This window comes from Nonomuraea sp. 3-1Str, assembly GCF_031570565.1.
GTDB lineage: Bacteria > Actinomycetota > Actinomycetes > Streptosporangiales > Streptosporangiaceae > Nonomuraea.
Genome location: NZ_JALHBK010000008.1, coordinates 223259 through 279857, shown reverse-complemented (window position 1 = coordinate 279857; position 56599 = coordinate 223259). Strand labels below are relative to the sequence as shown.

The 56599-nt window shown below is 73.3% G+C and carries 51 protein-coding genes (2 of these 51 cut by a window edge); 27 read left to right on the top strand and 24 right to left on the bottom strand.

What is annotated here, in order from left to right; translation table 11 throughout:
- The 8 genes in view from MTP10_RS16285 to MTP10_RS16250 are tightly spaced (each overlapping or abutting the next) and all read left to right on the top strand, a layout consistent with a single transcriptional unit that may run on beyond the window.
- Positions 1–1379, top strand: the 3' portion of a protein-coding gene (locus MTP10_RS16285; protein ID WP_310710188.1) for an ABC transporter substrate-binding protein. 112 nt of this gene lie to the left of the window's left edge; the window shows 1379 of its 1491 coding nt (coding positions 113–1491); the start codon falls outside the window, past its left edge; it ends in the stop codon at positions 1377–1379.
- Positions 1376–2323, top strand: coding sequence for an ABC transporter permease (locus MTP10_RS16280; protein ID WP_310710187.1), 948 nt, complete (start codon positions 1376–1378; stop codon positions 2321–2323). Before MTP10_RS16285 ends, MTP10_RS16280 begins: the two co-directional genes overlap by 4 nt.
- Entirely contained in the window at positions 2320–3159 is an 840-nt protein-coding gene (locus MTP10_RS16275; RefSeq protein ID WP_310710185.1) for an ABC transporter permease, read from the top strand. The genes MTP10_RS16280 and MTP10_RS16275 overlap by 4 nt, the downstream gene beginning before the upstream one ends.
- On the top strand, positions 3146–4060 hold the full coding sequence (locus tag MTP10_RS16270) for an ABC transporter ATP-binding protein (protein WP_310710183.1): 915 nt from the start codon (positions 3146–3148) through the stop codon (positions 4058–4060). Before MTP10_RS16275 ends, MTP10_RS16270 begins: the two co-directional genes overlap by 14 nt.
- Entirely contained in the window at positions 4029–4931 is a 903-nt protein-coding gene (locus MTP10_RS16265; RefSeq protein WP_310710181.1) for an ATP-binding cassette domain-containing protein, read from the top strand. Before MTP10_RS16270 ends, MTP10_RS16265 begins: the two co-directional genes overlap by 32 nt.
- A complete protein-coding gene (locus MTP10_RS16260; RefSeq protein WP_310710179.1) occupies positions 4928–6130 on the top strand; it encodes a M20 family metallopeptidase in 1203 nt (400 codons plus the stop codon). Before MTP10_RS16265 ends, MTP10_RS16260 begins: the two co-directional genes overlap by 4 nt.
- Positions 6127–7131, top strand: coding sequence for a P1 family peptidase (locus MTP10_RS16255; protein ID WP_310710178.1), 1005 nt, complete (start codon positions 6127–6129; stop codon positions 7129–7131). Before MTP10_RS16260 ends, MTP10_RS16255 begins: the two co-directional genes overlap by 4 nt.
- Positions 7131–8558: an aldehyde dehydrogenase family protein gene (locus MTP10_RS16250; protein ID WP_310710176.1), complete on the top strand. Its 1428-nt coding sequence runs from the start codon at positions 7131–7133 to the stop codon at positions 8556–8558. Before MTP10_RS16255 ends, MTP10_RS16250 begins: the two co-directional genes overlap by 1 nt.
- A gap of 21 nt (positions 8559–8579) precedes the next feature.
- Here the strand turns inward: MTP10_RS16250 and MTP10_RS16245 are convergent, their stop codons facing one another.
- Positions 8580–9350, bottom strand: coding sequence for an SDR family oxidoreductase (locus tag MTP10_RS16245; protein ID WP_310710174.1), 771 nt, complete (start codon positions 9348–9350; stop codon positions 8580–8582).
- A gap of 79 nt (positions 9351–9429) precedes the next feature.
- Between MTP10_RS16245 and MTP10_RS16240 the strand changes: the two genes are divergently transcribed.
- Positions 9430–10065: a TetR/AcrR family transcriptional regulator gene (locus MTP10_RS16240; protein WP_310710172.1), complete on the top strand. Its 636-nt coding sequence runs from the start codon at positions 9430–9432 to the stop codon at positions 10063–10065.
- A gap of 51 nt (positions 10066–10116) precedes the next feature.
- Here MTP10_RS16240 and MTP10_RS16235 read toward each other — a convergent pair whose 3' ends face one another.
- From MTP10_RS16235 to MTP10_RS16210, 6 genes are all read right to left on the bottom strand, one after another.
- The gene (locus tag MTP10_RS16235; protein WP_310710209.1) at positions 10117–11097 is read right to left on the bottom strand and encodes an aldo/keto reductase; all 981 of its coding nucleotides are present in this window, start codon (positions 11095–11097) and stop codon (positions 10117–10119) included.
- A 112-nt stretch (positions 11098–11209) separates the two neighbouring features.
- Positions 11210–11974, bottom strand: coding sequence for an SDR family NAD(P)-dependent oxidoreductase (locus MTP10_RS16230; protein WP_310710170.1), 765 nt, complete (start codon positions 11972–11974; stop codon positions 11210–11212).
- A gap of 52 nt (positions 11975–12026) precedes the next feature.
- Entirely contained in the window at positions 12027–13328 is a 1302-nt protein-coding gene (locus MTP10_RS16225) for a DUF6596 domain-containing protein (RefSeq protein ID WP_310710168.1), read from the bottom strand.
- Positions 13329–13336: 8 nt separating this feature from the next.
- Positions 13337–13684 (bottom strand): YciI family protein, encoded by a 348-nt coding sequence (locus MTP10_RS16220; protein ID WP_310710167.1) that lies wholly within the window; start codon positions 13682–13684, stop codon positions 13337–13339.
- Positions 13685–13780: 96 nt separating this feature from the next.
- Positions 13781–14323, bottom strand: a complete 543-nt coding sequence (locus MTP10_RS16215) for a GNAT family N-acetyltransferase (protein WP_310710165.1) — start codon at positions 14321–14323, stop codon at positions 13781–13783.
- A 72-nt stretch (positions 14324–14395) separates the two neighbouring features.
- Positions 14396–15157, bottom strand: a complete 762-nt coding sequence (locus MTP10_RS16210) for an alpha/beta hydrolase (RefSeq protein ID WP_310710163.1) — start codon at positions 15155–15157, stop codon at positions 14396–14398.
- Positions 15158–15219: 62 nt separating this feature from the next.
- Between MTP10_RS16210 and MTP10_RS16205 the strand changes: the two genes are divergently transcribed.
- The 3 genes from MTP10_RS16205 (at position 15220) to MTP10_RS16195 (ending at position 20614) form a co-directional block, all read left to right on the top strand.
- Positions 15220–15789 (top strand): PadR family transcriptional regulator, encoded by a 570-nt coding sequence (locus MTP10_RS16205; protein WP_310710161.1) that lies wholly within the window; start codon positions 15220–15222, stop codon positions 15787–15789.
- Positions 15790–15896: 107 nt separating this feature from the next.
- Complete coding sequence (locus MTP10_RS16200; protein WP_310710160.1) at positions 15897–16133, top strand: DUF6289 family protein; 237 nt, start codon at positions 15897–15899, stop codon at positions 16131–16133.
- Positions 16134–16486: 353 nt separating this feature from the next.
- Positions 16487–20614, top strand: a complete 4128-nt coding sequence (locus MTP10_RS16195; protein ID WP_310710158.1) for a hypothetical protein — start codon at positions 16487–16489, stop codon at positions 20612–20614.
- Positions 20615–20672: 58 nt separating this feature from the next.
- Here the strand turns inward: MTP10_RS16195 and MTP10_RS16190 are convergent, their stop codons facing one another.
- The gene (locus MTP10_RS16190; protein ID WP_310710157.1) at positions 20673–21113 is read right to left on the bottom strand and encodes a MarR family transcriptional regulator; all 441 of its coding nucleotides are present in this window, start codon (positions 21111–21113) and stop codon (positions 20673–20675) included.
- Between the two features lie 79 nt (positions 21114–21192).
- On the opposite strand from MTP10_RS16190, the gene MTP10_RS16185 reads away from it, so the two are divergent.
- Positions 21193–21606: an organic hydroperoxide resistance protein gene (locus MTP10_RS16185; RefSeq protein WP_310710155.1), complete on the top strand. Its 414-nt coding sequence runs from the start codon at positions 21193–21195 to the stop codon at positions 21604–21606.
- Positions 21607–21695: 89 nt separating this feature from the next.
- Here the strand turns inward: MTP10_RS16185 and MTP10_RS16180 are convergent, their stop codons facing one another.
- A complete protein-coding gene (locus MTP10_RS16180) occupies positions 21696–21974 on the bottom strand; it encodes a hypothetical protein (RefSeq protein ID WP_310710153.1) in 279 nt (92 codons plus the stop codon).
- 114 nt (positions 21975–22088) lie between these two features.
- Between MTP10_RS16180 and MTP10_RS16175 the strand changes: the two genes are divergently transcribed.
- Positions 22089–23072, top strand: coding sequence for an acetylxylan esterase (locus tag MTP10_RS16175; protein WP_310710151.1), 984 nt, complete (start codon positions 22089–22091; stop codon positions 23070–23072).
- A gap of 99 nt (positions 23073–23171) precedes the next feature.
- Here the strand turns inward: MTP10_RS16175 and MTP10_RS16170 are convergent, their stop codons facing one another.
- Positions 23172–23459 carry a Fe-S cluster assembly protein HesB gene (locus MTP10_RS16170; RefSeq protein ID WP_310710149.1) on the bottom strand — a complete coding sequence of 96 codons (288 nt, stop codon included), beginning with the start codon at positions 23457–23459 and terminating at the stop codon, positions 23172–23174.
- A 116-nt stretch (positions 23460–23575) separates the two neighbouring features.
- On the bottom strand, positions 23576–24235 hold the full coding sequence (locus MTP10_RS16165) for a TrkA family potassium uptake protein (protein WP_310710147.1): 660 nt from the start codon (positions 24233–24235) through the stop codon (positions 23576–23578).
- Positions 24236–24345: 110 nt separating this feature from the next.
- Between MTP10_RS16165 and MTP10_RS16160 the strand changes: the two genes are divergently transcribed.
- Both MTP10_RS16160 and tnpB read left to right on the top strand, forming a co-directional pair.
- Positions 24346–24927 carry an IS607 family transposase gene (locus MTP10_RS16160; protein WP_310710145.1) on the top strand — a complete coding sequence of 194 codons (582 nt, stop codon included), beginning with the start codon at positions 24346–24348 and terminating at the stop codon, positions 24925–24927.
- Positions 24927–26369: an IS607 family element RNA-guided endonuclease TnpB gene (tnpB, locus tag MTP10_RS16155; protein WP_310710143.1), complete on the top strand. Its 1443-nt coding sequence runs from the start codon at positions 24927–24929 to the stop codon at positions 26367–26369. Before MTP10_RS16160 ends, tnpB begins: the two co-directional genes overlap by 1 nt.
- Before the next feature lie 67 nt (positions 26370–26436).
- Here the strand turns inward: tnpB and MTP10_RS16150 are convergent, their stop codons facing one another.
- From MTP10_RS16150 to MTP10_RS16115, 8 genes are all read right to left on the bottom strand, one after another.
- Positions 26437–27720: an ArsB/NhaD family transporter gene (locus MTP10_RS16150; RefSeq protein ID WP_397334466.1), complete on the bottom strand. Its 1284-nt coding sequence runs from the start codon at positions 27718–27720 to the stop codon at positions 26437–26439.
- 2 nt (positions 27721–27722) lie between these two features.
- On the bottom strand, positions 27723–28166 hold the full coding sequence (locus tag MTP10_RS16145) for a CBS domain-containing protein (protein WP_310710139.1): 444 nt from the start codon (positions 28164–28166) through the stop codon (positions 27723–27725).
- A gap of 200 nt (positions 28167–28366) precedes the next feature.
- A complete protein-coding gene (locus tag MTP10_RS16140) occupies positions 28367–28669 on the bottom strand; it encodes a hypothetical protein (protein ID WP_310710137.1) in 303 nt (100 codons plus the stop codon).
- 85 nt (positions 28670–28754) lie between these two features.
- Positions 28755–30182, bottom strand: coding sequence for an NAD(P)/FAD-dependent oxidoreductase (locus MTP10_RS16135; RefSeq protein WP_310710135.1), 1428 nt, complete (start codon positions 30180–30182; stop codon positions 28755–28757).
- A gap of 420 nt (positions 30183–30602) precedes the next feature.
- A complete protein-coding gene (locus MTP10_RS16130; RefSeq protein WP_310710134.1) occupies positions 30603–31778 on the bottom strand; it encodes a cation:proton antiporter in 1176 nt (391 codons plus the stop codon).
- An 8-nt stretch (positions 31779–31786) separates the two neighbouring features.
- Complete coding sequence (locus MTP10_RS16125) at positions 31787–32269, bottom strand: cation:proton antiporter regulatory subunit (RefSeq protein ID WP_310710133.1); 483 nt, start codon at positions 32267–32269, stop codon at positions 31787–31789.
- Positions 32270–32357: 88 nt separating this feature from the next.
- Positions 32358–33533, bottom strand: a complete 1176-nt coding sequence (locus tag MTP10_RS16120) for an acetate kinase (protein WP_310710131.1) — start codon at positions 33531–33533, stop codon at positions 32358–32360.
- Positions 33509–35812, bottom strand: a complete 2304-nt coding sequence (locus MTP10_RS16115) for a phosphoketolase family protein (protein ID WP_310710130.1) — start codon at positions 35810–35812, stop codon at positions 33509–33511. Before MTP10_RS16115 ends, MTP10_RS16120 begins: the two co-directional genes overlap by 25 nt.
- Positions 35813–35942: 130 nt before the next feature.
- On the opposite strand from MTP10_RS16115, the gene MTP10_RS16110 reads away from it, so the two are divergent.
- From MTP10_RS16110 to MTP10_RS16085, 6 genes are all read left to right on the top strand, one after another.
- A complete protein-coding gene (locus tag MTP10_RS16110) occupies positions 35943–36332 on the top strand; it encodes an ATP-binding protein (RefSeq protein ID WP_310710128.1) in 390 nt (129 codons plus the stop codon).
- 99 nt (positions 36333–36431) lie between these two features.
- Complete coding sequence (locus MTP10_RS16105; RefSeq protein WP_310710126.1) at positions 36432–36848, top strand: ATP-binding protein; 417 nt, start codon at positions 36432–36434, stop codon at positions 36846–36848.
- Positions 36849–36896: 48 nt separating this feature from the next.
- On the top strand, positions 36897–38603 hold the full coding sequence (locus MTP10_RS16100) for an IlvD/Edd family dehydratase (RefSeq protein WP_310710125.1): 1707 nt from the start codon (positions 36897–36899) through the stop codon (positions 38601–38603).
- 163 nt (positions 38604–38766) lie between these two features.
- Entirely contained in the window at positions 38767–40398 is a 1632-nt protein-coding gene (gene pgi, locus MTP10_RS16095; protein WP_310710123.1) for a glucose-6-phosphate isomerase, read from the top strand.
- Between the two features lie 41 nt (positions 40399–40439).
- The gene (locus MTP10_RS16090; RefSeq protein WP_310710121.1) at positions 40440–42554 is read left to right on the top strand and encodes an alpha-galactosidase; all 2115 of its coding nucleotides are present in this window, start codon (positions 40440–40442) and stop codon (positions 42552–42554) included.
- 4 nt (positions 42555–42558) lie between these two features.
- Positions 42559–42912, top strand: a complete 354-nt coding sequence (locus MTP10_RS16085) for a spore germination protein GerW family protein (protein ID WP_310710119.1) — start codon at positions 42559–42561, stop codon at positions 42910–42912.
- A gap of 56 nt (positions 42913–42968) precedes the next feature.
- Here MTP10_RS16085 and MTP10_RS16080 read toward each other — a convergent pair whose 3' ends face one another.
- Positions 42969–43958 (bottom strand): LLM class flavin-dependent oxidoreductase, encoded by a 990-nt coding sequence (locus MTP10_RS16080; protein ID WP_310710117.1) that lies wholly within the window; start codon positions 43956–43958, stop codon positions 42969–42971.
- 249 nt (positions 43959–44207) lie between these two features.
- Here MTP10_RS16080 and MTP10_RS16075 point away from each other — a divergent pair, with 249 nt between their 5' ends.
- Positions 44208–44684, top strand: coding sequence for a hypothetical protein (locus tag MTP10_RS16075; protein WP_310710115.1), 477 nt, complete (start codon positions 44208–44210; stop codon positions 44682–44684).
- 15 nt (positions 44685–44699) lie between these two features.
- Here the strand turns inward: MTP10_RS16075 and MTP10_RS16070 are convergent, their stop codons facing one another.
- The 3 genes from MTP10_RS16070 to MTP10_RS16060 form a co-directional block, all read right to left on the bottom strand.
- Positions 44700–45422, bottom strand: a complete 723-nt coding sequence (locus MTP10_RS16070; protein ID WP_310710113.1) for a VIT1/CCC1 transporter family protein — start codon at positions 45420–45422, stop codon at positions 44700–44702.
- 252 nt (positions 45423–45674) lie between these two features.
- Positions 45675–46388, bottom strand: a complete 714-nt coding sequence (locus tag MTP10_RS16065; protein WP_310710111.1) for a hypothetical protein — start codon at positions 46386–46388, stop codon at positions 45675–45677.
- 394 nt (positions 46389–46782) lie between these two features.
- Complete coding sequence (locus MTP10_RS16060) at positions 46783–48978, bottom strand: hypothetical protein (protein WP_310710110.1); 2196 nt, start codon at positions 48976–48978, stop codon at positions 46783–46785.
- 529 nt (positions 48979–49507) lie between these two features.
- Here MTP10_RS16060 and MTP10_RS16055 point away from each other — a divergent pair.
- Positions 49508–51703 (top strand): hypothetical protein, encoded by a 2196-nt coding sequence (locus MTP10_RS16055; protein WP_310710108.1) that lies wholly within the window; start codon positions 49508–49510, stop codon positions 51701–51703.
- Between the two features lie 84 nt (positions 51704–51787).
- Positions 51788–55192, top strand: a complete 3405-nt coding sequence (locus MTP10_RS16050) for a phosphodiester glycosidase family protein (RefSeq protein WP_310710107.1) — start codon at positions 51788–51790, stop codon at positions 55190–55192.
- Between the two features lie 64 nt (positions 55193–55256).
- Here MTP10_RS16050 and MTP10_RS16045 read toward each other — a convergent pair whose 3' ends face one another.
- Positions 55257–55409, bottom strand: a complete 153-nt coding sequence (locus tag MTP10_RS16045; protein ID WP_310710105.1) for a hypothetical protein — start codon at positions 55407–55409, stop codon at positions 55257–55259.
- Positions 55410–55622: 213 nt separating this feature from the next.
- Here MTP10_RS16045 and MTP10_RS16040 point away from each other — a divergent pair, with 213 nt between their 5' ends.
- Both MTP10_RS16040 and MTP10_RS16035 read left to right on the top strand, forming a co-directional pair.
- Positions 55623–56027: a hypothetical protein gene (locus MTP10_RS16040; RefSeq protein WP_310710103.1), complete on the top strand. Its 405-nt coding sequence runs from the start codon at positions 55623–55625 to the stop codon at positions 56025–56027.
- A 95-nt stretch (positions 56028–56122) separates the two neighbouring features.
- A protein-coding gene (locus tag MTP10_RS16035) for an amidohydrolase family protein (protein WP_310710102.1) crosses the window boundary here: on the top strand, positions 56123–56599 show its 5' portion. Its footprint extends 732 nt past the window's final position; 477 of the gene's 1209 nt are visible here — the first part of the coding sequence; the start codon lies at positions 56123–56125; its stop codon lies beyond the right edge, outside the window.

Sequence of the window (56599 nt, the reverse complement as noted above, 5' to 3'; positions counted from 1 at the left end):
CGGTCGGGTTCACGGCCGAGCCGGCCAACCTCGACTTCACCTCCACCGAGGGCGCCGCCATCCCGCAGGCCCTGCTCGTCAACGTCTACGAGGGCCTGGTCAAGCTCGACCAGGACGGCCGGATCCAGCCGCTGCTCGCCGAGAAGATGGAAGTCTCGCCGGACCGGAAGACCTACACCTTCACGCTGCGCAAGAACGTCACCTTCACCAACGGCGCCCCGTTCACGGCCGACGACGTGGTCTTCTCCCTCGGCCGCGTGCGGACGGACTGGAAGCTGAAGATCAAGTCGCAGCTCGACGTCATCGACAAGGTCGACAAGAAGGACGACACGACGGCTGTCGTCACGCTCAAGCGCCCCAGCAACGGCTTCCTCTACGCGCTGGCGACCCGGCTCGGCGCCATGTTCAGCCGCACCGGCGTCGCCGACCTGGCCAACAAGCCCGTCGGCACCGGCCCCTACCAGCTCGGCTCATGGAAGCGCGGCGACTCCATCCGGCTCGACGCCAACCCGAAGTACTGGGGCACCAAGCCGGCGATGAGCGGCGTCACCCTCAAGTACTTCAAGGACGCGACGGCCATGAACAACGCGCTGCTGACGGGCGGGATCGACGTCATCTCCAGCGTCCAGGCCCCCGAGTCGCTCCAGCAGTTCGCCGACCCCAACCGGTTCGTCACGGTCGAGGGCACCACCAACGGCGAGGTGGTGCTGTCGATGAACAACGGCCGCCCGCCGTTCGACGACAAGAAGGTGCGCCAGGCCGTCCGGTACGCCATCGACCACAAGGCGCTGCTCGACACGGCCTGGGCCGGGCGCGGCAAGCTCATCGGCTCCATGGTCCCGCCCACCGACCCCTGGTACGAGGACCGCGCCGGCGACTACCCGTACGACGCGGCCAAGGCCAAGGAGCTGCTCGGCGGCAAGACGTACACGGTCAAGATGCGCATCCCCAACCTGCCCTACGCCGTGGCCTCCGCCCAGGTGGTCAAGTCGCAGCTCGCCCAGGTGGGCATCACGGCCGACATCGAGCCGCTGGAGTTCCCGGCCCGGTGGCTGGACGTGGTGTTCAAGCAAGGCGACTACGACCTGTCCATCATCAACCACGTCGAACCCCGTGACATGGGCATATTCGCCGACAAGTCGTACTACTTCCGGTACGACAATCCGGAGTTCGGCAAGCTGCTCGCCTCCGCCGACGAGGGCAGCGAGCAGCAGCAGACCGACGACCTCAAGCAGGCCGCCAAGCTCCTGTCCGACGACGCCGCCGCCGACTGGCTCTTCCTCTTCCCCAACCTGATCGTGGCCAAGAAGGGCGTCACCGGCCTGCCCCAGAACGCCATCGCCGAGTCGTTCGACTTCACCGGGCTCGCCAAGCAGTGATCGTCTACCTGTCGAAGCGGCTGGCGGTGCTCCTCGCGAGCGTCGCCGCCGCCGGCGTGGCGGTCTTCGCGTTCATGGCCGTGCTGCCCGGCGACCCGGCCGAGGTCGCGCTCGGCGTCAACGCGACACCCCAGGCGGTCGCCGAGCTGCGGGCCCGGTTCGGCACCGACCGGCCGCCGGTCACCCAGTTCCTCGACTGGTTCGGCGGGCTGGCCCAGGGCGACTTCGGCACCTCGTACGTGACCAGCTCCCCGATCGGGCCGCAGATCGCCGACCGGCTCGGCGTGACCGCGGTGCTGGTCATCGGCGGCATGGTCATCGCGCTGCTCGTCGCCGTACCGGCCGGCACGTTCGCCGCCGTCCACCACCGCGACCCGCTCGGCGCGGCCGTCAGCGCGGTGAGCCAGATCGGCATCGCCGTCCCCGCGTTCCTGGCGGGCATCCTGCTCGTGTTCGTCTTCGCGGTGAAGGCGCAGGCGCTGCCGTCCGGCGGCTACGTGCCGATCGCCGACGACCCGGCCGGGTGGCTGCGCAGCCTGTTGCTGCCGTGGCTGTCGCTCGGCCTCGTCCAGGGCGCCGTCCTGACCAGGTACGTGCGCAGCGCCGTGCTCGACGTGATGCGCGAGGACTACCTGCGCACGGCCCGGGCCAAGGGCAGGGGCCGGATGGGCGCCCTGTGGCGGCACGGGCTGCGCAACGCCTCCATCCCCGTGGTCACCGTGCTCGGCCTCCAGCTCGCGACCCTGCTCGTCGGCGCCGTCGTGGTCGAGCGGGTGTTCGTCGTGCCGGGGCTCGGCGACCTGCTGCTGAACGGCGTGGCCGGGCGCGATCTGCTGCTCGTCCAGGGCGTGGTGATGGTGCTGGTCGCCGCCGTCCTGCTGATCAACTTCGTGGTGGACGTCTGCTACGCCGCCCTCGACCCCCGCCTGCGGGGCGCCCGATGAGGAGACGGCTCAACCTGGGGCTGGTGACGGGCGGCACGCTGGTCGGGATCGTCGTGGCGGCCGCGCTCGTCTCGTTCGTGTGGACGCCGCACGACCCGACCCTCGTCGACGCGGCCGCCAAGCTGCGCGAGCCCGGCGGCGGTCACCTGCTCGGCGCCGACAAGTTCGGCCGCGACACGCTCAGCCAGCTCATGGTCGGCGCCCGCACCACCCTGTACGTGGGAGTGGTGGCCGTCGGCATCGCCGCCGTCCTGGGCACGCCGCTGGGCGTGGCCGCCGGCATGGCGCCCCGCTCCCGGGGCTGGCTGTCGGAGCTCATCATGCGGGTGAACGACCTGGTGTTCGCCTTCCCCGCGCTGTTGCTGGCCGTCATGCTGGGCGCGGTGTACGGGGCGGGCACGCTGACCGCGATGATCGCGATCGGGGTGGCCACCGTGCCCGCGTTCGCCCGCGTGGCCAGGGCGGCGACGATGCAGGTCATGGTGACCGACTACATCCTGGCCGCGCGCGCCGCCGGCCGCCGCGGCCCCGCCATCGCCGCGCGGCACGTGCTGCCGAACATCGGCTCGGTGCTCATCGTGCAGGCGTCCGTGTCGTTCGCCATCGCGATCCTGGCCGAGGCGGCGCTGTCGTTCCTCGGCTTCGGCACCCGGCCGCCCACGCCGTCGTGGGGGCGCATGCTCCAGGAGTCGCAGGAGCTGCTGTTCTCCACCCCGCGCCTGGCCCTGTGGCCCGGCCTGGCCATCGCGCTGGCCGTGCTCGGCTTCAACCTGCTCGGCGACGGCCTGCGCGACCACCTCGACCCGAAGCTGAGGAGCATCCGTGCTGACGGTTGAGGGATTGAGTGTGCGGGCCGAGGACATCGAGCTGGTGCGGGAGGTGTCGTTCGGCATCGGGCCGGGCGAGCGCGTCGGCCTCATCGGCGAGTCCGGCTCCGGCAAGTCGCTGACCGCGCTGGCGCTCATGGGGCTGCTGCCCGACGGCGTGACCGCGTCCGGCACCGCCCGGGTGCGCGGGCGCGACCTGGTGGGCGTGCCCGAGCGGCGGCTGAAGGACCTGCGCGGCCGTACGGTGTCCATGGTCTTCCAGGAGCCCATGACGGCGCTCAACCCGCTCATGCGGGTCGGCGCGCAGGTCGCCGAGGTCATGACCCTGCACGGCGCCGCGGCGCGGCGCGCCCGCGAGCGCGCCGTCGAGCTGCTCGGCCGGGTCCGCCTGCCCGACCCCGAGCGGATCGCCCGCTCCTACCCGCACCAGCTCTCCGGCGGCCAGCGCCAGCGCGTCATGCTCGCCATCGCCCTGGCCAACGAGCCCGAGCTGCTCATCTGCGACGAGCCGACCACCGCGCTCGACGTGACCGTGCAGCGGCAGATGCTGGAGCTCATCGCCGAGGTCGCGCCCGCGCTGCTGTTCATCACCCACGACCTCGCCGTCGTCGCCTCGGTCTGCGAGCGGGTGCTCGTCATGTACGGCGGGCGGGTCGTCGAGAGCGGCCCCCTGCGCGAGGTGTTCGCCCGGCCCCGCCACCGCTACACCGAGGGCCTGCTGGCCGCCTCCCGGCTCCCGCCGCGCGGCACCCGCCTGGCCACCATCCCGGGCACCGTGCCGGCGGCCGGGACCTTCCCGGAGGGGTGCGTCTTCCGCGACCGGTGCGCCCACGCCTCCGACGTCTGCGCGACCGTTCCGGAGCTGACAGGAGACGGCCATGCCTTCGCATGCCGGCACCCCCGGGACTGACCCGGTGACCGCCACGACCGCCACGACCGCCACGACCGACGCGACGGCCGCGGCAGGCGGCCACGACCGCGCGGGCGGCTCCCGGGGCGAGCCGCTGATCGAGGTGCGCGACCTCACCCGCGTCTACCGCCGCCCCCGCAGCTCGCTCACCCGCCCCGGCGAGGCCGTGCACGCGCTGAAGGGCGTGTCGCTGACCGTCCACCGCGGCGAGCGGTTCGGGATCGTCGGCGAGTCCGGCTCCGGCAAGTCCACGCTGCTGCGCCTCCTCTGCGCGCTCGACCGGCCCACGAGCGGCTCCGTCACCTTCGGCGGCCGGGAGGTGACCGGCCGTCCCGAGCGGTCGCTGCGGTTCCTGCGGCGCAGCCTCCAGATCGTCTTCCAGGACCCGATGAGCTCCCTCGACCCGCGCATGCGGGTGCGCGACCTCGTCGCCGAGCCGCTGGTCGCGCTCGGGGAGCCCGTCGGGAACCGCGTCGCCGAGCTGCTCGACGCGGTGGGCCTGCCCGCCTCGGCGGCCGGCCGCTACCCGCACCAGTTCTCCGGCGGCCAGCGGCAGCGCATCGCGATCGCCCGCGCCCTCGCGCCCCGGCCGGAGGTGCTCGTCGCCGACGAGCCGGTCAGCGCCCTCGACGTGTCGGTACGCGGCCAGATTCTCAACCTGCTGGCCGACCTGGCCGACGAGCTGGGCCTCACCCTCGTCTTCGTCTCGCACGACCTGGCCGTAGTCCGGCACCTGTGCGAGACCGTCGCGGTCGTCCACGACGGGCTGATCGTGGAGAGCGGCCCGGTGGACGACGTGTGGGCCGCGCCGGAGCACCCGTACACGCGCGCGCTGCTGGCGGCCGTACCGACCCTGGAGGGACTGCTGTGATCGACGTAGACGCCCGCGGAGTCGTGGAGTTCACCCAGGCGCTGGTACGGATCCCCAGCACCAACGATCCGGCCCGCGGGCGCTGCGAACGGCCGGCCGCCGAGCTGGTCGAGGCGCGGATGCGGGAGTGGGGCTGGGAGCCGCGCGTCTACGAGGTCGAGCCCGGCCGGCCCAACGTGGTGGCCGTCGTCGAGGGCGGCGGCGGTGACGGGCCGACCCTCATGTTCGAGGGGCACACCGACGTGGTGACCGAGGGCGACCTGTCGAGCTGGACGGTGGACCCGTTCGGCGGCGAGATCCGCGACGGGAAGCTGTGGGGGCGGGGCAGCGCCGACATGAAGTCGGGCCTGGCCGCCGCCCTCTACGCCACGCGGGCGCTCCAGCTCGCCGGGCCGTTCCCGGGCCGGATCAAGGTGTGCGCGCTGGCCGACGAGGAGGGCCTGATGATCGGCGCGCACCACTTCGTCGCCGAGGGCCTGGCCGCCGACGTCGACGGCGCGATCGTGGCCGAGCCGGAGGCGGGCGAGATCTGCGCGGTCGCCAAGGGCGCGCTGCGGCTGCGCGTGGACCTCACCGGCAAGATGGCGCACGGCGCGATGCCCCAGCACGGCCGCAACCCCATCCAGGCCGTGGGCGCGCTGCTTGTGGGGCTGCGTTCCCTGGAGAAGGAGCTCCAGGCGGCGCATCCCGCCCACGAGCATCTGGGCGAGGTGTACGTGACGCCGACCGTGGTGCGGGCGGGCACCGAGGAGCAGGTCAACGTCATCCCGGCGGTCGCGTCGGTCTTCGTGGACGTGCGGACCGTCCCCGGGCTCGCGCACGCGGACGTCGCCGCCCGGGTGCGGGAGCTGGCCTCCCACGACGGGATCGCGGCGGAGGTGTCGGTCCTCGTGGACCGGCCGCCGGTGGAGGTGCCCGTGGACGATCCCGTGGTCGCGGCGCTGGCCGGCGCGCACCGGGCCGTCACCGGCGAGGAGCCCGTCTACGGGGGCGTGCCCGGCTCGACCGACGGCACCGTCCTGACGCACTGGGGCGGCGTGCCGTCCGTCGTGTACGGGCCGGGCGGCAAGTGGATCGCCCACCAGGCCGACGAGTACGTCGAGGTGGACGAGATCGTGCAGTGCACCCGCGTCTTCGCCGAGGCGGCCCGCCGCTTCCTCACCGGGACCCGCTCATCCGGGCCCGGGAGGCGGGCGTGAAGGCCGGGCGCGCCAACGCGCTGGTCGACGTGCCGGGCCTGCGTGTCGGCCACGCGGAGCGGGTCGGCGGCGGCTACCGCACCGGCACCACCGTCGTGCTCGCGCCCCCCGGCGGCATGGTCGCGGGGGTGGACGTGCGCGGCGCCGCGCCGGGCACCCGGGAGACCGAGCTGCTCGACCCGCGCAACCTCGTCGAGCGCGTCCACGCGATCACCCTCGCCGGCGGCAGCGCGTACGGGCTGAGCGCCGCGTGCGGCGTCATGGAGCGGCTGGCCGACGCGGGGATCGGCTTCCCCGTCGAGGGCGGCGTGGTGCCCATCGTGCCCGCCGCCGTCATCTACGACCTGGGGCGCGGCGGCCGGTTCCGCGCCGTGCCGGACGGCGCGCTGGGCGCCGCCGCCCTGGACGCCGCCTCGGCCGCCGAGGCGCGCAGCGGGTCGATCGGCGCGGGCGCCGGAGCGGTGGCGGGCGGGCTGGCCGGCGGCGTCGGCACCGCCAGCGCCGTGCTGCCCTCCGGCGTGACCGTGGCCGCGCTGGCCGTGGTCAACGCCGCCGGGTCGGTCCTCGACCCGGGCCGCGCGCTGCTGTCCGGCACCCGGTACGGCCTGCCGGGCGAGTTCGGGCCGCTGCGCGAGCCGTCGCCCGAGGAGTCCGCCGCCTGGCGGCCCGCCGCCGTCACCTCGTTCAACACCACGATCGGCGTCGTCGCCACCGACCTCACCCTCACCAAGGCGCAGTGCGGCAAGCTCGCGGGCGTCGCCCACGACGGGCTGGCCAGGGCGATCAGGCCCGCGCACACCATGGTCGACGGCGACACGATCTTCGGGCTGGCCACCTGCGGCGAGCCCGCGCCGGACCCGTACGGGCTGCAGGACGTGCTGGCCGCCGGGGCCGACGTGTTCAGCCGGGCCGTGGCGCACGCCGTCCTGGCCGCGACCGGGCGCGCGGGCGCGCCCGCGTATCTCGACGTGTTTCCGAGCGCCAGAGGGGGCGTGGCGTGATGATCGCCGAAGATGGATGGCCGGCCGGGCTGCCCGTGGGCGACGGCTGGGTGGAGACGGGGCTCTCCCGTGACGTCGTCTTCCCGTACGACGGCTCGGTGGTGGCGAGCGCGCCGGTCGGCACACCGGAGCTGGCCCGCCGGGCCGTCGAGGAGGCGCTCGCCGCGGCGCCGGCCATGGCCGCGCTGCCCTCGCACGCCCGCCGCGCCGCCCTCATGGGCGCGCACGACGCCCTCGCCGCACGCCGGGAGGACGTCGAGCGGCTGCTCGTGCTGGAGACCGGCAAGCCGCTCGTGGACTGCCGGGTGGAGGTGGCGCGCACGCTGGTCACACTCGCCACGGCGGCCGAGGAGGTGGCCCGGCTGCACGGCGAGACCGTGCCCCTCGACCTGCTGCCGTCGGGGGAGGGGCTGATCGGGTTCTGGACGCGGCGGCCGATCGGCGTGGTGGTCGGGATCACCGGCTTCAACTACCCGCTCCTGCTGGCCGCCCACAAGATCGCCCCGGCGGTGGCCGCGGGCTGCCCGGTGATCGTCAAGCCGGCCCCCGCGACGCCGCTGGCCACGCTCTGGCTCGTGCACCTGCTGCGGTCGGCGGGCGCGCTGCCGCCAGCCGGGGTCCAGCTCGTGACCGGGGACGTCGAGGTGGGGCGGGCCCTGGTGGAGGACCGGCGGATCGGGGCTGTGTCGTTCACCGGCTCGGCCGCCGCCGGCCACGCCATCGCGCGGGCCGCCGCGCCCACCAAGGTCCTGCTGGAGCTCGGCTCGAACGCCGCGCTCGTGGTGGCCGCCGACGCCGACCTGGAGGCCGCGGCGGACGCGGTCGTGCGGGGCGGCTACTACGCCTCCGGCCAGGCGTGCATCTCGGTGCAGCGGGTGCTGGTGGAGGAGCCCGTACGGGAGCCGTTCCTGGCGCTGCTGGCGGCGCGGATGAAGGACGTCGTCACCGGGGACCCGCGCTCGCCGGAGACGCGGGTCGCGCCGCTGATCGACCCGGCCGCGACCGAGAGGGTCCTCGGCCGGGTGAGGGAGTCGGGCGGCACGCTCGTCACGGGGGGCGTCGCCGACGGCCGGGCCATCGCGCCGACGGTCCTGGCGGACGTCCCGGACGGGGCCGCCGTGTGGGACGAGGAGATCTTCGGCCCCGTCGTGTGCGTCCGCTCGGTGCCGGACCTGGACGCCGCCTTCGCCGCCGTCAACGCCTCCCGCTACGGCCTGCACGCCGCGGTCTTCACCCGCTCGCTGTCCACCGCGTTCGCCGCCATCGACCGTGTCGAGGCCGGGGGAGTGGTGGTGAACGACGTGCCGGGGTTCCGCGCGGACAACATGCCGTACGGGGGCGTCAAGGACTCGGGCGCCGGCCGGGAGGGCCCCCGCTTCGCCATCGAGGAGCTCACGGTCACCCGCATGGCGATCATCCGCCCGTGACCGCCTGACCTGAGGGGGGCGTCACAGGCCCGAGCCGCCCGTGGCATCGACGACGCGGCCCGTGACCCAGCGGGCGTCGTCCGAGGCGAGGAACGCGACGACGTCCGCGATGTCGTCCGGCTGCCCCACCCGGCCGAGGGCGGCCACCGCCGCGGCCCGCGCCTGCGCCTCCGGGTCGCCGCGCAGCCAGCTCGCGTTGACGTCGGTGTCGACGATGCCGGGCGCCACGGAGTTGACCGTGATGCCGCGCGGCCCGAGCTGCTTGGCCAGGTTGAGGGTGAACGTGTCGAGCGCGCCCTTGGTCGAGCCGTAGGCGATGATCTCGGGCATCGCGATGCGGGCCGCGCCGCTGGAGACGTTGATGATCCGGCCGCCGTCGCGCAGCCGGCCCAGCCCTTCCTTGACGATGAAGAACGGCGCCCGCACGTTCACCGCGAACACCTCGTCGAACCCCTCCTCCGTGAGGTTCGCCAGATCGGAGCTGCGGGCGATGGCCGCGTTGTTCACGATGACGTCCACGCCGCCGCCGGGCACGAGCGGGCGGACGCCGGCGTCGAAGGCCGCCCACAGCTCGGCCGCGTCGCCGTGCCGGCCCAGCTCGGCCCGGATCGCGAACGCCTGACCGCCGTCCTTGCGGATACGGGCCACGACCTCCTCCGCCGAGGCGGTGTCGCGGGCGTACGCCACGGCCACCACCGCGCCGTCGCGGCCCAGCCGCTCGGCGATGGCCCGGCCGATGCCCCTGCCGCCACCGGTGACCAGCGCGACCTTGCCGTCCATGGTCCTGCCCATGATGCTCCCCTTTTCTTGAGTGATTGCTCAACAAATACGCTAGCACGAATTGTTGAGCGGTCGCTCTACAATGGGTGGCATGACGACGGACACGGACCCGGAGGCCGGAGCGGTCCGGCGGGCCGCGCGGGGCAGGCCGCGCGCGTTCGACCGCGACGCCGCGCTCGCGGCGGCCACGTTGCTGTTCTGGCGGCGCGGGTACGAGGCGACCTCGATGGGCGACCTGACCGAGGCGATGGGCATCCGGCCGGGCAGCCTGTACGCGGCCTTCGGGGACAAGAAGGCGCTGTTCAAGGAGGCCGTGGCCGCCTACGGCCGCTCGCCGGTGGGCGCGTTCATGGGGGTGGCGCTGGAGGAGGAGCCCACGGCGCGGGGCGCGTTCGCCCGCATCCTGCGCGAGGCCGCCCAGATCTACCCGGACCCGTCACACCCGGCCGGCTGCCTGACCATCTGCGCGGCCACCAACGTGACCGTCCAGGACGAGGAGGTCGGGGCCTTCCTGCGCGACCTGCGCAACGCCAACCTGGTCACCTTCGAGGCGCGGCTGCGGGCCGCCCGGGACGAGGGCGAGCTGCCGGCCGACGCCGACCCGAAGGCGCTGGCCGCCTACTTCGCGGCGATCATCCAGGGCATGTCCCAGCGGTCCCGCGACGGCGCGACGGCGGCCGAGCTCGCCGCCACGGCGGACCTGGCCCTCGCGGCCTGGCCCGCCTGACGCCGCCCCCGGGCCTTCCCCGCGCGTGGGCGGCCGGCCGGGAGCCCCGTGTCACCAGCGGGCGGCCACCTGCGGGGCGATGAGGTCGTCGTAGACGTCCCGCACCACGCGCAGCGCCTCCGGCGGCAGCGGCGCGAGCCCGGCCGCCGCCGCGTTGGCGCGGGCCTGGGCCGGGTTGCGGGCGCCCGGGATCACCACGCTCACCCCCGGTTGGTCCACGATCCAGCGCAGCGCGAACTGCGCCATCGTCGCCCCCTCCGGGACGAGCGGCGCGAGCCGCCGCACCGCCGCCAGGCCCGTGGCGAAGTCCACGCCGGAGAATGTCTCCCCGACGTCGAACGCCTCGCCCGCGCGGTTGTAGGTGCGGTGGTCGTTCTCGGGGAACGTCGTGTGCTCGTCGTACTTGCCCGACAGCAGGCCGCTGGCCAGCGGCACCCGCGCGATGACCCCCACCCCGGCCGCGCGCGCGGCCGGCAGCACCTCGTCCAGCGGGCCGAGCCGCAGCATGTTGAGGATGATCTGCACGGTGGCCACGCCCGGCCGGGCGATCGCCCGCAGCGCCTCCTCCCGCGTCTCGACGCTGACGCCGTACGCGGCGATCCGCTGCTCGGCGACGAGCGTGTCGAGCGCGTCGAACACCTGATCGGAGGAGTAGACGGGCGTGGGCGGGCAGTGCAGCTGCACCAGGTCCAGCACGTCGACGCCGAGGTTGGCGCGGGAGCGGTCGGTCCAGGCGCGGAAGTTGTCCAGCGTGTAGACGCCCGGCTCCTGGGGCATCACGCGGCGGCCCATCTTGGTGGCCACGGTGACGCCGGGCCGCGTCTTGAGGAAGCGGCCGATCAGGCGCTCGCTGAGCCCGTCGCCGTAGGCGTCGGCGGTGTCGACGAACGTCACGCCCGCGTCGGCGGCGGCGGCCAGCGTGGCCAGCGCGTCGTCCTCCGCCACCTCGCCCCAGTCGGCGCCGAGCTGCCAGGCGCCCAGCCCGACGACGCCCACCCGGCGGCCGGTCCGGCCGAGAACCCGCTCCTCCATGCTCGCGGACACGTGCGCTCCCCTTTCACGCCGTTACATTGTGTGAACGTTAACAGCCGGTACGGGCCTCCCGCGAGCCGCCCCGGCGGTGCCCGGCCTTCGGGCCGCCTGGTCAGGCGGGCGGGTCGAAGCGGCCGTCCACGGCGGTCCACCCGCCGTCCACGTACAGCACGGACCCGGTGACGAAGCTCGCCGCGTCGCTCGCCAGGTACACCACCGCCCCGGCCATCTCCTCCGCCCGCGCCCACCGGCCCAGCGCGCTCTTGGCGGCGTACGCGTCGTACCAGGCGGGGTCGTCCTTGATCTGCCGGGTCAGCGGCGTCTCCACCACCCCGGGCGCGACCGCGTTGACCCGCACCCCGTACGGGCCGAACTCGGCGGCGGCCGTGCGCAGGAGCTGCACCAGCCCGGCCTTGGTGGCCGAGTAGACGCCCTGCCCCGGCTCCGTCACCGACGCCCGGATCGACGCGAACCCGATGATCGACCCGCGCCGTCGCTCCACCATCCCGGCACCGAAGGCGCGGACCACGTCGAACGAGGCCCGCAGGTTGAGGTCCACGACCCGGGCGAACTCCTCGCCGGAGTAGTCCAGCAGCCGCTTGCGGACGTTGGTGGCGGCGGTGAACACGAGCACGTCCGCCGGATCGCCGTCCGCCGCCTCCCGCACCGCGTCCGCGTCCAGCACGTCGAGCAGCCGGGCCGTGCCGCCGGCCCGCGCGGCGGTCTTCTCGGCGGCCGGCAGGTCGCGGTCCGCGCCCACGCCCTCGGCGCCGTGCGCGGCCAGGGCCAGCGCCGCCCCCCTGCCGATGCCGCTCCCGGCCCCGATCACCACAGCCCGCCGCCCGTCGAGGCGGAACAACGCGTCGTATCCCGTCATACGAAGCACCCTAGCCACTGGTCGGACCAGTGCACCAGGTGTCCCCGGTGTCTCAGGTCAGCGTGGCGCGGGCCCGCCGCAGGAAGTCCTGCTCGGCGGCGTTGGCCGTCCGGCCGATCGCCGCGTCGTAGGCGTCCGCCGCCTCCGCCGTACGCCCCACTCGCCGCAGCAGGTCGGCGCGTACGGCGTGGAACACGTGGTACCCGTCCAGGTCCAGCTCCTCCACCAGGGCGAGCGCCGCCCGCGGGTCCTCGGCCTCGGCCACCGCGACGGCCCGGTTCAGCGCCGCGACCGGGGACGGGGCGACGGCCAGGAGCTGGTCGTACAGCCGCACGATCTGCCCCCAGTCGGTGTCCGCGGCCGTGCGAGCGTCGCCGTGCACGGCGTTGATCGCGGCCTGGATCTGGTACGGCCCCGGCCGCCCGCGGCGCAGACAGCGGCGGACCAGCGCGTGGCCCTCGGCGATCAGCTCCCGGTCCCAGAGCGAGCGGTCCTGCTCCGGCAGGGGCACCAGCCGCCCGCCGGGCGTGGTGCGGGCGGCCCGGCGCGCGTCGACGAGGAGCATCAGCGCGAGCAGCCCCAGCACCTCGGACTCGTCCGGCATCAGCTCCGCCAGCAACCGCCCCAGCCGAACGGCCTCCGCGCACAGGTCGTCGCGGACGAGCCGGTCCCCGGCGGCGGCGGTGTGTCCCTCGGTGAAGACCAGATAGACCACGGCCAGCACCGAGCGGAGCCGGTCCGGCAGGTCCGCCTCGCGCGGCACCCGGTACGGGATCCGCGCGTCGCGGATCTTCGCCTTGGCCCGCACCAGCCGCTGGGCCATGGCCTGCTCGCTCACCAGGAACGAGCGGGCGATCTCCGCGGTGCCGAGCCCGCCGAGCAGCCGCAGCGTCAGGGCGACCTGGGCGTTGACGGCCAGGGCCGGATGGCAGCAGGTGAAGATGAGGCGCAGCCGGTCGTCGTGCACGGGTCCCTCCTCGGCGGTGGAGCCGGGGTCGTCCCCCGCGTGCAGCAGGGCCGCGGCGGCGTGCCGGTCGGCCCGGGACGACTCGCGGCGCAGCCGGTCGACGGCCCGGTTGCGGGCGGTCGTGATGATCCAGCCGGCCGGGCTCGGCGGCGTCCCCTCAGCCGGCCACCGGTCCAGCGCCACGGTGAAGGCGTCCTGGACGGCCTCCTCGGCGAGGTCGATGTCGCGGAAGTGGCGCACCAGCACGGCCACCGCCCGGGCGTACTCCCACCGGAACACGCCCTCGACGTCCACCGGCCGGTCCGGCCGGTTCAGCGGGTCCGGCGCCCGCGGCGGCTGAGGCCGGCCCGGCCCCTCCGGGGAGGAGGGGCCGGACGCGGGCGGCACGTCGCGGGTCAGCGCAGGTCCTTGAACGGGCGGACCTCGATCGGCAGCCCGCTGGCGGCCCCGATCCTGCGCGCCCACTCCAGCGCCCCGTCCAGGTCATCCGCCCGTACGACCACGAAACCGCCGATGTGCTCCTTGCCCTCGGTGTACGGGCCGTCGGTCATGAGCATGTCGCCGTCGCGTACCCGGACCACGGTGGAGTTGCTCGCCGCGTGCAGCCCGCCGTCGAACACCCACGCGCCCGCCTCCCGCATCTCCCGGTTCACGACCGCGAGCTCCCTCATGATCGGCTCCAGGACCTCGGGCGGCGGCGGGTCCCCGTCCGGCTGGTACAGGCTGAGCAGGTACTGCTGCATGGGTCTCTCCTCGGTGTCGTGGCCGGCCCCGTCGCCGTCCTCTCACCCTCTACACGAACGGACCGCGCCGGGATCGACATCCGGGGCCCGGCGAGGTCACGACTTTCCCGCCTCCCATTCGCCGCGCAGCAGCTCGTACTCCACCTCGCCCTCCTCCGAGCCGTCGATCCGCTCCGGCCAGTCCTGGAAGAACGTCCGCGCGAACCGCAGGCCGCACTTCTCCATCACCCGCCGGGAGCCGCGGTTCACGGTCATGGTCCGGGCGAACACCCGCCGGGCGCCCAGCTCGCCGAACGCCTTGTCGATCAGGGCCAGGGAGCCCTCCGTCGCGTACCCCTTGCCCCAGGACGCCTTGCGCAGCCGGTAGCCCAGCTCCGGCTCCGCGGGATCGCCGTTGCGCGCGGGCCGCAGGTGGAACCAGCCGGCGAACTCGCCGGTGTCCCGCTCGATCGCCGCGAAGAAGCCCGAGCGGATGAACGCGGGCAGGACCTCCTCCACGATCTTCTCGCGCGGCGTGGGCTTGCCGCCGGAGAGGAACCGCATCACCTCGGGGTCGCTGTCCAGCTCGACCAGCAGCTCGGCGTCGTCCTCGGTGAAGCGGCGCAGCAGCAGCCGGTCGGTCGTCAGAAAGATGTCCACGGGCCCACGGTAGCCAGCGGGGACGGCGACTCTCGACGGCATTTCCGTTGCGCGGGACCCGGAAGGCGACCGTCAGGGCAGGAGCCCGGCGATGGCGCGAGCGAAGGCTTCGGGGTTGTCCAGCATGACGTTGTGGCCCGCGTCGGGGATCTCCAGGAGCCCCACGCCCGCGGCGGCGAGGTCGCCGGCCGAGGCGGGGGCCTCGCCCGCCGGATACAGGTACGCGCGCGGGATCGGCAGGGCCATGAGCAGCTCGCGCATGGTCGGGTCCGTGCCCTCGGCCAGGCTCACCGCCGAGCGGTGGAGCGCGCGGCGGTCCGCCAGGCGCATGGTGGACCACCAGTGCGGACCCACCCGGTCGCGGACCTCCCTCCAGCCGTGGTCCACGAACTCGTCCTCCGTGTGGCTCGCGATGCCGCTGCCGCCCGGCGTGACCGGTGTGGGCGGATAGGGGTCGAGGTTGGCGTCGACGAGGATGAGGCGCTCGGCGATGTCGGGGTGGCGGGCGGCCAGGACGATGGCCACCGCGCCGCCCATGCTGTGCGCGATCAGGGACGCCCGGCTCGCCCCGGCCTGCCGCAGGGCCGTGGCGAGCGTGTCGGCGTGGGCCTCGAGGGTGTAGGAGAAGTCGGCCGGCCGGTCGCTGATGCCGAACCCGAGCAGGTCGACGAGGAGCGAGCGGCGGCCGCCCAGCAGCGGGTGAGCCGCCGTGGCCGCGTAGTAGGGGGCCGACATGGCGCCCAGGCCGTGCACGTAGACCACGGCCGGATCGGCGCCGGGCAGCTCGACCCAGCGCATCCGGGCGCCGCTCGGGTGGACCGTCGCGTCACGCATGAGTGAACCTTTCCTGATGCATCGTAAGCAATATATATCGGCTTCGAGGTATAGTAGGGGACATGCTGGAGCTGGCGATCCTCGGGTTCCTCAGGGAGCGGCCGTCGCACGGGTACGAGCTGCGCGTGAAGGTGGCCGCGTTGACCGGCCACGTCCGCCCCGTGGCGGACGGCACGCTCTACCCGGCGATCAAGCGCATGGCCGCCGCCGGGTGGGTCACGAGGAAGGACGAGCCCGGCGCGACCGCGGCGCCGCGCCGCGTCCTCTATCTGACCGGCGCGGGGACGGCGGAGCTGGAGCGGCGGCTGCGCGCACCGGCCCCGCTCGACATCAGCGACGAGAACCGATGGTTCACCCTGCTCGCCTTCCTGCGGCATCTGGACGACCCGGCCGCCCAGGCGGAGGTGCTGCGCAGGCGGCTCGCGTTCCTGGAAGAGCCGACGAGCTTCTTCTACGACGGCGACCGGCCGATGGGGGCGGAGGAGTTCGGCGACCCCTTCCGCCAGGGGCTGCTGGCCATCGCGCGGGCCACCGGTCAGGCGGAGCTGACATGGCTGCGCGCCACCATCGACGCCCTCGAGCGGGAAGCCGGTGAGGAAGGTCGCGGCTCGATGCGACACAGTGGGACATGAGCCCCTCTTGCGTTTTCCTCCCGGGGGACGGATCATCCGATCACCGGTTGGGCCGCCCATGAAGTCGCGGGATCTTTGTGCTGTTTCGTGCTCAGGGAGGATGACTGATGATCCGTCGCGTACTGGCCGTCGCGGCCATGGCCACCGCCGCGCTCGCCACCGTCCCGGCCGGCGCGCAGGCCGCCCCTGCCTGCGGCGCCGGCTACATGTGCAACACCCAGTACTTCTCCGACCCGGCGCGCACCAACTTGGTCGGAGTCAAGACGCAGTTCTGCGATGGTGAGGTCTCGACCTGGGGCAGGGTCACCGGCTACATCATTTGGTCCACGAGCCCCTGCACCTGATCGAAGGCATCCGGCGGTCTCTACCGGTACGCGCGCGACCCCATGTACGTCACCGTCCTCGTGGCGGTGCCGGACCGGTCGATCTGGGGCCCCATGTTGGGCCCAGATTGACGAATAGTGAGGAAATGTGGTCGGGTCGTAACTCTCGTTAGAGATGTGATGATTGAGACCGCTTCGGGGGTAAGCGTTAGATGTCGCGGTATCCACGGCACGCGTTCGCGCGCGTGCTCGCCTCCGCGTCCTTGGCCGGCGCCGTTCTGACGACCGGCTCCGCGGCGGTGAACGCGGCGGAGCCCCTGTCAGAGGCGGGTCCGGTTGGTGCGGGGGCAGTGGACGGCGCGACGCCCCACCCGATGCGGGGTCCCGTCCGGGCGGCGCAAGTCTCCGGCGCCGCCCGGACTCCCGCGGTCCTCTCCCCGGCCGACTCCGCCGGGGTGCGGGTGCGGCCGGTGCCGGCCGTTCGCCGGCCGGCTCCCGCCACCGTGAACGTCCCCACGGAAGCGTCCCCGGCCCTGCGGGACGCCGACGGCCGGCTCGCGGCGCCCACCGCTCCGGACATCACCGTCCCGGCGGGGCCCAGGCTGGTGAGCGAGGTCGAGCGCGAGGCGGCCCGCCACGTCGGCGCGGACGGCCCCGGCGTACGGTCCGTGCTCCCCGACACCCGCGACGCCCGCCCGCTGACGGTGAAGAGAGCGCCGGCCACCTTGTCCCGCTCCCTCGCCGACACCCTCACCGGCGCCTTCCCCACCGGAGGCGGCACGGCGGGTGGCACGTCGGGTGGCACGTCGGCCGGGGTGACGTACCGGCTGTGCGTGGAGAGCGCCGAGGTGCCGGTCTCGTGCTCGGCGGTCCGGCCCGTGGCGGTCCCCGTGGTGGCCGACGTCACCGGCGACGGCCTCCCCGACCTGGCCGCCGGCCTGGTGCCCGCCGCCCGTCCCCAGGAGGGGGCCGTGGGCCTCGGGTTCGCCGTGCGGCGGCTGCCCGGCGCCGCCGGCGGACTCAGGGCGCGCGTGTGGGCCGAGTACGACGGGCGCGTGTCGGTCGGCTTCGACGGGCTCCGCAAGGGGGCGTCCCTGTCGGACGCCGACCGCGGCACGTTCACCGTCGACCTGTCCGGCACGCGGGTGCGGGCCGCCGTGAAGCGCACGAAGCCGGGCGCCTCCGCGGCCGTCATGGCCGGGCTGACCGGCCGCGCCGCGGTGAGCCTCACCCAGACGCCCGCCACCGCCAGCCTCACCGTCGACGCCGACCTCAGCACCCCCGCGTTGGAGATCTCCGCCTCCGCCCCCGCCAGGATCGACGCCGTGGCCGTGGACCGCGGCAGGTACACGCGGGCCGTGCTCGACCGCATGCCCACCCGCGCCCGGATCGAGCTGGCCCGCGGCGACGGGTCCGCGCGGGTGCGGTTCACCGGGTCCAGCCCGGCCGGACGCGCGGAGCTGCGGAGCTACGTCTACGGCGACGGCCGCCTGTCGCGGGCCATGACCGCCGAGCTGCGCGACGTGCCGCCGTCCCTGACCGCCACGTACGGGACCGGCGGCGGGCGGCACACCCTGGAGGTGACCTCCGGCGGGGCGCGGGCGGGCGCCGCCAGGCTGCTCTACTTCGACCGGGCCGCCGGCCGGACCGTGCTGCGGGCCGAGCTGGACGGCCTGCCGGCCAAGGTGCGCCTGGAGAGCGACCCGGCCGCGAACCGCGTCACCCAGACCGCCGGCACCGCCATCGGCAGGCTCGCCGTGGTGCTCCAGCGGGGCGGCGGCGCGGTGTCCAGCCCCCGCGGCGGGCACGTCACCATGATCAAGGACGGTGCGGCGCTGGGCGTCTCGGCGTCGCTGACCGGGGTGTCGGGGCTCGACGTGACGTACGGCTCCGCGCCGCGCGCCCGCCTGGAGGGCGGCTCAGGCGGGTCCTTCGTCGCCGCCGCGAGTCTCGACGGGACGCGGCTGGCCCGGGTCGAGCTGTCCGACACCCCCGGCGACGTGGACGTGAGCCTCGACCCGGCCGCGGGGAAGGCCGTCTACCGGGGCACGGGGGTGATCCGCCAGGCGCGGGCCTCGTACACGGACCTGAAGGCGGGCCCGACGATCGACGCCGTGGTGTCCGGGGTGCGGGGGGAGGTGGCGGCGTCGTGGGCGCTGGGGGAGCGGTCCGTGGTGGAAGTCCGCGGGAAGTCCCGGCTGCCCCGGGTCCGCCTGTACGCGGCCGGGAAGCCCGCCGCCGGCGCCGCCGACCCGGCGGTCGACGTGCGGGCGGACGACGTGCGGGCGGAGATCGGCGGCGCGGGGCGGCGCGTGCGGCTGGTGGCCGACGCCGCCGCCCGTACCCTCACCTGGACGTCCGACCGGCCCGTCGGCTCCGTCGCCGCGCTGGCCCGCGCCCGGGCCGGCGGCCGCTACGTCAGGGCCTCCGCCCGCGTCACCGGCGTGCCGGCTCGCTTCGACGCCTCCTGGGACGCCGGGGCGTACCGGTTCCGCGGCCTGTCGGGGCCGGTCGGGTCGGCGGAGCTGGCCTTCACCAACCACGACGGCGCCCGCGCGCCCGCCGGGCCGCACCTGGCGGCCCACTTCGACGAGGCCACCGGTGACCTCGACGCGAGCGTGCGGGTCAAGGGGCTGAGGAGCGTGGAGTTCAGCCCGGAGGCGGCCGGGTTCACGGCCGGGTTCGGCGCGGCGCGGCAGCGGCTCGCCCTCGACGCCGACGTCACGCGCGGCGGCCTGCGGTTCGGGCTGCTCGGCCACGTCGGTCCCGTCCCCGGGCGACTGTCGGTCACGTCCGCCAACGGCGTGATCACGTACTCCGGCGCCGTCGCCTCATCCGTGCCGGGGAAGGGCGCGCGGCTGGACCTGCGTGCGCGGGCCTGGGCGGGCAAGGCGGCCGCCCTGCGCGGCATGGCCGCCGCCCCCGCCGTGGCCGGCGGCGTCTCGCTGGTGGACGGCGGCTGCCCGCCCGGCTCGCCGGGCTGCGCGGACGGTCCGTTCTGCGTCGCCGGGCGCGGCTGCTTCGGGGTCCAGGCGTACGTGGACCTGACCGGGCTGCCGGACCGCGTCACCGTGGACCCGGCCAGGACGGCGGTCACGTTCGACGGGTTCCGGCCCGGGGGCGGGAGCCTGGAGGTGTACCTCGCCAGCACCGTCCTCGCCCCCGTCCCGGTCAAGGTGCGGGCCACGCTCGCGGGGCTGCCGCATGCCGTCACCAGCATGGCGGTCGGGCCGTTCGAGGTGGGCGGCGGCGGGGTCGTGCGGGCCGCGTACAGCGTCCGGCCGGCGGCCACCCTCGGATCGCTCACCCTGCACGCCGAGGCCGGCGGGGTGCGCGGGCGGGTGGCGGTCGACCCGGTGCCCGCGACGCTGGCCGTCCAGGGCACGTACGGGGCGCGCACGCGTGTCCGCGTCACCGGCTCCGCGCCCGTCCGCCGGCTCAGCGCCGCGGTCACGGTGCCGGGGGCGGGCAGCGGCGAGCTCAGCCTCAGCGACGTCCCGGCTGTCTTCGGGCTGGACGCCGACGCGTCCGGTGGAGCGCTGCGCGTCCCGGCCGTCACGTACAAGGCCGTGCCGGGACCGGGGAACGCGGCCGGCCCGGGTACGCGCGGCCGGGCCGGTGAAGGGGTGAACGCGCTCGACGGCCGGCTGGCCGTGGAGGGCCGGCTCGCCGACCCGTCCGGGCGGCTCGGCGGCGTGGCGCTCTCCGTCACCGACCTCGCCGCGGACACCACCATCCGGCCCGGCCCCGGCGGCCAGGGCGTGGACCTGGTGTCCAGGCCCGTGCCCACCGGCCGGGTCGCCGTCCGGGCCGGGCTCACCGTGGACCCGGTCGCCCGCCAGCGCGTCGCCGTGAGCAAGGACGTCCCGTACACGACCGGCTTCCTGTCGTACCAGGTGGGCGGCGACTTCGCGCTGGACCGCAGCACCGTCGCGGACGTCTCGCTCGCGGTGCGGCGCGTGTCGTGGCTGCGGGTGCGGCCGGGCCGGATCCCGTTCGGGCTGCGGGCGCCCGCCGCGCTGGGCTACCTCGCGCCGGGGTTCGAGGGCCGGTACGACCGGCTGGACCTCGGCGCCAAGGGCGTGGACCTGCGGCCCGACGTACGCCTGGACGTGCGGCTGAGCCGCAAAGTCGGCGCCGACGTGTTCCACGACTCGGTGCGGCTGGGCCGCGCGACCTCCCTCGCGCTGCGCCGCTACGACCAGCGGATGCGGCGCATCGGCGCCCGGCAGGCGATCAGCGCCGCCGGGGTGCGGCTGGCCTGCCTGACCGTGGACGCCCGGCCGGGGTTCGCGGAGGAAGGGGCGAGCGGCTCCATCAGGCTGCGGGGCGCGGACGGGCCGCAGATGGTGTCGCTGCTCGACCCGGGCGGCCAGGTGCCGGACTACGTGGTGGACCTGCTCACGCATTTCATGTCGCCGTTCCCGGACGCCGGGTGGAAGGTGGCCGGCGTCAAGGCCGGCCGCTGCGACGTCCCCTCGGCCGGGCCCGCCGCCCGCTGATCCCAGCTCCCGGACCGGCGATTGCGGGGGACGGGCGGTTCGGCAGGGACGGCCGGGGTCAGGGGCGGGCGGCGGCTTCGGTGAGGGAGCGGGTCAGCCGGCCCAGCGTCCGGTGCAGGTCGGCCAGCTCCTCCGGCCGCATGCCCGACGCCTCCCCGATCCGCCGGGGCAGCGGCTCGGCCCGCGCCCGCAGCAGCGCCCCCTCCGGGGTCAGCCGGACCAGCACCGACCGCTCGTCCCCGGCGTCGCGCTCCCGGCGTACGAGCCCGGCCGCCTCCAGGCGCTTGACCAGCGGCGACAGCGTGCCCGAGTCGAGCCGCAGCGCCACTCCGAGGTCCTTGACGGACGCCTGCCGCCGCTCCCACAGCACCAGCATCACGAGGTACTGCGGGTACGTCAGCCCGAGCGCCGCCAGCTCACGCCGGTAGACCGCGTCGAGGGCGCGGGAGGCGGCGTGCACGGCGAAGCACACCTGGTCGTCGAGCCGCAGGGCATCCATACGACCATGATACCCGATTTGACTGTTGCCAATTGAGTTGTGCACAATCGAGTTGCGTCCAACCATAAGGAGCGAGTCCATGAGCGTCCTCTACACCGCCATCGCCACCGCCACCGGCCGCGAGGGCCGCGCCGTCACCTCCGACGGCAGGCTCGACGTGGCCCTGGCCCCGCCGAAGGAGATGGGCGGCACCGGCGCCGGCACCAACCCCGAGCAGCTCTTCGCCGCCGGCTACGCCGCCTGCTTCGCCAGCGCCCTCGGCGTCGTCGCCAGGCGCGCCAAGGCCGACGTGTCGGAGGCGTCCGTCACCGCCGAGGTCGGCATCGGACCGAACGACGCCGGTGGCTACGCGCTCTCGGTCGCGCTGCGCGTCGAACTGCCCGACCACCTGCAGGGCGAGGAGGGACGCGCCCTGGTGGAGGCCGCCCACCAGGTCTGCCCCTACTCCAACGCCACCCGCGGCAACATCCCGGTCGAGCTCGTCGTCGAGTGACCCCGGCGCGAGCGACCGGTCAGGCGGTCAGGGCCTCGCCCAGCCGGATGAGCGTCAGGCGGTCAGGGCCTCGCCCAGCCGGATGAGCGTCAGGCGGTCAGGGCCTCGCCCAGCCGGATGAGCGTCAGGCCCGGCCGGCGCACCAGCTCCCGCACCGTCCAGACCTGCTCGTCCACGACCGTCCCGTCCAGCCGCATCCGCGCCCCGACCCGCAGCACCGGCCGCCCCGTGTCGTCGCGGACGAGCCGGGCCCGCGACTCGGTCTCGTCCGTGAACAGCAGCAGGAAGTCGCTCGGGTCGGCCGGGGCCTCCATGGCGAGGCCGGGCTGGAGGCGGGGGTGCGCGATCTTCACCAGGTGATCGTTCATTCGTCCGCCTCTACCCCGGGACGGGCTTGCGGCACCCCGGGATAGCGCTTACCTGCATTCATGCGGTGAAATGTCCTCAACCGTTCCCCGGGTTCCACAGGTTGGGAGATCTTCGTGGCCCTGTTCGACCTGCCGCTTGACCAGCTCCGCTCGTACCGCCCCGAGCGCGACGAGCCCGCCGACTTCGCGGACTTCTGGACGCGCACACTGGAGGAGGCCCGGCGCTTCGACCTCGCCCCCGAGTTCACGCCGTACGACCTGCCGCTCGCCTCGGTGGACGTGTACGACGTGTCGTTCGCGGGCTGGGGCGGCCACCGGATCAGCGGCTGGTTCCTCACCCCGCGGGACGCGGAGGGACCCCTGCCCTGCGTGATGCACTACATCGGCTACTCCGGCGGGCGCGGCTTCCCGCACGACCACCTGATGTGGCCCGCGGCGGGGTACGCGGTGTTCGTCATGGAGACCCGCGGCCACGGCGGCGCCAGCACGGGACACCCGGGTGCCACCGGCGATCCCCACGGCGGCACGCATCCGCACGCGCCCGGAATGATGACCAAGGGCATCCTCGACCCGGAGGAGTACTACTACCGGCGGGTCTTCACCGACGCGGTGCGCGCCGTGGACGCCGCGGCCGGGCACCCGGCGGTGGACGAGAGCCGGATCATCGTCTCGGGTGGCAGCCAGGGCGGCGGCATCGCGCAGGCCACGGCCGCCCTGTACCCGTCGGTCGCCGGGGCGCTCATCGACGTGCCGTTCCTGACCCACTTCCGCCGGGCCGTCGAGATCACCGACCGCGACCCGTACCAGGAGATCGTGCGCTTCCTCGCCAGCCGCCGCGGCGACGAGGCGCAGGTCTTCCGCACGCTGGCCTACTTCGACGGCCTGCACTTCGCGGCCCGCGGCCAGGCCCCGGTGCTGTACTCGGTGGCGCTCATGGACGACGTCTGCCCGCCGTCCACGGTCTTCGCCGCCTACAACCACTGGCAGGGCCCGAAGGAGATCACGGTCTGGCCGTGGAACGGGCACGAGGGCGGCCAGGGCTTCCAGCGCGAGGAGCAGCTCCGGTACGCGCACAAGCTCCTGTCCGGCGCCGTCTGAGCAGCCGCGGGCACGCCACCGGCCCGGCACGACAAGCCGTGCCGGGCCGGTGGGGCGGCCCGCGGGTCCCCCGTCAGGCCGGGGCCGCCGCGTGGGATGTCAGGTGGGCTGGTCGGTGACGAGGAACGAGACGGCTCCCTTGTCGTCGGCCCCCGCGTCCAGGGCCTTGTCGTCGAGGACGGTGGCGGCCACCGGGTCGAGGTAGACGCGGGCCCCCTCGGTCTCGACGACCGCGTCCGTCGGCTCGGGCTGGTGGGCCAGCGAAAGGGTGAGCGTACCCGTGTCCTGCCCCTGCGACGCGATGCGGACGCCGCTCTGCGAGGGCTCCGGCGCGGAGGCCGTGAGGTCGCGGATGGCCTGGGCTGCGTTTTCTGTCAGGGTGAGCACTAGGGCTCCTCCTCGTGATTGACGTGCAGGAATTGCCTGCCATGCCCGCTCGTCCCCCACCCAACCCTTCTCCTACATGATTTTTACGGATATATCGGGCGCCGGGCGATGGCGGCTCACAGCTCGGCGAAACGCTCCACGGCCTCCGTCCGGCCCGAGACGATGATCACGTCGTTGTACGTCAGCTCCGTCTCCGCCGTGGCGTACGTGAACTCCTCGCCGGGGCTCTTGACCGCGACGATCGTGATGCCGTACTTGCGGCGCAGGTGGGAGCGGCCCAGGGGCACGCCCACGTACTCCTTCGGCGGCAGGGTCTTGGCCAGCGCGAAGCCCTCGTCCACCTGCATGTAGTCGAGCATGCGGCCGCTCACCAGGTGCGCGACGCGCTCGCCCATGTCGTGCTCGGGCAGGACGACGTGGTGGGCGCCGATGCGGCTGAGGATGCGGCCGTGCTGCTTGCTGACGGCCTTGGCCCAGATGTCGTCGATCTCCAGCTCCACGAGCAGCGAGGCGGTCAGGATGCTGGCCTCCAGGTCGCCGCCGATGGCGACCACCGCCCGGTAGAAGTCGGGCACGCCGAGCTGCCGCAACGCCTCCATGTCGGTGGCGTCGGCCGCGGCGATCTGCGTGATCTGCCCGGCGAGCGCCTGCACGACCTTGGGCCGCCGGTCGATGGCGAGCACCTCGGTGCCGTGCCGCGCCAGCTCCAGCGCCAGCGACGTGCCGAACCGGCCGAGCCCGATGACCACGACCGGGTCGAGCTTCTTGTCAGCCACGGGGGAGTAGCTCCTCAGGTGGGAAGTGGGGGTCGGAGGGAGTGGGGGTGGGCAGGTGCCCCAGATTCTATAGACAAACATAGTCAAAAGTAGTCGTGTATCATGAACGTGTGAAGCTTTCGGAGTGGGCGCGCCAGCAGGGCGTGAGCTATCAGACCGCCTGGCGATGGGTGAAGGACAGCAAGATGCCCGTACCCGTCCGCCAGGCGCCCTCCGGCACGTGGATCGTCGAAGAACCTGCCAGCGCCGTTGGTCGGGTGGTCGCATACTGCCGTGTGTCGTCCGGCGACCAGAAGGGCGATCTGGACCGGCAGGCCGTGCGGGTCGTCGAGGGCGCCAACGCCCAAGGACTGGCCGTCGGCGAGGTGGTCAAGGAGGTCGGGTCCGGTCTGAACGGCACACGCCGCAAGCTGCATCTCGTGCTGGCCGACCCGACTGCGGCTGTCATCGTGGTCGAGCACCGCGACCGGCTGGCCCGGTTCGGTGTCGAACACGTGGAATCCGCGCTCGCCGCGTCCGGCCGCCGCCTGGTGGTCCTGGAACCGGATGAGACCACCGATGATCTGGTTCGGGACATGACCGAGGTGTTGACGTCCATGTGCGCCCGCCTGTACGGGCGTCGTTCGGCGAAGCGTCGTGCCGAACTCGCCGTATCCGCCGCAACGGATGTCGAGGCAGAGGTCGGTGGCTGATGGCGGCGAAGTTCCAGGCGCAGACCGGTTTCGTGGTGCAGGCCTACCGTTTCGCTCTCGACCCGAACGCGGGCCAGACCCGCGCACTGGCGTCACATTGCGGTGCGGCGCGGGTGGCGTTCAACTGGGGCCTGGCCCTGGTCAAGGCGAACCTCGACCAGCGAGATGCGGAACGCAGCTACGGCATCCCCGAAGGGCAGTTGACCCCGTCGCTGTCGTGGTCGATGTACTCGCTGCGTAAAGTCTGGAACACCGCCAAAGGGCAGGTTGCGCCGTGGTGGGAGGACAACTCCAAAGAGGCATACAGCAGCGGGCTGGAGCGCCTCGCTGTCGCGTTGAAGAACTGGAGCGATTCCAAGAAAGGCAAGCGTAAGGGGCCGAGGATGGGCTTCCCGGCCTTCCGGTCCAAGCGGAAGGCCGTCCCGTCGATCAAGTTCACCACCGGCGCCATTCGTGTGGAAGATGACCGCCGTCACGTGACGCTGCCCCGGCTGGGCACGATCCGCACCCACGAGTCCACCCGCAAACTCCAGCGGCGGCTGACCGCCGGGACCGGCCGCATCATGTCGGCCACCGTCCGTCACGAGCGTGGACGCTGGTTCGTGTCCTTCCAAGTTGAGGTCCAACGAGCCGCGAGTGTTCCAGCGCGGCCGGACACTGTCGTGGGCGTGGACCTGGGTGTCAAATGCCTCGCAGTACTCGCCGACAGCGCCGGTGAAGTGCGATACGAGCCGAACCCCGCCCACCTGGACGGCGCACTCAAGCATCTCCGGCGGCTGTCGCGCCTTGTCTCCCGCCGCCAGGGACCGGACCGGCGCACCGGTCAGCAGCCGTCCAAACGGTGGCTGAGCGCCAACACCGAACGCAACAAGGTCCACCATCAAGTGGCGAACCTGCGGGCCGACGGCCTGCACAAGCTCACCACGCGACTCGCCGCTGAGTACGGCACCGTGGTGGTTGAAGACCTGAACGTCGCCGGGATGCTCCGCAACCGGCGCCTGGCCCGTAATATCGCCGACGCCGGGTTCGGCGAGATCCGCCGTCAGATCACCTACAAAACTGGGTGGAACGGCGGGGCCGTGCATGTCGCCGACCGCTGGTACCCGTCCTCGAAGACTTGCTCGAAGTGTGGCGCGGTGAAAGCCAAGCTGCCGCTGCGCGTTCGAGTGTTCGACTGCGACAACTGCCCCCTTGTGATGGATCGGGACGAGAACGCAGCCCGAAACCTTGCCGCCCTCGCGGCGGCCTGCACCACTGGTACCGGAGTGGCCGGAGACCAGGACGCGCAAGCGTCGAAACCGCGTGGAGCCGACCAGAAGACCCGCGCTACCCGACTCGGCCGCAAGGCCGAGTCGGGGCGGGCCGGTGGCGCAACCCCGCACCAGCGGGAAGAAGCGCGAGACCGTACTCAGGACACCGAAGCGCAACCCGCGCTCTGGTGACACCGTGACGGACCTTCCGGGCCGTAATGCCCGGATTACTGATCTCCGACTACGGAATCAGCAACGGTTAGAGAAGGTAGCGCAGCCACAGGTACGGCGTCGCCAGCGCGACCGTGACGACCATGACGACCAGACCGTACCGGGTGAAGCCCCAGAAGCTGATCGGCGTGCCGTTGCGGGCGGCGATGCCGATCACCACGACGTTGGCCGCCGCGCCGACGGCCGTGGCGTTGCCGCCGAGGTCGGCGCCGAGCGCCAGCGCCCACCACAGCACCTGCCCCTGATGGTCGCCGCTCGCCTGCACGAGCTGCTCCACGATGGGGCTCATGGTGGCGACGTACGGGATGTTGTCCACGATCGCCGACAGCCCGGCCGACCCCCAGAGCAGCGCCATGGTGGTGGCCGCCGGCCGTCCCTCGGCCGCTCCGGCGGCGGCTCGCGCGACCTCGCCGATGACGCCGGTGTGGACGAGCGCGCCCACCATCACGAACAGCCCGGCGAAGAACACCAGCGTCGGCCACTCCACCTCGGCCAGCGCTTCCTCGGTGGTGACCTCGGTGAGGGCGACCAGCACCCCGGCGCCGAGCAGGGCCACGATCGACGGCTCGTAGTGCAGCACCGGGTGCAGCACGAAGGCCGCCATGACCAGCCCCAGCACGACGAGGCTCTGCCACAGCAGGCGCCGGTCGGCGATGGCCTCCCGCTCGTTCAGCGCCATGATCTCCGCCGCCCGCGCCGGGTCGTAGCGGAACGCCCGGCGGAACAGCACCCGGCACAGCAGCGCGAACGCCGCCACCAGCACCACGACCAGCGGCGCCAGGTGGACGAGGAAGTCGTTGAAGGTGAGACCGGCCCGGCTGGCGATGATGATGTTCGGCGGGTCTCCGACGAGCGTGGCCGTGCCGCCGATGTTGGAGGCCATGGCCTCGGCGATGAGGAACGGCGCGACCGGCAGCGCCAGCCGCTCGCACACCAGGAACGTCACGGGCGCCACGAGCAGCACGGTCGTGACGTTGTCGAGCAGCGCCGACGCCGACGCGGTGATCACCACGAGCAGCACCATGAGCCGGTACGGCCGCCCGCGGGCGCGCTTGGCCGCCCAGATCGCCAGGTACTCGAAGACGCCGGTGCGCTTCAGCACCCCCACGATGATCATCATGCCGAGCAGCAGGAACACGACGTTCCAGTCGATCCCGGTGCTCTCGGAGAAGAACGCGGGCCCGGCGGCGGTGGCGTGGATCACCAGCATGATCCCGGCGCCGCCCAGCGCCGCGGCGACCCGGTGCACCTTCTCCGTGGCGATCAGCGTGTACGCGCCGAGGAAGACGGCGAGCGCCAGCCAGGCCGTCAGCGTCACTGCTCGACCAGCCGGTCCACCAGCGCCTGGAGCGTCACGGCCCCGCGCAGCCCGCTCCCGTCCACCACGGCCACGAGCGGACTGTGCGTGCGCGCCATGAGCGCGGCCAGCTCCAGCACCGTGGCGTCGGGATCGGCCACGGGCAGCTCGCGTGGCCGGGGCGGCAGCGCCTCGCGCACCGTACGCCCCGCGATGGAGCGCATGAACAGGTCGGCGTGCGCCTCGTCGACGACGCGCGCCAGCGCGGGATCCTCCAGGCAGTAGCCCGGCACGGCCAGACGCAGCACCTGGGTACCCGGCAGGATGCCGGCCGGCAGCCCGCGCTCGTCCACCACGATCAGACCCGGCAGGTCCTGCTCGGCCAGCAGGCGGGCGGCGTCGGCCACCGGGGTGTCGAGACCCACGGTGGGGAAGTCGGCGACGAGATCGCTGGCACGCATGAACGGCACTCCCGGGGCACGACGACAGGACCGCCGACCAGCCTTCCCGGCACACCGTGGATCAACCTATCGCCTCCGGCGGGTCCGCCGCCCGGCGGCCCCGGCCCACGGCCCGGTCCGGCGACACGAGCCGGCCGCAGGCCGCTCCGCCGAGCGGCGCGCAGCCGGTCAGCACCGGCTTCCCACCTCGGAGCGGACGATCAGGGGCGGAAGGTGACGACCATCTGGCTTCCGTCCTCGCGCACGTGGCAGCCGTCGTCGGCGAGCAGCGTGCGTAACGCGAGCCGTACCGCGCCCCGGATCAGGCGGTAGCGGGCCGCGTGCTCCTCGCCGGGCGCGGCGTCCGGCTCCCACGAGACGACCACGCCACGGCCCGGATCGTGCCAGACGCGGAGGCCGCCGTCGCCGTCGGCTTCGGGACGCTCCACGGTGAACCCCGCCTCCGAGAGCCGGTGGCGTACCCGGCTCTCCAGGACGGTGGCGTCGAGGGGTGCGAAGCTCACGACGATCATCTTCCCGCGCCGGACCGGTCCATGCCTGGTGTCCCCGGCACGCACACAGCCGCCCGCACCTGCCGCGGCGCCCCGGTCAGAGGCCGTACGTCTCCAGCAGGCGCAGCCAGATCTCACTGACCGTCGGGAACGACGGGACGGCGTGCCACAGCCGCTCCAGCGGCACCTCGCCCGTGACCGCGATCGTCGCGCCGTGCAGCAGCTCGGCCGCCCCCGGACCGGCGAACGTCACCCCGAGCAGCACCCGCCGGTCCTCGTCCACGACGGCCTTGGCGCGTCCCCGGTAGCCGTCGCCGAGCAGGTAGGCGCCCGACACCGCGCCCATGTCGTACTCCACGGCCCGGACCCGGAACCCCGCCTCCCGCGCGGCCTGCTCGGTGCGGCCCACCGAGCAGAGCTGCGGGTCGGTGAAGACCACCTGCGGCGCGCCCTGACCGTCGGCCGTGTCGCGCAGCGCCGGCAGGTCGTCGGGCTCGCCCTTGGCCCGCGCCGCGATGACGTCGCCGCACACCCGCGCCTGGTACTTGCCCATGTGGGTGAGCAGGGCCCGCCCGTTGACGTCGCCGACCGCGTACAGCCAGCCGCCGTCGGCGCCGGTGGCGCGCATGCTGTCGTCGACCTCGACGTAGCGGCCCGGCGTCAGCCCGACGGTCTCCAGGCCGACCTCGGACGTGGCGGGCTTCCGGCCGGTCGCCACGAGCAGCTCGTCGGCCTCCACCGGCGGCCCGTCGGGCAGGCGGACGGTGACCTTGCCGCCCGGCTCGGGCCGCTCCACCGCGACGGCGTCGGTGTGGAAGCGCACGTCGATCCCCGCGTCGGCGAACGAGGCCGCCAGCAGCTCGCCGGCGAACGGCTCCATCCGGGGCAGCAGCCGGTCGCCGCGCACGAGGACCGTCGTCTGCCGCGCGCCGAGGCCGTGCATGGCCTGCGCCATCTCGCAGGCGACCACGCCGCCCCCGATGACGGCCAGCCGCTCGGGCACGGAGGCGGCCGCGGTCACCTCGTGGCTGGTCCAGGGGGCGGCCTCGCGCAGACCGGGCACCGGCGGAACGGCCGGGGTGCTGCCCGTGGCGAGCACCACCGCGTGCCGCGCGGTCAGCGTGCGCTCGGAGCCGTCGGGCTCGGTGACGCGGACCCGGCGCGGGCCGTCGAGCCGGCCCGTGCCGCGCACCATCGTGGCCGGCACCCCGTTCAGCCAGTCCACCTGGCCGGAGTCGTCGTAGTGCGCCACCGCCTCGTCGCGCCGGGCCAGCACCTTGCCGGCGTCGATGGGGCCCAGTGTCAGGCCGGGCACGCGGGCCACCTCGGCCGCCAGCTCCACGGGGCGCAGCAGCGCCTTGCTGGGGATGCACGCCCAGTAGGAGCATTCGCCGCCCAGCAGGCGGTTCTCCACGACAGCGGCGGTGAGCCCGCCCCGCACGGCCCGCGCCGCCACGTTCTCCCCGGCGGGACCGCCGCCGATCACGATCACGTCGAACTCGTCGCCCACGTCTGCCTCCCACATCTCACCGGCGTACCGGCACCAGCCTTTCAGAAGGTGCCGCTCCCGGGCGAAGCCGGGGCGGCGCCCGCTCCACATGGCCGGTGGGGCCGTCAGCGCACGTCGAGGCCGAGCGCGGCGGCGACCACCGTCGCCTGGTGGGCGTCGATGATCGCCTTGTCGAGCTCGGCCGTGAGCGGGTCGATCAAGGACCAGTCCCCGCCCTCGGCCTTGAGCAGCCCGTACGAGCAGCCGTCGAACCTGCCGCCGGTCAGCTTGCAGCCCCGAACGTGGCGTCGAAGAAGGAGCAGCGGACGAACGCGCAGCCCGCGAACAGGGCGTCCTCGTGCAGCGACACGTTGAAGCGGACGTCGCGGAAGACGCGCGTTCGGCCATGGCCGGTAGGCTAGCGACCGCCCCCGACAGTTCTCGCGGTGAGGTGTGTCAGCCCGTCTCGCCGGCGGCCCGGCGGGTCAGGGAGTCGATCAGCGGCTGCACGAGCTTGGCCGCCAGCGGCCCGAAGGCCGCCAGGATCAGCACGTACGCCGCGGCCAGCGGGCCGAGGTCCGGGTGGACTCCGGCCGCCACGGCGAGCCCGGCGATCACGATGTTGAACTCGCCCCGGGGGATGAGCGCGATGCCGGCGCGGGCCTGGCCGGCGCGGGCGATGCCGGCCCGGCGGGCCGCGTACATGCCCGTCAGCAGCTTGGTGGCCATGCTGATCACGGCCAGCAGGGCCGCCAGGCCCGCCACGGGCAGGATCTTCGCCGGGTCGGTCTGGAGGCCGAAGAAGACGAAGAACACCGCGGCGAACAGGTCGCGCAGCGGCTCCAGCAGCGCCCGCGCGTCGTGGGCGAGCTGCCCGGACAGGGCGATGCCCACGAGGAACGCGCCGACGGCCGCCGACACCTGGAGCTGCTGGGCCAGCCCGGCCACGAGCAGCGCGAGCCCGACGACCTTGAGCAGCAGCACCTCGGAGTTGGGGCTGGAGACGAACGCCTCGATGAAGCGGCCGTAGCGCAGCGCGACCAGCAGCACCACGCTGACCGTGGCCAGCGCGACGGCCACGGTGACGGCGCCGCTCACCAGGCTCAGCCCGGCCAGCAGGGCCGTCAGCACCGGCAGGTAGAGGGCCATCGTCAGGTCCTCGAACACCAGCAGCGACAGCACCGTCGGCGTCTCCCGGTTACCGATCCACCCCAGGTCGGACAGGACCTTGGCGGTGATGCCGGAGGAGGTGGCGTAGGTGACGCCGGCCATCGCGACCGCCGCCACCGGCCCCCAGCCGAGCAGCAGCGCGCAGATGGCGCCGGGAGCGGCGTTGGCGACCAGGTCGACGAGCCCGGCCCGGGCGTTGCTCTTGAGGCTGGTGACCAGCTCGCCGGCGTTGTACTCCAGGCCGAGCGTGAGCAGCAGCAGGACGACGCCCAGCTCGGCTCCGGCGGAGATGAACTCCTCGCTCGTGGCCAGGGGCAGCACGCCGCCGGTGCCGAAGGCCAGCCCGGCGATCAGATAGAGGGGGATCGGGGAGATTCCGGCCCGTAGGGCGAGGGCGCCGAGCACGCCGAGGCCCAGAATGACCGCACCGACTTCGACCAGCAGAATTGCAGTGTCGTGCACCCAGGGCCCTACCCGTGCGCCAGGATGTCGGCCACCTCGGCGGTGCTGTCCGCGCCGCCCACGACGACGACGATGTCGTTCTCGGCGAAGACGAAGTCCGGTCCGGGACTGGTGAAGACCTGGGGCCCGCGCACCACCGCGACGATGGAGGCGTTGGTGCGGGTCCGCACGCGCGCGTCGCCCATGGGCCGCCCGGTGTACGGCGAGCCGGGCGGGATGGGCAGCTGGAGGCTGACCAGGCCCTCGACCTGCTGGTGGAGCTGGTTGAGCCGCTGCACGATGCGGGGCGCGCCGAGCAGCTCGACGAGCGCCTCGGCCTCCTCGTCGTTCAGCTTGACCGTCTCGCAGGCGCGGTCGGGGTCGCCCTTGTCGTAGATGACCAGGTCACGGCGCCCGGTCCGGTGGGAGATCACCGCCACCCGTCTGCCGCTCTGCGTCGTGAACTCGTGCCGTAGCCCGATGCCCGGCAGCGCAGTCTGCTCGACCTCCACCGTCTCCCCGCTCGCCCGATCCGCTGATGACCCGCAAACCGTACCATTTGGCGGCATATGGGCCTGTTGTGCGAATCAGGAGGCGGGGTCAGATGAGGGCGAGCGTCTGGCGGGCGATCTCCCACTCCTCGTCCGTCGGCACGACCAGCACCGCCGTCCGCGCCCCCTCCGGAGACACGGGCCGCTCCCCGGAGGCGTCCGCCGCGTTCCGCTCCGCGTCCACGGCCAGGCCGAACCGGTCCAGCCCGGCCAGCGCCTCGGCCCGCGTGGCCGCGTCGTGCTCGCCGACGCCGCCGGTGAACACGACGGCGTCCACCCGGCCGAGCACCGCGCAGTAGGCGCCGACGTACTTGCGGATCCGCCGCGTGTAGACGTCCAGGGCCAGCCGGGCGCGGGCGTCGCCGCCGGCGGCGCGCCGCCGCACCTCGCGCATGTCGCCCGACCCGGCCAGGGCGAGCAGCCCGCCCGCACGGCTCAGCGCCTCCTCGGCCGGCTCCACGTCCAGGCCCCGCGCCCGCTTGAGGTAGCCGAGCAGCGCCGGGTCCACGTCGCCGGAGCGGGTGCCCATGACCAGGCCCTCCAGCGGCGTCAGCCCCATGGAGGTGTCCACGCTGCGGCCGCCCTCGATCGCGGTGGCGCTCGCGCCGTTGCCGAGGTGCAGCACGATCAGGTTCGTCTCCTCCGGGGAACGGCCCAGCAGCTCCGCGGCCCGCCCCGACACGTACGCGCACGAGGTCCCGTGGAAGCCGAACCGCCGCACCTCCCACTCCCGCGGCACCGCGTACGTGTACGCCTCCGGTGGCAGCGTCTGGTGGAAGGCGGTGTCGAACACGGCGACCTGCGGCACGCCCGGGAAGGCCTCGCGCGCCACGCGCACGCCGGCCAGGTTCACCGGGTTGTGCAGCGGGGCGAGCGGCGCCAGCTCCTCGATGGCCGCGATCACCTCGTCGTCGACGAGCACCGCCTCGCGAAAGCGGGTCCCGCCGTGCACGACCCGGTGCCCGACCGCGACCGGGTCGAGCTCCGGCCCGGCCTTGTCGAACGCCTCCAGCACCGCCGCCAGCCCCTCGGCGTGCCCGGGGAAGCGCCGCTCGCACTCGTACGGCCGGCTCTCCGCGCCGCCCGCGTGGTGGGTGAGCCGCCCCTCCTCCTCGCCGATCCGCTCGACCAGGCCGCGCGCCGCCCGCTCGCGGGACTCCACGTCGATGAGCTCGTACTTGATGGAGGAGGAGCCGGTGTTCAGGACGAGAATGCGTGCGGCCATGTCCACCCGCTGATCTCGGGAGCGTCCTCGCCGTGCGTCCGCGTGTACGCGCGGGCCTGCAGCCGGGCGTCCGACATGCGCTGGCGCAGGTGCGCCTGCGTGGTGCCGAGGCCCGGCACCCGGTCGATGACGTCCATGACGAGGTGGAAGCGGTCGATGTCGTTGAGCATCGCCATGTCGAACGGCGTCGTGGTGGTGCCCTCCTCCTTGTAGCCGCGCACGTGCAGGTGGTCGTGACCGCTGCGGCGGTAGGTCAGCCGGTGGATGAGCTGCGGGTACCCGTGGAAGTTGAAGATCACCGGCTTGTCCGGGGTGAACAGCGCGTCGTACTCGGCGTCCGGCATGCCGTGCGGGTGCTCGCTGCGCGGCTGCAGGCGCATGAGATCCACGACGTTGATCACGCGCACCTTCAGCTGCGGCAGGTGCTCGCGCAGCATCGCCGCGGCGGCCAGCGTCTCCAGGGTGGGCACGTCGCCCGCGCAGGCCAGCACCACGTCCGGCTCGGCGCCCTCGTCGGTGCTCGCCCACGGCAGGATGCCGAGGCCGCGGGTGCAGTGGGCGATCGCCTCGTCGATCGTGAACAGGTCCAGGACCGGCTGCTTGCCGGCCACGATGACGTTGACGTAGTCGCGCGAGCGCAGGCAGTGGTCGCCGACCGACAGCAGCGTGTTCGCGTCCGGCGGCAGGTAGACCCGCACCACCGCCGGCTTCTTGTTGACCACCACGTCGAGGAAGCCCGGGTCCTGGTGGCTGAAGCCGTTGTGGTCCTGCCGCCACACGTGTGACGACAGCAGGTACGTCAGCGAGGCCACGGGCCGCCGCCACGGGATCTTCTTGGACGACTCCAGCCACTTGGCGTGCTGGTTGAACATGGCGTCGATGATGTGGATGAACGCCTCGTAGCAGTTGAACAGCCCGTGCCGGCCGGTCAGCAGGTAGCCCTCCAGCCAGCCCTGGCACAGGTGCTCCGAAAGGATCTCCATGACCCGCCCGCCGGGCGCCAGGTTCTCGTCGGTGGGCTTCAGCTCGGCGTTCCAGGCCCGGTCGGTGACCTCGAAGACGTTCGACAGCCGGTTGGAGGCGGTCTCGTCCGGCCCCATCAGCCGGAACGTCGTCGGGTTGGCCGCGATGATGTCGCGCAGCAGCCCGCCGAAGACGCGGGTCGGCTCGTTGATCGAGGCGGCCGGCGACTTGACCTCGACGGCGTGCTCGCGGAAGTCCGGCAGCCGCAGCGGCGCCAGCAGCTCGCCGCCGTTGGTGTGCGGGTTCGCGCTCATCCGGCGCGGCCCGCCGGGCACGGTCCCGGTGACCTCGGGCACCGGCCGGCCCTCCGGCGTGAACAGCTCCTCGGGCCGGTAGGAGCGCATCCAGGTCTCCAGCATGGCCAGATGCTCGGCGTTGTCCCGCACGCCGGCCAGCGGCACCTGGTGCGCGCGCCACGTGCCCTCCACCGGCAGGCCGTCCACCTCGCGCGGGCCGGTCCACCCCTTGGGGGTGCGCAGCACGATCATGGGCATCCGCTCCGCGTCGCCCGCCCGGTACGCGGCGATCTCGTCGAACACCGTGTCCAGGGTGCCGGCCATCTCCTGGTGGTCCGGGCCCACCACGTGCGGCCGGTAGCCGTAGCCGCGCATGAGCTGGAGCAGCTCCTGCTCGGGGATGCGGGCCAGGACCGTCGGGTTGGCGATCTTGTAGCCGTTGAGGTGCAGGATCGGCAGGACCGTACCGTCCTTGCGCCGGTCGAGCAGCTTGTTGGAGTGCCAGCTCGCCGCGAGCGGCCCGGTCTCCGCCTCCCCGTCGCCGATGACGCAGGCCACCACCAGGTCCGGGTTGTCGAAGGCCGCGCCGTAGGCGTGCGCCAGGCTGTAGCCCAGCTCGCCGCCCTCGTGGATGGAGCCGGGCGTCTCCGGCGCCACGTGGCTGGGGATCCCGCCGGGGAAGGAGAACTGGCGGAACAGCCGCCGCATGCCCTCCGCGTCCTGGCCGATGTCGGGGTAGCGCTCCGTGTAGGAGCCCTCCAGCCAGGCGTGCGCCACCGCCGCCGGCCCGCCGTGGCCGGGCCCCGCGACATAGATCATGTCCTGGTCGCGGAGCCTGATGATCCTGTTGAGATGGGCGAAGCAGAAGTTGAGTCCGGGCGTGGTCCCCCAGTGGCCCAGCAGGCGCGGCTTCACGTGCTCGGGCCGCAGCGGCTCCGTCAGGAGGGGGTTGTCCAGCAAATAGATCTGCCCGACGGACAGATAGTTCGCCGCCCGCCAGTACGCGTCGATATCGTCCATCCCATGATGGTTCCTTCATACGGACGGCTCAACCGCCTTGATTAGAACGGCTCTCCTGTGGCAGGAGACGAGTCAACCGGCTGAGTGAGGCGTCATGGACATCCGGTCATCGAGAACACACGCGTTCGTCATGGCATTCACCGAGGCGGACGTAGCGGGGGCACGCGGCGCGGTGGAGCGCTTCGCGCAGGCACACGGCCTGGCGGAGGAGCGCGCCGTGGACCTCGTGCTGGCCACCAACGAGGCGGTCGTCAACGCGATCGCCTACGGCGAGGGAAGGGGGGTGCTGCGGCTGTGGAGAGACGGCGACGACATGGTGTGCGAGATCCGCGACCACGGAGCCGGGATAGCGGAGCGGACACTGGACAAGGTGGATCCGCCGCCCATGACCTCGGCGGGCGGCTGGGGCATCTGGCTCATGCGGCGTCTGGCCGATGACGTCACCATCACGACCGGCCCGGACGGCACCGCCGTGCGCATCGCGATGTCGCTGGGCGACCGGCGGCACGACGCGTCCTGACGGCACGCGCCCGTCCACGCACGCCACCACCCTCCGACCGGCCGTCCACCCCGGACCGGCCGTCCACCGGCAGGCCGACCACCTCAGGCAGGCGACCCCGTGAACTCCGAACGCGGTGAGGCGGACCCGCCTCCGCTGCTCGACACGTTCTTCGAGCAGGACACCCTGACCGGCACGCGCGCCGAGACACAACGGGTCGCGGGCGAGAACGGGCTCATCTCCACCCGCCTCGTCGACTTCGTCATGGCGGTCAACGAGTGCCTGGTCAACGTCGTCACCCACGCCGGCGGGCGCGGCAGGCTGCGCCTGTGGCACGACGGTGAACGGCTGCTGTGCGAGATCCGCGACTTCGGTCCCGGCATCCCGGCGTCGTACCTGGAGGACACCGGGCTGCCCGCCCCCTCCCAGGTGGGCGGGCGCGGCATCTGGCTGATCCGCCGCCTGACCGACGGCGCCGCCTTCGCCACCGGCCCCGCCGGGACGACCGTCCACATGGTGATGAAGACCACCGGATAGGGCCGCCTGACAGGGCCGCCCGACAGGGCCGGGCGATAGGCTGCGGCCATGGGGCTCCGCAGCGCGCAGTGGTACTCGGGTGACGACCGGAACTCCTACATCCACCGGGCCTGGATGCGCCGTGGCCTGCCCTCCTCCGCCTTCGGCGGCGACCGGCCGCACATCGCGATCGCCAACACCGCCTCCGACCTCACCCCCTGCAACTCCCACCTCGACGAGGTGGCCGCGAGCGTGCAGCAGGGCGTGTGGGCCGCCGGCGGCGTCCCGCTCGACCTGCCCGTCGTCTCCCTCGGCGAGACCAACGTCCGCCCCACCGCGATGCTGTGGCGCAACCTGGCCGCCATGGCCACCGAGGAGATGCTGCGCGCCAACCCGATCGACGGCGTGGTCCTGCTCGGCGGGTGCGACAAGACGATCCCGTCGCTGCTCATGGCCGCCGCCTCGGTCGACCTGCCCGCCCTCGTCGTGCCCGGCGGCCCCATGCTGACCGGCCACTTCCGCGGCGTACCCCTCGGCTGCGGGACCGACGTGTGGCGGCTCAGCGAGGAGGTGCGCGCCGGCACGCTGTCGCGCGAGGCGTTCCTGCGCTCCGAGTCGTCCATGATCCGCAGCCGCGGCCACTGCAACACCATGGGCACCGCCTCCACGATGGCCTGCATGGCCGAGGCTCTCGGCATGACCCTGCCCGGCACCGCCGGCACCCCGGCCCCCGACAGCCGGCTGCTGGAGCTCTCGCACGCCGCGGGCGAGCTGGCCGTCGAGCTCGTCCGGCAGGAGCGCCGCCCCAGCCAGGTGATGACCCGCGGCTCGTTCCTCAACGCGATCGTCACGCTGGCCGCCATCGGCGGCTCCACCAACGCGGTGATCCACCTGCTGGCCATCGCCGGCCGCCTCGGCGTGCCGCTCGACCTCGACGACTTCGACCGCACCGGCGCCGGCGTCCCCCTGCTGGCCGACCTCCAGCCGGCCGGGCGCCACCTCATGGACGACCTGTTCCGCGCCGGCGGGCTGCTCGCCCTGCTCCGGGAGGTCGAGGACCTGCTCGACCCGGGCGCGATCACCGTCACCGGCCGGCCGCTCACCGCGTACCTCGCCGAGGCCGAGATCTGGGACGAGACCGTCATCCGGCGCCGCGCCGACCCGCTGCTGGCCGACGCGGGCATCGCCGTGCTGCGCGGCAACCTGGCCCCCGACGGGGCCGTCATCAAGCCCGCCGCCGCCTCGCCCGAGCTGCTGCGCCACCGCGGCCGGGCCGTCGTCTTCGACAGCGTCGAGGACCTGCGCGCCCGGCTCGACTCGCCCGACCTCGACGTGGACGAGACCTCCGTCCTCGTGCTGCGCGGCTGCGGCCCCAAGGGCTACCCCGGCATGCCCGAGGTCGGCAACCTGCCGCTGCCCGCCAAGCTGCTCGCCAAGGGCGTGCGCGACATGGTGCGGATCAGCGACGCCCGCATGAGCGGCACCGCCTACGGCACGGTCGTCCTGCACGCCTCGCCCGAGGCCGCCGCCGGCGGGCCGCTGGCCCGGGTCCGCACCGGCGACCCCGTCGTGCTCGACGTGGCGGCCAGGCGGCTCGACGTGGACCTGCCCGACGGCGAGCTGGCCGCCCGCGATCCCGTCATGACCGGCCACGCCCGGCCCGTACGCGGCTGGGAGCGCCTCTACGTGGACCACGTCACCCAGGCCCACCAGGGCGTGGACCTCGACTTCCTCGCCGGGTCGAGCGGAGACCGGGTGGGCCGCGACTCCCACTGACCGCCCCCGCCTCCCCGCCCTCGCCTCCCCGCGGCGCCGGTTCCGGCCGCGGCAAAGAGTGGGCTGCGCCGTGCGCGGAATCGGCTCGCCTGGGTACGGGGTTACGGAACCATGTGAACCGTGTGATCGGATTGACGGCACCCTTAACGACGCAGGAGGACACGTGAGCGGCGACATCACCCACAGCCAGGAGTGGGCGGCGCTGGGCAAGCACCACGAGGAGCTGGCCGGCAGGCACCTGCGCGAGCTGTTCGCGGAGGACCCGGGGCGCGCGGAGCGGATGACGCTGACCGCCGGCGACCTGTTCCTCGACTACGCCAAGCAGCGCGCCACCGGCGAGACCCTCGACCTGCTCGTGGCGCTGGCCGAGCGGGCCGGGTTGCGCGAGCGGATCGACGCCATGTTCTCCGGCGAGCACATCAACGTCAGCGAGGACCGCGCCGTCCTCCACGTGGCGCTGCGCATGCCCGCCGGCGCCGAGCTGACCGTCGACGGGCAGGACGTGGTCGGCGACGTCCACGCCGTGCTGGACAAGATGAGCGGCTTCGCCGAGCGGGTCCGCTCCCAGGAGTGGCGCGGCGCGACCGGGCAGCCCATCACCACCGTCGTCAACATCGGCATCGGCGGCTCCGACCTCGGCCCCGCCATGGCCTACGAGGCGCTGCGCGACTACGCCGACGCCGGCATCGAGGCCCGCTTCGTCTCCAACATCGACCCGGCCGACATCACCGGCAACCTCGCCGGCCTCGACCCGGCCACCACCCTGTTCGTGGTCAGCTCCAAGACGTTCACCACGCTGGAGACGCTCACCAACGCCAAGGTCGCCCGCCAGTGGCTGGTCGGCGCGCTCGGCGAGGAGGCCGTGGCCAAGCACTTCGTGGCGGTCTCCACCAACGCCGCGAAGGTCGCCGAGTTCGGCATCGACACCGACAACATGTTCGGCTTCTGGGACTGGGTCGGCGGCCGCTACTCCTACGACGGCGCCATCGGCCTGTCCCTGATGGTCGCCATCGGGCCGGAGCGCTTCCGCGAGATGCTGGCCGGCTTCCACACGATCGACGAGCACTTCCGCACCGCGCCGTTCCACGCCAACATGCCGGTCCTTCTCGGCCTGCTCGGGGTGTGGTACACCGACTTCTTCGGCGCCGAGACCCGCGCCGTCCTGCCGTACAGCCAGCGCCTGCACCGCTTCCCCGCCTACCTCCAGCAGCTCACCATGGAGTCCAACGGCAAGTCCGTGCGCGCCGACGGCGAGCCGGTCTCCACCGACACCGGCGAGATCTTCTGGGGCGAGCCGGGCACCAACGGCCAGCACGCCTTCTACCAGCTCCTCCACCAGGGCACGCGGCTCGTCCCGGCCGACTTCATCGGGTTCGCCGAGCCGTTCGAGGACCGCGAGGGCATGCACGACCTGCTCTCGGCCAACCTGTTCGCGCAGACCTCCGCGCTGGCGTTCGGCAAGACCGCCGAGGAGATCGCCGGCGAGGGCACCGCGGCCGGGATCGTGCCGCACAAGGTGATGCCCGGCAACCGGCCCACCTCCACCATCCTCGCGCCGAAGCTCACCCCGTCCACGCTGGGGCAGCTCGTCGCCCTGTACGAGCACATCGTGTTCGTCGAGGGCACCGTCTGGGGGGTCGACTCCTTCGACCAGTGGGGCGTCGAGCTGGGCAAGAAGATGGCGCTCGACCTCGCGCCCGCCCTCACCGGCGAGGAGCCGCCCACCGGCCTGCCGGACCCGTCCACCGCGCAGCTCGTCCGCCGCTACCGCGAGCTGAGGGGCCGCCGCGCCTGACGGATTGACGGGGCGGGCCGGGTGACCGGAGGATCCTTTTCATGCCTGTCATCCCGGTTCCCGGGCGCGACCACACCTGGGCCGCCCTCACCCCCGCCACCGCCTATGTCTTCGGCGTCGAGAGCGGCGACGACACCCGCGTCGTCCAGCACTACTGGGGGCCGAGGCTGCCCGGCGCCGCGTTGGGTGAGGTCGCCGACGCGGTCCCGGCGTGGATCGCCACCGGCTTCCTCGACCCCGCCGACGCGGCGGAGCTGCTGCCCGTCGACGGGGGGCGCCGCTGGGGCGTGCCGTCGCTGCAGGCGGTCTACCCGGGTGGCGTCCGCTCCGTCGAGCTGGCCTTCGACCGGGCCGTCCAGCACGGCCCCGACGAGCTGGAGCTGGTGCTGCGCGACCAGGTCTACGGGCTGTGCGTCGGCCTGCGCGTGCGCGTCCACGACGACACCGACGTGATCGAGCGCTGGACCGAGGTGGCCAACGACTCCGGCGAGCCCGTCCACCTCCAGCGGCTCGACTCCGGGGCGTGGGCGGTGCCCGAGCAGGCCGGGTTCGGCTACGCCGGCGTGGCCGGCGGCTGGGCCCGCGAGACCCAGCTCCACCGGGGCGAGCTGCCGCCCGGCGAGACCACGTTCACCAGCAGGACCGGCACGACCTCGCACAAGGCCAACCCGTGGATCATGATCGGTGACGCGTCCGAGACGGGCGGCGAGGTGTGGAGCGTCGCGCTGGCGTGGAGCGGCTCGTGGCGGCTCACCGCGCAGCGCCGCCCCGAGGGCGACCTCGCCGTCACCGCCGGGTTCGGCCACGAGGGCCTCACCTGGCCGCTCGCGCCGGGCGGCTCCCTGCGCACGCCGTCCGTGCTCGGCCTGCACACCACCGGCGGGTACGGCGCCGCCAGCCGCGCCTGGCACGCCTACGCGCGCGGGCACGTCCTGCCCACTCCTGCCGAGGAGCGGCCCGTCCTGTACAACTCGTGGGAGGCCACCGGCTTCGACGTCAGCGAGGACGGCCAGCTCGCCCTCGCCCGCCGGGCCGCCGAGCTGGGCGTCGAGCTGTTCGTCGTGGACGACGGCTGGTTCGGCACGCGCACCGACGACACGCGCGGCCTCGGCGACTGGTGGCCGAACCCGGACCGCTTCCCACAGGGCCTGGGCAAGCTGTTCGACGGCGTCCGCGAGCTGGGCATGCAGGCCGGGCTCTGGGTGGAGCCCGAGATGGTCAACCCCGACAGCGACCTCTACCGCGAGCACCCCGGCTGGACGCTGCACTACCCGGGCCGCCGCCGCGACACCATGCGCCACCAGCTCGTCCTCAACTTCGCCCGCGACGACGTGCGCGCCTGGGCGCTCGGCTGGCTGGACGGGCTCGTCGCCGAGTACGGCCTGGCCTACCTCAAGTGGGACATGAACCGCAGCTTCAGCCAGGCCGGCTGGGCCGAGGGCGGCGACCTGCTGTGGATCGAGCACACCCGCGGCGTCTACGCCGTCATGGACGAGCTGCGCGCCCGCCACCCCGGCCTGCGGATCGAGTCGTGCTCGGGCGGCGGCGGCCGGGCCGACTTCGGCATCCTGCGGCGCACCGACCAGGTGTGGACCTCCGACAACACCGACGCCCGCCACCGCCAGACCATCCAGGAGGGCTTCTCCTACCTGTATCCGGCGAGCGCCATGTCGTGCTGGGTCACCGACAGCCCCAACCCGATCACCGGGCGGGAGGTGCCGCTGCGCTACCGCTTCCACGTCGCCATGGCCGGCACGCTCGGCATCGGCGGCGACCTGGCCAGGTGGAGCGAGGCGGAGCTGGCCGAGGCGCGGGAGCTCGTCGCCGCGTACAAGGCCGTGCGTCCCGTCGTGCAGCACGGTGAGCTGCACCGGCTGACGGGATCGCCGGGCACCAGCGCGTCGGCCGTGCAGTACACGCTGGGGGAGCGGGTGGTGGTGTTCGCCTACAACCCGTACACGCTGGACGAGCGGCCGCCCCGGCGGCTGCGCCTGGCCGGGCTCGACCCCGAGGCGCTGTACGAGGACGAGGCGGGGGTGCGCCGGCACGGGGCCGCGCTCATGCACCACGGCCTGGTCGTGCCGTCCTGGTCACTGTCCGGGACCGACTATCGCAGCGAGATGCTGGTGCTGCGGCGCGTAGAGGGCAGATCATGACGAGATGGACATCATGCAGCTGATCGAGAAGTCCCGCGACGCGGCGAACGTGAAACGGGTCTTCGGTGAGCCCCTGCGCCAGGGCGACGTCACCGTGGTCCCGGTCGTCCGCGTCTTCGGGGGAGGCGGCGGCGGCAGCGGCAGCCGCCGGGGAGGGGAAGGGAAGGACGGGGAGGAGGGCAGCGGCGGCGGCTACGGCTACGCCGCCACGCCCGCGGGCGCCTTCGTGATCAAGGACGGGGACGTGCGCTGGCAGCCCGCGGTGGACGTCAACCGCATCGTGCTCGGCGGCCAGATCGTCGCCGTCGTGCTCCTGCTCACCCTCCGCTCCATCCTCAGGAAGCGCCGCCGCCGCTAGACGCGCACCGCTCCTTGCGCACGTCGCGCAAGGGCGTACGGGAGGAGCGGTGACTCTCAGGCGGGGAGCAGGCCGTGGGCGTCCGCCAGGAGCTCCAGGGAGCGGAGCCACGCCTTCCGGTCGGGCGCCGCGGAGACGACGATCAGCTCGTCCGCCTGGGCGAGCCGGGCGAAGCCGGCGAGGTACTCCTCCACCTCCGCGGGGTTCCCGACGGCCGAGTACGTGGTCATCTGCGCGATCTGCCGGCCGGCGGGGGACAGGAGGATGCTGTCGGCCTCCTCCGGCGTCAGGGTGCGGCCGGGGGTGAGGAACCGGCTGACCCTCATGCGCCTGGCCGCCAGGAACTGCTCCTGCGCCTCCTCGGTGGTGTCGGCCGCGATGACGTTGACGCCGGCGATGACGTACGGCTGCGCCAGCTGCGCGGACGGCTTGAACTCGCGCCGGTACACGGCGACGGCCTCCTCCAGCGCGGTGGGCGCGAAGTGGGAGGCGAAGGCGTACGGGAGGCCCAGCGCGGCGGCGAGCGTGGCCCCGAACAGCGAGGAGCCGAGGATGTACAGCGGCACGTCGGTGCCCTTCCCGGGCGTCGCGTCCACGCCCGGGATGCGGGACTGGCCCGTCAGGTAGCCCTGGAGCTCCAGGACGTCCTCCGGGAAGGCGTCGGCGGACATCGGGGTGCGGCGCAGGGCCCGCATGGTCTGCTGGTCGCTGCCGGGCGCCCGGCCGAGGCCGAGATCGATGCGCCCGGGATGCAGGGTCTCCAGGGTCCCGTACTGCTCGGCGATGGTCAGCGGGGCGTGGTTGGGCAGCATGACACCGCCCGCTCCGAGGCGGATCGTCCGGGTGTGCGCGGCCACGTGGGCGATGAGGACGCTGGTCGCCGAGGACGCGATGGAGGGCATGTTGTGGTGCTCCGCGTACCAGATCCGCCGATAGCCCCACTCCTCGGCGTGCCGGGCCAGGTCCACGCTGGCGTTCAGGCTGTCGCGCGCCGTCTCCCCGTCGCCGATGTAGGCGAGATCGAGGATCGAGAGTGGAAGAGCCATGGGGGTCAAGCCTTTCGTCGCGGGCGACCAGTGGTATGCGGGCCGGCGGTCCGGTTCCTCGCACGCTGTGCAACCACCGCGGGCGCGCGCTTATTTCGCGGAGGTCGCGTACGGGCGCGGCCGGCGGCGGGCTGCGAAAGTCCCATGCCCTCACGGGTCCCTTTGTGGCAGCATGGCCGGCGGGCCGGCGATCATGCCGACTCGCTGTAACGGCCGCTGTCACGGCCGGTCTCGAAAGGGTTTGAACGGATGCGCAAGACGATGAAGGCTCTCGGTCTGGCTGCACTGCTGGGTGCCGGGACGATCGTCATCAACCCCGCCCCCGCCCTGGCCGCGGGCTACACCCCGGAGGCGGCCTGCGCCAAGCAGTCCGGGTACGGCGGCTGGACCCACGTCTCGGACAACAAGCGGACGCTGAAGAACGGCAACTCCGTGTGGGGCTACGTCTACCTGATGTGGAACCACAGCCACCTGACCAACTGCGTCACGGTGATCAAGACGGCCTACGCCGGCACCCCCACCTACACCCAGGCCATCCTCAAGCTCCAGGGCGGCGGCGCCTACCGCGACCCCGGCACCCTGACCGCGAAGAAGTACAAGTACTTCGCGGCCGCCATCGGGTACGGCAAGAAGCAGTGCGTCGACTTCGAGGGCTACACCACCGACACCCGCAGGGACTACGGGATCGCCTCGGCCAAGCGCGGACGCTTCGCCAACTGCGGCTGACCGGCGAGGGCGCCGCTAAGCGACCGTGACCCCCAGCAGATGGCCCAGGCCGAAGGTCACGGCCGCGGCGCCGACGCCCAGGGCGAGCTGGCGCAGGCCGCCCAGCCACCACGGCCGGGCCGTCATGCGCGCCACCGCCGCGCCGAACCCGAACAGCGCCAGCACGCTCAGCACCACCGCCACCGTCAGCCCCGACGCCCCGAACAGGAACGGCGCCAGCGGCACCAGCGCCCCCACGGCGAACGCCCCGAACGACGACGCGGCGGCCAGCCGCGGCGAGGGCAGGTCGTCGGGGTCCACGCCCAGCTCCTCGCGCACGTGGACGCGCAGCGCCTGCTCCGGGTCGGCCGACAGCCCCGCCGCGACCTTGCGTGCCAGCTCGGGGTCCAGGCCGCGCGCCCGGTAGAGGGCGGCCAGCTCGGCCTGCTCGCCCTCCGGGTTGCGGGCCAGCTCGCGGCGCTCCACGGCGATCTCGGCGCGCATCAGCTCGGTCTGCGACTTCACGGACGTGTACTCGCCGGCGGCCATCGAGCACGCGCCCGCCACCAGCCCGGCGAACCCGGCCAGCACCGCCCCGCGGCCCGCGCCCGCGGCGCCGACCACACCGGCGATCAACGCGAAGTTGGAGACGAGTCCGTCCATGGCACCGAACACGGCCGGCCGCAGCCACCCGCCGGTCACGTCACGGTGGGTGTGGTGCTGTTCGGGGGAGTACGGCTGCGCGAGCTCCACGGTCATGAAAAAGCCTCCAAATGCCTATATCTCCCTGAAATTTAGGCATAGTTCCGGAGGAGCCGCAACGAAGGGGAGGCTTGCCTGACCTGCGGCGTTACCGGGAGAGCGGGAGGCGACTCGAACGCCTGATCGGGCCTGGTCGGGGGTGAGGGCGCGTCCCGTGGACGTACTCACCGGGTGACCGTGAAGGGGGCGCAGCGATCCCTGTGCTCGTGCGCCCGCCTTCGCGGATTCGGCCTCCGGACCTAGGGGATCTCAGGGGCCGGTGCGCAGGAACGGCCGTGCCCGGTCCGCGGCAGCTCGTCCCGCGCCCGGTCCGGCGGCGTGCCGGGGCGCGGGCAGGGCGACGCCGTGGATGAGCGCCGAGCAGTCGGCGATCGCCCCCGTCAGCAGCTCCCGCAGCAGCGTGTCCGGGTCGGGGATGCACGCCTGCACGATCCCCACCACCGAGAGCTGCACCGCGTTGGGCGCGGCGTAGCGGCGGAAGCCCTTCTCCGTGATGCGCGCCGCCCGGCTGAAGTTTCTCGCCTGCTCGGCCGCGCGCGGCACCTGGGCCATCGCCCATTCGCTGCGCTCGCCCATCCGGCCCGACGGGACCCCGTCGAGGCGGCACAGCATCTCCTCGGCCGCCAGCACGGACACCGCCAGCGCCAGTTGCCGTTCGGCGGCGGCCACCGGCAGCGCCGTCGTCGCGCACCTGATCGCGATCCGGGCGTCGACCCGCAGGTCGTCGCTGGCCAGGCCGATGATGGACGGGACGAGCCCGATGAGCTCACCCCGCTTGTCGTCGCTCGTGTTGTCGTTGACCAGGCGGGCGAGCGCGGCCAGCAGCGGGTGCGTGCAGGCCGGGTGGTCGCTCCACCGCTCGCCGGCGAGATAGGACGCCAGCTCCATGAAGCAGGCACCGCGCTTCGGGTTGCGATGTCTCCCTCGGGACAGGACCGGCATGAGATCAAGGTGATTGTCCACGGGTGCTCCAACTCGACGGATCGCCGTCTTTCCAGTCTGCGCCGCAGATCGTGTGAGCGCCAGTGATGGGATGTTCCCGTCGTAGGCACCCGGAGCCCCGAGGCCGCCGTTCGCGACCACCCGCCCGCGTCCCCGCCGCCTCCCCGAATGAATGGGTATATCTTTTCGCGCCCGGCGCGGGGCGGTCGGTGAAGACATGGTCGCGGATGCCGTCCACCGGCGGCAGGCCCATCGAGGTCCGGTGGGTGTTGATCGTCTCGCCGAACAGCGCGTTCATGTGCTCGGCGTGGAGATCCCACAGCGCCCGGTTGCCAGCGGATGTCCCTCCTTGCCGTTGTGCGTCGAAGGCGTCGAACAGGTGGAACCGCCGGCGGCCACCCGAGGCGTGCCGCCTTCAAAGGCCACGGTCGACGACGGCGTAGGTGACGTTGTGGAAGACCTCCAGGAAGTCCCGCATCGTCAGCCTGAACTTTCCGGTGTCCTGCTCGAAGGTGAGCGCCTTGTCCAGGTCGGGCGAGTTCCGATGGTGCGGGTTGCGCAGGGTGATGGTGGACGCCTGGGGGTCGAGGGTTGCCAGCACCGCGGACAGCGATGCCATGTTCCTCGGCGGGGCGCCGTGTTTCGCGTCGTAGTCAGGCTCGGGCCGGGGTGCGGTGAACCGCAGATCGGCGCCACAGATCGCGTATGCGTGGCTGGCGAAGACGTGGTGGCGCTGCTCGGTTGAGGACACCGGCGGAGCCAGCGCCGCGATCAGCTTGACGATCCTTTCAGCCCAGGGAAGCTCGTTCCTCAGGGGCCACAGGACGTCAACCACGTTCGCGCAGAGGGTCCTGAATGCGTTGTCGTACTCCAGGGCCGCGCGCCTCGCCCTTCGGTTCTCCACCTGCTCCTCCGTCTCGCTTCCCGGTGGATGCGGCGGCAGCACGTCCTGCAGCAGTGCGCTTATCCTCCCGACCTGGCTGGTGAGACCTGCCTTCACCAGGCCGGCTTGGTGCTCCTTGAGCTTCGGCAGCAGCTCCATGCCGGTGTCGATCCAAGACACGTTGGCGGTGGGCACGACGATGCACGGCGGCCGGCCCGCAGCCTGCTTCTCCAGCATGATCAGTACGTTCAGCAGCAGTGCTGCGTGCGTGGAGAGCGCCTCGGTGTCTTGGGCCGCCCGGCGCAGCTGCTGCACGTTCACCGAGTGCGCATGGCGCAGCTGATGGCCGTACAGGCAGTCGAACAGCTCCGCCGAGGTGAACAGGCCCTGGCCGATCAGTTCGTAGCCGTCGTCGGGCTCCTCGCCCGGGGAGGGCGACTCCTTCCCGTACGGGCCGTACGATGCCGCGAAGGCGGCGAACGCGCGCTCCATCAGCGGGGCCCACATGACCGCCGTCACCGGGATCGTCGTCTCCGCGTAGAACTCGCCGTCGGCGGTCATGCGGCGTTTGACCACCCCTGGCCCGCAGAGGGCCCGCGGCCGGGCGCTTGTCAGGGTGAGCTCGCCGCGTGGCTGCGCGACGTGCGGGAGACGCGGGCCGACCACGATCCGCTGCGGTATGCGCCAAGGCCGCTGCTGGACGGTGGTCGTCCGGAAGAAGGTGACCTCGAAGGAGTCCGGCTCGGCGCCCGGCTTGACCATGCGCCTGATCTGGCCGGGGTCGTGGTCGGCGATCGAAGCGAGCGTGGACAGCAGGACGCAGGTGCCCAGCTCGCCCTGGGCCACGTCGTCACCGCTCGGGCCGTCCGGGGGGAACACGGTCTGGTCCTCCAGTACCAGCCGTGTCACCGCGGCGTCGCCCGGTTGCGTCTTCTCATCGCGATAACGGTCCGCGGCGGGATCGACATTCGTGCGGGGGACGTTCGGCGGCGACAGGGTGACCATCGACTGGTCGTGGGTGGAGAAGAGGTTGTGACCGTCCGGATGGATCGGCGCGTACGTCACCACGTACGCCTGAGAAGACTTTTCGTTCGCCGTGAGTATGCCGTCGCATGTCTGCAGAGATTGGCGGGCTATCGCCGACAAACGGGCGCCGTCGTACGATTCGTTCCCTGTTCCGATCATCTGGTCGAACGCGGTGGCGACCAGCTTCGGCAGAAAGCTGTACGGCCCCTTCCGGGTGCCCGTCGGTCTGAAGGCGCAGAGGCGTAAAATCGTCGGCCATGGCCCCGGCTCCTCCTCGACAGCCCAATACATGACGGCTTTCTCGGCCACCGACCGCAGCGCCACGGGCCGCCAGAGGTCGATCCGGAAGTCGGCGAGGTGCGTCTCCAGTTGCTTCTTCACCATCTCGTAGCCATCGATGGTCCTGGGCAGGACATCGATGGCGGCCTGCACGCGCTCGTAGTGCGCGACGAACCCGGATACGCTGGCGACCTGCTTGATCTCCTCCCGCTTTCCGGCGATGAGCAATCCCGTGTCGCCGTTCTCGGCGATCACCGCCGCGGTGTCCGCCCATCCCGGCTCCCCGTCGACCTCGATCCGGACCCTTTCGCCGAGGATCAGCGGCGGGTCGTCGGTGAAGGCGAAGCCGGTGCCTCCGGGAAGCTCCCTGGGGCTACCCCCTTCGGGGTAGAAATGGGATTTGACCATGAATGTGCCGCGCATTTGCCCTCTCCCCCTCGTGCGCCACTCCCGAGCCAGCGAATTGTTACACCTGCCGAAAAGCCGGTCAATGACGGTGACCTGCCAGAGCAGGCGGAAGGGTGAGGCCCTGTCAGGCTGCCGGCCGGAGCGCAATTGCTGCACAAGCCAGAGAGAAGCAATTTCGCCGTTCGGTCGCGGAGGCCGGCACGCGCCTGGAGCCCGCGGAGGACGGCCGTCCGGGTGGGGAACGGTGGGCCCGCCGGGATGCGGGCGGGCCGGCGCAGACGATCATGAATGGGTTCCGCGGGCGGGCCGCCGGGTAGGTAGCTGGTCGGAGACATCGAGACAGGGGGCGCCGGGTCATCGGCGAGGCGTGAACGGTCCGCGGCGGCGTCCTCGCCAGCAGGAGAACCCAAGGCCGACAGCACGATCACAGAGATCGAAAAGGAGAGCGCCCGGGGACGGGCCCGTGCTACGTTGCCGACACTTCTCGACTTGAGCACCGGGCGGCGGCCGGGGTAGCCACAGCCGCGCGGGGCTCCTCATCCGGATGGGGGCACCGACGGTGAGGTGGGCGCTGCTGCTCGCTGCCGCGACGACGCTGTGGTTGGCACAGCCCGCCGCGGCCGAGGTCGCCGAGGTCATGGACACGGCGCGGACGCCGCAGACGGCGGCGCTCTCCACGGGACCGGCGGGGGCGGCCGGGGGGGGGCGGGTCGTGTTCGTCGGCGTGCCCGGCCTGCACTGGGACGACCTCGACCCGGCCCGCACGCCCAACCTGTGGCGGCTGGCCGGTCAGAGCGCGCTCGGCTCGGTGTCGGTCAAGACCGTCGGCACCGTCGCCTGCCCGTACGACGGCTGGCTGACCGTGTCGTCCGGCGTCCGCTCCGCGGTCGGCCACGGCTGCGGGCTGCCGCCCGAGCCCCAGGTCAGCGGCGAGGGCGCGGTCGTGCCCGGGTTCCGGGAGCTGCGCGGCCTGCGCGACGGCGCGTACGCGGGCACGCTCGGCCAGGCCGTGCACGCCGCCGGCCAGTGCACGGCGGCGGTCGGCGGGGGAGCGGCGCTCGCCCTGGCCGACCTGGAGGGCAAGGTCGACGTGTACGCGCCCGAGCCCGCCGCGCTGGCCGACTGGTCCCGCTGCCGGGTGACGGCCGTCGACGTGGACGAGCTGATCACCCCGTACCTCTCCGGCGGCAGGCTGCCCGCCGAGCCCGAGGCGCTCACCCCGGCACGGCGCGAGGAGGCGGTGCGCGCCGCCGACGCGAAGGTCGGCGAGGCGCTCGCCAAGGTGCCCGCCGGCAGCGACGTCGTCCTGGCCGGCATCGGCGACCACGGCACCGTGCCGCACCTGCGCGTCGCGATGTGGAAGGGCGCCGGGGCCGAGCCGGGGGCGCTGCTCGGCACCACCTCGACCAGGCGCGAGGACATCGTCATCCTGCCCGACATCACGCCCACCGTGCTGGCCGCCGCCGGCATCGAGGCGCCGCCGACCGTCGTCGGCGTCCCATGGCGGCCCGGCAGCGTGCTGCCGCTCGGCGAGGCCGCCGCCCACCTGCGCGAGGCCGACCTGACCGGCACCACGGTGCGCTCCACGACCGGACTGTTCTTCACCGGGTTCGCCGTCGCTCAGGTGTCGTTCTACGTCGTCGCCTACCTGCTGCTGACGCGCCGCAGGCGGCCCTACGCGGTGGGCGTCGCGGCCCTCGCCGTCGCCTCGATCCCCGTCTCCACGTACCTGGTGAACCTGCTGCCGTGGGTGCGGGCCGGGGTGCCGGCCGCGGCGCTCGTCGGCGGGGTGCTGGGGCTGGCCGCCCTGATCGTGGCGGCGGCCCTGGCCGGCCCGTGGCGGCGTCACCCGCTCGGGCCGCCCGCCGTGGTCGCCGGCGTCACCGCCGCCGCCCTGGTCGGCGACCTGCTGAGCGGTACGACCCTGCAGTTCAACAGCCTCATGGGCTACACCGCGGTGGTGGGCGGCCGCTACTACGGGCTGGCCAACATCCCGTTCGCGCTGCTGGCCACCGCCGTGCTCATGGTGACCGCCGTCGCCGCCGACCACCTGGTGCGCGTCGGGCGCAGGAGGGTGGCGGTGACGCTGGTCTCCACGCTCGGCCTGATCGCGATGCTGCTGGCCGGCTGGCCCGGCGTGGGCAGCGACTTCGGCGGCGTGATCGCGTTCGTGCCCGGGATCGCGGTGACGGCGATGCTGGTGGCCGGCAAGCGGGTGTCGGTGGTCAAGCTGGCCGGGTTCTGCGTGCTGGGCGGCGTGGCGGTGTCGATCATCGCGATCCTGGACCACACGCGGCCCGTCGCGGCGCAGACCCACCTCGGCCGGTTCGTCGGCCAGGTGATCGACGGGACGTTCCTGCCCATGATCGGCCGCAAGCTCGGCGCGATGCTCAACACCATGCTGTCGCCCAACCTCATGCCGATCGTGATCGTCGGGCTGGCGTTCCTGGTGTTCGCGCTGCTGCGGCCGGCCAAGGTGAGCGCGGGCCTGGTGCCGCAGGCGTTCGCCCGGGCCCCGATGCTGCGGGCCGGCCTGGTGGGCGCGCTGGTCAGCGGCGTGGTGGGCATGCTCGTCAACGACTCCGGCACGGCGGTGCTGTCCATGGCCGTGTCCTTGGCCGTGCCGCTGGTCCTGTACGCGGGGCTGCGCTCGCCGGAGGCCGCCGAGCCGGCGGACGCGGCGGCGGCGGACGACGCGGAGGACGTGGAGCGCCGCGGAGCGGCCCCCACCCCGGCCTAAGCGCCCGCCCCCTCGCTCCTGAAGTTTTCTTTTAGTTCATTGCCAAGTCTTGAAAGTTATAGCCACGAGCGATTGAGTTCGGTCGTGCAGACCCTCCGTTACGTGGCCGCCGCCGCGTCCGTGCTCCTCTTAGGTGTCGCGGTCCCGGCGCAGGCCGACCCCCAAGCTCCCGCCGAGGACGCGCTGAAGGCGTCGTCCTACACCCCCGCCTCCACGCTGCTCGCCGACGCCGCGGCCACCTCCACCACCGCCACCCAGCGGCTGGAGACCGACAAGCGGACCAGGCCCGTCGCCCCCGGCGTCTCGCTCACCTCGTTCGACCGCTACGACGCGCTCGGCTGGCTGCGCGGCGACGCCCTCACCGCCGACCTGGGCAGCGCCAAGGCCGACTACGTGTACTCCGGCGAGGTCACCAAGACCGAGCCGCTGTCCGGCCCGGCCGGGCGGGCCCGTGCCGTCGCCGCCGTCAACGGCGACTTCTTCGACATCAACGCCTCCGGCGCCGCCCAGGGCGTCGGCGTCCAGGACGGCACCCTGATCCAGTCGCCCGTGGCCGGCCACGAGAACGCGGTCGCCATCACCGGCGACGGCGTCGGCCGCGTCCTCAAGGCGTACTTCAAGGGCACCGCCACTCCCTCGGGCGGCGCGCCGATCGGTCTCACCCAGTTCAACCAGGTCATCCAGAAGGACGGCGTCGGCCTGTTCACGCCGCTGTGGGGCTCGTACACGCGGGCCCGCGCCGTCGAGGGGGCCTCCGCCGTCACCGAGGTCGTGCTGGTGGACGGGGTCGTCACCGAGGTACGGCAGGCGGCCGGCACCGGCGCCATCCCGGCGGGCACCACCGTCCTGCTCGGCCGGGACGCCGGCGCCGCCGCGCTGGCCGCGCTCAAGGCCGGCGACCACGTGGACGTCGCGTACCGGCCCAAGGCGTCCGACGGCAGCACGCTCAAGGCCGCGGTCGGCGGCAACTACGTGCTGATCAAGGACGGCGTCGTGCAGACCTCGTCCGACCCGGCCGCCCACCCGCGCACCGCGGTCGGCTTCTCCGCCGACGGCCGCAAGATGTACCTGCTGACCGTGGACGGCCGCCAGGCCGACAGCCGCGGCGTCACCCTGAACGAGCTGGCCGCCATGATGGCCGAGCTGGGCGCCGCCAACGCCCTCAACATGGACGGCGGCGGCTCCTCCACGCTGCTGGCCCGCGAGCCCGGCCAGGCCGCCGTCCAGGTCGAGAACAGCCCGTCCGACGGCGGCGAGCGGCACGTGCCCAACGGCCTGGCCCTGTTCGCGCCCGAGGGCAGCGGCAAGCTGAAGGGCTTCTGGCTGGAGACCGCCGGCGACCCGTCGCGCGTGCCCGGCACCGGCCCCGTCGCGGGCGGCCGGCCCGACCGCGTCTTCCCCGGCCTCACCAGGCGGCTGAGCGCCGCCGGCTACGACGAGACGTACGGCCCGGCCGCCGGCACCCCGTCGTGGCGCTCCGAGCCGGCCGTCCACGGCGTCGTCCGCGACGGCAGATTCCACGCGCTGGTGCCCGGCCAGACCACCGTCACCGCCTCCCGCGGCGCCGCCAAGGGCACACTGGAGCTGACCGTGCTCCAGCCGCTCCAGCGGCTCGGCCTCACCACCGACCGCGTCGGCCTGCCCGGCGCCTCGGGCACCGCCTCGTTCGGCGTCGTCGGCTACGACCGCAACGGCAACTCCGCGCCCATCGAGCCCGCCGACCTGTCCCTGTCGTACGACAAGGACCTGTTCGAGGTGACCCCGGCCGACCAGGGCTACTTCACGGTCAAGGCCAGGAAGGAGACCGGCTCCGGGCTCATCACCGCCAAGGTGGGCCAGGTCAGCGCCGCCGTGCCCGTCACCGTCGGCTTCGAGGACAAGCCGGTCGCCGGGTTCGACGACGCCGCGTCCTGGACGTTCGCCGCCGCCCGCGCCACCGGCTCGCTGTCGGCCGCGACCGGGCAGAGCGGGGGCGGCCTCAAGCTGTCCTACGACTTCACCCAGTCCACCGCCACCCGCGCCGCGTACGCCAGCCCGCCGCAGCAGATCGTGGTGCCGGGGCAGCCGCAGGGGTTCGGGATGTGGATCAACTCCACCGGCAAGGGGGAGTGGCCCAGCCTGGAGTTCTACGACGCGCTTGGCCAGTCGCAGATCCTGCGCGGGCCGTACATGACGTGGACCGGCTGGAAGTACGTCGAGTTCGCCGTGCCGGCGGGCGTCAACTACCCGCTGCGCCTGCGGCGCTTCTACGTGGCCGAGACGCGCGCCGACACGAAGTACACCAACGAGATCGTCATCGACGGGCTCGTCGCCAAGGTGCCGCCGTCCGTGTCGGCCCCGGCCGCCGCCAAGGTCGCCGACCCGGTGATCAGGCCGGACGTGGCGGCGATGCCGTGGCGGTTCGCGGTCATGTCGGACGCGCAGTTCGTCGCCCGCGACCCCGACAGCGACATCGTCCGCAACGCCCGCCGCACGCTGCGCGAGATCAAGGCGGCCGAGCCCGACTTCCTGATCATCAACGGCGACCTCGTGGACGAGGCGTCGCCGGAGGACTTCGCGCTGGCCAAGCGGATCCTGGACGAGGAGCTGGGCGGCACCGTGCCGTACCACTACGTGCCGGGCAATCACGAGGTCATGGGCGGCAAGATCGACAACTTCGAGGCCGTGTTCGGCGACACGTACGGGACGTTCGACCACAAAGGCACCCGGTTCGTCACGCTCGACACCTCGCGCCTCAACCTGCGCGGCGGCGGCTTCGAGCAGGTGGCGCTGCTGCGTTCGCAGCTCGACGCCGCGGCCCGCGACGCCTCGGTCGGGTCGGTGGCGGTGCTGTTCCACGTGCCGCCGCGCGACCCCACGCCCGGCAAGGGCAGCCAGCTCGGCGACCGCAAGGAGGCCGCGCTGGTCGAGCAGTGGCTCGCCGACTTCCAGCGGACCACCGGCAAGGGGGCCGCCTACATCGGCGCGCACGTCGGCACCTTCCACGCCTCGCGGGTGGACGCGGTGCCGTACTTCATCAACGGCAACTCCGGCAAGAACCCCGCCACCTCCGCCGATGACGGCGGGTTCACCGGCTGGTCGCTGTGGGGCGTGGACCCGGTGACGCCGAAGGAGGCCGAGCAGGTCAAGCGGAACTGGTTCGTGGACGCGCCGGCCTGGATCGGCACGCAGGTGCGGCCGCACGTGGACGAGCTCACGCTCACGGCGCCCGCCGCGCTCGCCCCCGGCGGCACCGGCCGGGTCACGGCGGAGGTCAAGCAGGGGACGCGGGCCGTGCCGGCCTCCTACCCGGTGTCGGCCGCCTGGTCGGGCTCGCCCAATTTGCACGTCGGCCCCGCCCGGACGGCCAAGCCGTGGCACGTGGCGGTCCTCGACCCGGAGACGGGCACGCTGACGGCGCGGCGCGCGGGACAGGTGACGGTCGCGGTCACGGTCAGCGGCGTCACCCGCCAGGCCACGGTCGCGATCTCCGCCAAGGCAGCCGCCTGACGCCCCGAGGGCGCTCGCCTCACCCGGCGGGCGCCCTCGCGGGGCTCACCGGTCCCGGACGGGGTCACGGTCCGCCCTTGTCGGAGGAGTCGCCGGCGTCTCTGCGGTTGCGGCGCTCGTTCCGGGCGGTGATGACGTTCTCTATCGTGAGGACGGCGATCACGACGAGCAGGACGCCGATCGGAATCAGCATGGCGGTATCGAATTCCGTCAGCATCGCCGCACCTCCCCCCGAGCTGAGGCGTGCAGGACTTACCTACCCGCAGGGTCGCGGCGAACCAGGACACGAACCAGGACGCGGGCGACGCGCCGGTGGCGACCCGATCCGTGCGCAGTGATGGGCGTCCCGTGGGGATAGCGTGACGCGCGGCCGGGCAGGCAGGGGGCGGCCATGGCGGTCATCGGTCCACGCGATGAAGGGATGGCGATCATGTCTGTTGCGCTTCTTCGTGGAGGCACGCGCCCGGCGGCGGGACTCGTCGTCGCCGCGGTGACGCTGGCGGCGTACGGAGGGACGATCGGGGCGGCGGCGCCCCAGGCCCAGGCCCGGGCCCGGGCGAGCACGACCGTCGTGGTGACGGAGACGGAGTTCCACCTGGCGCTCTCGACGGCCCACTTGCAGCCCGGCGCCCACACGTTCAGGATCCGCAACGCCGGCCACGTCCCGCACGGTCTGTCGATCAGGGGGCCTCATGTCGCCGCGACGTCCGCGATCATTCCGCCCGGCGGCCGGACGTCGCTGTCGGTCACGCTGCGCAAGGGGATGTACCACCTGTGGTGCCCGGTCGACGCGCACCGCGCGCACGGGATGGCGACGACGATCAAGGTCAGGTAGCGCCCGCGGCCCAGGAGGGCCGCCCGGTGGCATGGGGCGGGTGAACGGCGGGTACGGCGGGAGCGGAGCGGTGCCGAACCAGCGGAGGAGCGCCGATGGCCGCCGACCTCACCGAGATCATCGACGACCTGCCCCTGGTGGACCACCACGTCCACGGCGCCACCGCGCACGACCTGTCCCGCCGCGCGTTCGAGGAGCTGATCACCGAGTCGGACCGGCCGGTGCCGGGCTGGATGACCTCTTTCGACTCGCAGCTCGGACACGCCATCCTCCGGCACTGCGCCCCCGTGCTGGGTCTCGACCCGCACCCTTCGCCCGAGGAGTACCTGGCGCGCCGGGCCCGGCTGGGCGCCGGTGAGGTCAACCGGCGGCTCCTCGGCGCCGCGGGCGTCGGCCACTACCTGCTGGAGACGGGCTACCGGGGCGAGGAGATCCTGGGGCCGGCCGGCATGGCCGAGGTCACCGGCGTGCCCGTGGACGAGGTGGTGCGGCTGGAGCAGGTCGCCGAGCGGGTGGCCGCGTCCGGCTGCGGGGCGGGCGCGTTCGCGCGGCGGTTCGCCGAGGCCCTGGGG

What these genes read in the sequence shown, in the direction of transcription:
- MTP10_RS16040 (WP_310710103.1), top strand. Translation starts at nt 55,623, where the DNA reads ATGTCTGTTGCGCTTCTTCGTGGAGGCACGCGCCCGGCGGCGGGACTC.
- MTP10_RS16245 (WP_310710174.1), bottom strand. Translation starts at nt 9,350, where the DNA reads ATGGGCAGGACCATGGACGGCAAGGTCGCGCTGGTCACCGGTGGCGGC.
- MTP10_RS16045 (WP_310710105.1), bottom strand. Translation starts at nt 55,409, where the DNA reads ATGCTGACGGAATTCGATACCGCCATGCTGATTCCGATCGGCGTCCTG.
- MTP10_RS16240 (WP_310710172.1), top strand. Translation starts at nt 9,430, where the DNA reads ATGACGACGGACACGGACCCGGAGGCCGGAGCGGTCCGGCGGGCCGCG.
- MTP10_RS16090 (WP_310710121.1), top strand. Translation starts at nt 40,440, where the DNA reads ATGCCTGTCATCCCGGTTCCCGGGCGCGACCACACCTGGGCCGCCCTC.
- MTP10_RS16200 (WP_310710160.1), top strand. Translation starts at nt 15,897, where the DNA reads ATGATCCGTCGCGTACTGGCCGTCGCGGCCATGGCCACCGCCGCGCTC.
- MTP10_RS16120 (WP_310710131.1), bottom strand. Translation starts at nt 33,533, where the DNA reads ATGGCCGCACGCATTCTCGTCCTGAACACCGGCTCCTCCTCCATCAAG.
- MTP10_RS16190 (WP_310710157.1), bottom strand. Translation starts at nt 21,113, where the DNA reads ATGGATGCCCTGCGGCTCGACGACCAGGTGTGCTTCGCCGTGCACGCC.
- MTP10_RS16210 (WP_310710163.1), bottom strand. Translation starts at nt 15,157, where the DNA reads ATGCGTGACGCGACGGTCCACCCGAGCGGCGCCCGGATGCGCTGGGTC.
- MTP10_RS16195 (WP_310710158.1), top strand. Translation starts at nt 16,487, where the DNA reads ATGCGGGGTCCCGTCCGGGCGGCGCAAGTCTCCGGCGCCGCCCGGACT.
- MTP10_RS16205 (WP_310710161.1), top strand. Translation starts at nt 15,220, where the DNA reads ATGCTGGAGCTGGCGATCCTCGGGTTCCTCAGGGAGCGGCCGTCGCAC.
- tnpB (WP_310710143.1), top strand. Translation starts at nt 24,927, where the DNA reads ATGGCGGCGAAGTTCCAGGCGCAGACCGGTTTCGTGGTGCAGGCCTAC.
- MTP10_RS16115 (WP_310710130.1), bottom strand. Translation starts at nt 35,812, where the DNA reads ATGGACGATATCGACGCGTACTGGCGGGCGGCGAACTATCTGTCCGTC.
- MTP10_RS16220 (WP_310710167.1), bottom strand. Translation starts at nt 13,684, where the DNA reads ATGCAGCAGTACCTGCTCAGCCTGTACCAGCCGGACGGGGACCCGCCG.
- MTP10_RS16235 (WP_310710209.1), bottom strand. Translation starts at nt 11,097, where the DNA reads ATGGAGGAGCGGGTTCTCGGCCGGACCGGCCGCCGGGTGGGCGTCGTC.
- MTP10_RS16185 (WP_310710155.1), top strand. Translation starts at nt 21,193, where the DNA reads ATGAGCGTCCTCTACACCGCCATCGCCACCGCCACCGGCCGCGAGGGC.
- MTP10_RS16085 (WP_310710119.1), top strand. Translation starts at nt 42,559, where the DNA reads ATGGACATCATGCAGCTGATCGAGAAGTCCCGCGACGCGGCGAACGTG.
- MTP10_RS16230 (WP_310710170.1), bottom strand. Translation starts at nt 11,974, where the DNA reads ATGACGGGATACGACGCGTTGTTCCGCCTCGACGGGCGGCGGGCTGTG.
- MTP10_RS16145 (WP_310710139.1), bottom strand. Translation starts at nt 28,166, where the DNA reads ATGCGTGCCAGCGATCTCGTCGCCGACTTCCCCACCGTGGGTCTCGAC.
- MTP10_RS16110 (WP_310710128.1), top strand. Translation starts at nt 35,943, where the DNA reads ATGGCATTCACCGAGGCGGACGTAGCGGGGGCACGCGGCGCGGTGGAG.
- MTP10_RS16275 (WP_310710185.1), top strand. Translation starts at nt 2,320, where the DNA reads ATGAGGAGACGGCTCAACCTGGGGCTGGTGACGGGCGGCACGCTGGTC.
- MTP10_RS16250 (WP_310710176.1), top strand. Translation starts at nt 7,131, where the DNA reads ATGATCGCCGAAGATGGATGGCCGGCCGGGCTGCCCGTGGGCGACGGC.
- MTP10_RS16070 (WP_310710113.1), bottom strand. Translation starts at nt 45,422, where the DNA reads ATGACCGTGGAGCTCGCGCAGCCGTACTCCCCCGAACAGCACCACACC.
- MTP10_RS16075 (WP_310710115.1), top strand. Translation starts at nt 44,208, where the DNA reads ATGCGCAAGACGATGAAGGCTCTCGGTCTGGCTGCACTGCTGGGTGCC.
- MTP10_RS16135 (WP_310710135.1), bottom strand. Translation starts at nt 30,182, where the DNA reads ATGTGGGAGGCAGACGTGGGCGACGAGTTCGACGTGATCGTGATCGGC.
- MTP10_RS16100 (WP_310710125.1), top strand. Translation starts at nt 36,897, where the DNA reads ATGGGGCTCCGCAGCGCGCAGTGGTACTCGGGTGACGACCGGAACTCC.
- MTP10_RS16265 (WP_310710181.1), top strand. Translation starts at nt 4,029, where the DNA reads ATGCCTTCGCATGCCGGCACCCCCGGGACTGACCCGGTGACCGCCACG.
- MTP10_RS16080 (WP_310710117.1), bottom strand. Translation starts at nt 43,958, where the DNA reads ATGGCTCTTCCACTCTCGATCCTCGATCTCGCCTACATCGGCGACGGG.
- MTP10_RS16055 (WP_310710108.1), top strand. Translation starts at nt 49,508, where the DNA reads ATGGGGGCACCGACGGTGAGGTGGGCGCTGCTGCTCGCTGCCGCGACG.
- MTP10_RS16180 (WP_310710153.1), bottom strand. Translation starts at nt 21,974, where the DNA reads ATGAACGATCACCTGGTGAAGATCGCGCACCCCCGCCTCCAGCCCGGC.
- MTP10_RS16060 (WP_310710110.1), bottom strand. Translation starts at nt 48,978, where the DNA reads ATGCGCGGCACATTCATGGTCAAATCCCATTTCTACCCCGAAGGGGGT.